Origin of the sequence: Campylobacter concisus, assembly GCF_002913715.1 — a bacterium.
In the GTDB taxonomy this organism is placed as follows: domain Bacteria; phylum Campylobacterota; class Campylobacteria; order Campylobacterales; family Campylobacteraceae; genus Campylobacter_A; species Campylobacter_A concisus_AG.
This window is the reverse complement of sequence record NZ_PPCE01000001.1, coordinates 53,472-111,142: the sequence shown is the minus strand read 5'-3', so window position 1 is coordinate 111,142 and position 57,671 is coordinate 53,472. Positions and strand designations below refer to the sequence as shown.

53 protein-coding genes, 1 tRNA gene and 1 pseudogene (2 of these 55 cut by a window edge) are annotated in these 57,671 nt (G+C 39.3%); 36 read left to right on the top strand and 19 right to left on the bottom strand.

All coding sequences use genetic code 11. The features are described from left to right. From ccsA to CYO92_RS00600, 8 genes are all read left to right on the top strand, one after another. Window positions 1-1,349, top strand: partial view of a cytochrome c biogenesis protein gene (ccsA, locus tag CYO92_RS00635; RefSeq protein WP_103589223.1) — the 3' portion only. It extends 1,267 nt beyond the left edge of the window; the window shows 1,349 of its 2,616 coding nt (coding positions 1,268-2,616); the start codon falls outside the window, past its left edge; it ends in the stop codon at window positions 1,347-1,349. Between the two features lie 8 nt (window positions 1,350-1,357). Further along, window positions 1,358-2,182: an SEL1-like repeat protein gene (locus tag CYO92_RS00630; protein WP_103589222.1), complete on the top strand. Its 825-nt coding sequence runs from the start codon at window positions 1,358-1,360 to the stop codon at window positions 2,180-2,182. A 73-nt stretch (window positions 2,183-2,255) separates the two neighbouring features. Further along, window positions 2,256-3,377: a nitrous oxide reductase accessory protein NosL gene (locus tag CYO92_RS00625; protein ID WP_103589221.1), complete on the top strand. Its 1,122-nt coding sequence runs from the start codon at window positions 2,256-2,258 to the stop codon at window positions 3,375-3,377. Between the two features lies 1 nt (window position 3,378). Next, the gene (locus CYO92_RS00620; protein WP_054197437.1) at window positions 3,379-3,564 is read left to right on the top strand and encodes a hypothetical protein; all 186 of its coding nucleotides are present in this window, start codon (window positions 3,379-3,381) and stop codon (window positions 3,562-3,564) included. Continuing rightward, a complete protein-coding gene (locus CYO92_RS00615) occupies window positions 3,554-4,663 on the top strand; it encodes an ABC transporter permease (protein ID WP_103589220.1) in 1,110 nt (369 codons plus the stop codon). Before CYO92_RS00620 ends, CYO92_RS00615 begins: the two co-directional genes overlap by 11 nt. Beyond that, window positions 4,660-5,328: an ABC transporter ATP-binding protein gene (locus tag CYO92_RS00610; RefSeq protein WP_103589219.1), complete on the top strand. Its 669-nt coding sequence runs from the start codon at window positions 4,660-4,662 to the stop codon at window positions 5,326-5,328. Before CYO92_RS00615 ends, CYO92_RS00610 begins: the two co-directional genes overlap by 4 nt. Continuing rightward, the gene (locus CYO92_RS00605) at window positions 5,325-6,278 is read left to right on the top strand and encodes a hypothetical protein (RefSeq protein ID WP_103589218.1); all 954 of its coding nucleotides are present in this window, start codon (window positions 5,325-5,327) and stop codon (window positions 6,276-6,278) included. Before CYO92_RS00610 ends, CYO92_RS00605 begins: the two co-directional genes overlap by 4 nt. Window positions 6,279-6,301: 23 nt before the next feature. Beyond that, window positions 6,302-6,784 carry a hypothetical protein gene (locus CYO92_RS00600; RefSeq protein WP_258033811.1) on the top strand — a complete coding sequence of 161 codons (483 nt, stop codon included), beginning with the start codon at window positions 6,302-6,304 and terminating at the stop codon, window positions 6,782-6,784. 49 nt (window positions 6,785-6,833) lie between these two features. Here CYO92_RS00600 and CYO92_RS09595 read toward each other — a convergent pair whose 3' ends face one another. The 5 genes from CYO92_RS09595 to rsmA all read right to left on the bottom strand — a co-directional run bounded on the left by CYO92_RS09595 (window position 6,834) and on the right by rsmA (window position 11,881). Next, window positions 6,834-6,989: a tetratricopeptide repeat protein gene (locus tag CYO92_RS09595; protein ID WP_103589291.1), complete on the bottom strand. Its 156-nt coding sequence runs from the start codon at window positions 6,987-6,989 to the stop codon at window positions 6,834-6,836. Window positions 6,990-7,205: 216 nt separating this feature from the next. After that, window positions 7,206-7,979 carry a pseudouridine synthase gene (locus tag CYO92_RS00590; protein ID WP_009295179.1) on the bottom strand — a complete coding sequence of 258 codons (774 nt, stop codon included), beginning with the start codon at window positions 7,977-7,979 and terminating at the stop codon, window positions 7,206-7,208. A gap of 1 nt (window position 7,980) precedes the next feature. Then, entirely contained in the window at window positions 7,981-8,934 is a 954-nt protein-coding gene (locus CYO92_RS00585; RefSeq protein WP_103589217.1) for a KpsF/GutQ family sugar-phosphate isomerase, read from the bottom strand. A gap of 9 nt (window positions 8,935-8,943) precedes the next feature. Continuing rightward, window positions 8,944-11,073, bottom strand: a complete 2,130-nt coding sequence (locus CYO92_RS00580) for a ribonuclease J (protein ID WP_180997818.1) — start codon at window positions 11,071-11,073, stop codon at window positions 8,944-8,946. Further along, window positions 11,039-11,881: a 16S rRNA (adenine(1518)-N(6)/adenine(1519)-N(6))-dimethyltransferase RsmA gene (gene rsmA, locus CYO92_RS00575; RefSeq protein WP_103589290.1), complete on the bottom strand. Its 843-nt coding sequence runs from the start codon at window positions 11,879-11,881 to the stop codon at window positions 11,039-11,041. The genes CYO92_RS00580 and rsmA overlap by 35 nt, the downstream gene beginning before the upstream one ends. A gap of 106 nt (window positions 11,882-11,987) precedes the next feature. Between rsmA and CYO92_RS00570 the strand changes: the two genes are divergently transcribed. The 4 genes from CYO92_RS00570 to rlmN are packed head-to-tail and all read left to right on the top strand — an operon-like array spanning window position 11,988 to window position 17,837. After that, on the top strand, window positions 11,988-15,272 hold the full coding sequence (locus tag CYO92_RS00570; protein WP_103589216.1) for a DEAD/DEAH box helicase: 3,285 nt from the start codon (window positions 11,988-11,990) through the stop codon (window positions 15,270-15,272). Next, complete coding sequence (hisF, locus tag CYO92_RS00565; protein WP_103589215.1) at window positions 15,269-16,024, top strand: imidazole glycerol phosphate synthase subunit HisF; 756 nt, start codon at window positions 15,269-15,271, stop codon at window positions 16,022-16,024. The genes CYO92_RS00570 and hisF overlap by 4 nt, the downstream gene beginning before the upstream one ends. Next, a complete protein-coding gene (locus tag CYO92_RS00560) occupies window positions 16,024-16,704 on the top strand; it encodes a purine-nucleoside phosphorylase (protein ID WP_103589214.1) in 681 nt (226 codons plus the stop codon). Before hisF ends, CYO92_RS00560 begins: the two co-directional genes overlap by 1 nt. Continuing rightward, complete coding sequence (rlmN, locus tag CYO92_RS00555) at window positions 16,701-17,837, top strand: 23S rRNA (adenine(2503)-C(2))-methyltransferase RlmN (RefSeq protein ID WP_103589213.1); 1,137 nt, start codon at window positions 16,701-16,703, stop codon at window positions 17,835-17,837. The genes CYO92_RS00560 and rlmN overlap by 4 nt, the downstream gene beginning before the upstream one ends. A 272-nt stretch (window positions 17,838-18,109) precedes the next feature. Here rlmN and CYO92_RS00550 read toward each other — a convergent pair whose 3' ends face one another. Next, a complete protein-coding gene (locus CYO92_RS00550; RefSeq protein WP_103589212.1) occupies window positions 18,110-19,024 on the bottom strand; it encodes a pseudouridine synthase family protein in 915 nt (304 codons plus the stop codon). Between the two features lie 185 nt (window positions 19,025-19,209). On the opposite strand from CYO92_RS00550, the gene purB reads away from it, so the two are divergent. From purB to CYO92_RS00470, 16 genes and pseudogenes are all read left to right on the top strand, one after another. Continuing rightward, the gene (gene purB, locus CYO92_RS00545) at window positions 19,210-20,541 is read left to right on the top strand and encodes an adenylosuccinate lyase (protein ID WP_103589211.1); all 1,332 of its coding nucleotides are present in this window, start codon (window positions 19,210-19,212) and stop codon (window positions 20,539-20,541) included. A 217-nt stretch (window positions 20,542-20,758) separates the two neighbouring features. Next, window positions 20,759-23,134: a ribonucleoside-diphosphate reductase subunit alpha gene (locus tag CYO92_RS00540; protein WP_103589210.1), complete on the top strand. Its 2,376-nt coding sequence runs from the start codon at window positions 20,759-20,761 to the stop codon at window positions 23,132-23,134. A 54-nt stretch (window positions 23,135-23,188) separates the two neighbouring features. Beyond that, window positions 23,189-23,743 carry a hypothetical protein gene (locus CYO92_RS00535; protein ID WP_103589209.1) on the top strand — a complete coding sequence of 185 codons (555 nt, stop codon included), beginning with the start codon at window positions 23,189-23,191 and terminating at the stop codon, window positions 23,741-23,743. Between the two features lie 2 nt (window positions 23,744-23,745). Further along, window positions 23,746-24,303, top strand: a complete 558-nt coding sequence (locus CYO92_RS00530) for a hypothetical protein (protein ID WP_103589208.1) — start codon at window positions 23,746-23,748, stop codon at window positions 24,301-24,303. Between the two features lie 252 nt (window positions 24,304-24,555). Beyond that, a pseudogene (locus tag CYO92_RS00525) lies at window positions 24,556-26,838 on the top strand (ribonucleoside triphosphate reductase). Between the two features lie 84 nt (window positions 26,839-26,922). Beyond that, the gene (locus tag CYO92_RS00520; RefSeq protein WP_103589206.1) at window positions 26,923-27,597 is read left to right on the top strand and encodes an anaerobic ribonucleoside-triphosphate reductase activating protein; all 675 of its coding nucleotides are present in this window, start codon (window positions 26,923-26,925) and stop codon (window positions 27,595-27,597) included. A gap of 74 nt (window positions 27,598-27,671) precedes the next feature. Further along, window positions 27,672-28,817, top strand: a complete 1,146-nt coding sequence (locus CYO92_RS00515; protein ID WP_103589205.1) for an iron-containing alcohol dehydrogenase — start codon at window positions 27,672-27,674, stop codon at window positions 28,815-28,817. Between the two features lie 29 nt (window positions 28,818-28,846). Next, the gene (locus tag CYO92_RS00510; RefSeq protein WP_009295203.1) at window positions 28,847-29,488 is read left to right on the top strand and encodes an NAD(P)H-binding protein; all 642 of its coding nucleotides are present in this window, start codon (window positions 28,847-28,849) and stop codon (window positions 29,486-29,488) included. Further along, complete coding sequence (locus CYO92_RS00505) at window positions 29,485-30,255, top strand: SDR family NAD(P)-dependent oxidoreductase (RefSeq protein ID WP_103589204.1); 771 nt, start codon at window positions 29,485-29,487, stop codon at window positions 30,253-30,255. Before CYO92_RS00510 ends, CYO92_RS00505 begins: the two co-directional genes overlap by 4 nt. Before the next feature lie 69 nt (window positions 30,256-30,324). Beyond that, a complete protein-coding gene (locus CYO92_RS00500) occupies window positions 30,325-31,764 on the top strand; it encodes a subtype B tannase (RefSeq protein WP_103589203.1) in 1,440 nt (479 codons plus the stop codon). Window positions 31,765-31,779: 15 nt separating this feature from the next. Beyond that, on the top strand, window positions 31,780-32,460 hold the full coding sequence (locus CYO92_RS00495; RefSeq protein WP_103589202.1) for a putative quinol monooxygenase: 681 nt from the start codon (window positions 31,780-31,782) through the stop codon (window positions 32,458-32,460). 8 nt (window positions 32,461-32,468) lie between these two features. Then, window positions 32,469-34,040, top strand: a complete 1,572-nt coding sequence (locus CYO92_RS00490; protein WP_103589201.1) for a tannase/feruloyl esterase family alpha/beta hydrolase — start codon at window positions 32,469-32,471, stop codon at window positions 34,038-34,040. Between the two features lie 15 nt (window positions 34,041-34,055). Further along, a complete protein-coding gene (locus CYO92_RS00485; protein WP_103589200.1) occupies window positions 34,056-34,616 on the top strand; it encodes an NAD(P)H-dependent oxidoreductase in 561 nt (186 codons plus the stop codon). A 38-nt stretch (window positions 34,617-34,654) separates the two neighbouring features. Then, the gene (locus tag CYO92_RS00480) at window positions 34,655-34,837 is read left to right on the top strand and encodes a DUF2798 domain-containing protein (protein WP_316246169.1); all 183 of its coding nucleotides are present in this window, start codon (window positions 34,655-34,657) and stop codon (window positions 34,835-34,837) included. Window positions 34,838-34,930: 93 nt separating this feature from the next. Then, window positions 34,931-35,575 (top strand): ferritin family protein, encoded by a 645-nt coding sequence (locus CYO92_RS00475; protein WP_021091887.1) that lies wholly within the window; start codon window positions 34,931-34,933, stop codon window positions 35,573-35,575. Window positions 35,576-35,686: 111 nt separating this feature from the next. After that, window positions 35,687-35,977, top strand: coding sequence for a DUF5339 domain-containing protein (locus CYO92_RS00470; RefSeq protein ID WP_103589199.1), 291 nt, complete (start codon window positions 35,687-35,689; stop codon window positions 35,975-35,977). Between the two features lie 34 nt (window positions 35,978-36,011). On the opposite strand, the gene rmuC is transcribed toward CYO92_RS00470, so the two are convergent. Both rmuC and ilvD read right to left on the bottom strand, forming a co-directional pair. Beyond that, the gene (gene rmuC / locus CYO92_RS00465; RefSeq protein ID WP_103589198.1) at window positions 36,012-37,580 is read right to left on the bottom strand and encodes a DNA recombination protein RmuC; all 1,569 of its coding nucleotides are present in this window, start codon (window positions 37,578-37,580) and stop codon (window positions 36,012-36,014) included. Between the two features lie 79 nt (window positions 37,581-37,659). Next, window positions 37,660-39,333 (bottom strand): dihydroxy-acid dehydratase, encoded by a 1,674-nt coding sequence (gene ilvD, locus CYO92_RS00460; RefSeq protein ID WP_103589197.1) that lies wholly within the window; start codon window positions 39,331-39,333, stop codon window positions 37,660-37,662. A gap of 243 nt (window positions 39,334-39,576) precedes the next feature. Here ilvD and CYO92_RS09205 point away from each other — a divergent pair, with 243 nt between their 5' ends. Beyond that, window positions 39,577-39,780: a hypothetical protein gene (locus tag CYO92_RS09205; protein ID WP_141089774.1), complete on the top strand. Its 204-nt coding sequence runs from the start codon at window positions 39,577-39,579 to the stop codon at window positions 39,778-39,780. Window positions 39,781-39,854: 74 nt separating this feature from the next. Continuing rightward, on the top strand, window positions 39,855-40,205 hold the full coding sequence (locus CYO92_RS00455; RefSeq protein ID WP_103589196.1) for a hypothetical protein: 351 nt from the start codon (window positions 39,855-39,857) through the stop codon (window positions 40,203-40,205). 35 nt (window positions 40,206-40,240) lie between these two features. Here the strand turns inward: CYO92_RS00455 and CYO92_RS00450 are convergent, their stop codons facing one another. From CYO92_RS00450 to CYO92_RS00435, 4 genes are all read right to left on the bottom strand, one after another. Beyond that, complete coding sequence (locus CYO92_RS00450) at window positions 40,241-42,010, bottom strand: aryl-sulfate sulfotransferase (protein WP_103589195.1); 1,770 nt, start codon at window positions 42,008-42,010, stop codon at window positions 40,241-40,243. A 265-nt stretch (window positions 42,011-42,275) separates the two neighbouring features. Continuing rightward, entirely contained in the window at window positions 42,276-43,400 is a 1,125-nt protein-coding gene (locus CYO92_RS00445) for a cytochrome d ubiquinol oxidase subunit II (RefSeq protein WP_103589194.1), read from the bottom strand. Further along, window positions 43,393-44,928 carry a cytochrome ubiquinol oxidase subunit I gene (locus CYO92_RS00440; RefSeq protein ID WP_103589193.1) on the bottom strand — a complete coding sequence of 512 codons (1,536 nt, stop codon included), beginning with the start codon at window positions 44,926-44,928 and terminating at the stop codon, window positions 43,393-43,395. Before CYO92_RS00440 ends, CYO92_RS00445 begins: the two co-directional genes overlap by 8 nt. A gap of 1 nt (window position 44,929) precedes the next feature. Then, a complete protein-coding gene (locus CYO92_RS00435; RefSeq protein ID WP_021091886.1) occupies window positions 44,930-45,145 on the bottom strand; it encodes a DUF4492 domain-containing protein in 216 nt (71 codons plus the stop codon). 125 nt (window positions 45,146-45,270) lie between these two features. Between CYO92_RS00435 and CYO92_RS00430 the strand changes: the two genes are divergently transcribed. The 6 genes from CYO92_RS00430 to CYO92_RS00410 all read left to right on the top strand — a co-directional run bounded on the left by CYO92_RS00430 (window position 45,271) and on the right by CYO92_RS00410 (window position 52,521). Further along, window positions 45,271-46,905, top strand: a complete 1,635-nt coding sequence (locus tag CYO92_RS00430) for a CTP synthase (RefSeq protein WP_084109918.1) — start codon at window positions 45,271-45,273, stop codon at window positions 46,903-46,905. A gap of 39 nt (window positions 46,906-46,944) precedes the next feature. Next, complete coding sequence (locus CYO92_RS00425; protein WP_258030573.1) at window positions 46,945-47,562, top strand: NAD(P)H-dependent oxidoreductase; 618 nt, start codon at window positions 46,945-46,947, stop codon at window positions 47,560-47,562. Between the two features lie 352 nt (window positions 47,563-47,914). Then, window positions 47,915-49,489, top strand: a complete 1,575-nt coding sequence (recJ, locus tag CYO92_RS00420) for a single-stranded-DNA-specific exonuclease RecJ (RefSeq protein WP_103589191.1) — start codon at window positions 47,915-47,917, stop codon at window positions 49,487-49,489. A 226-nt stretch (window positions 49,490-49,715) separates the two neighbouring features. Beyond that, complete coding sequence (locus tag CYO92_RS09255) at window positions 49,716-50,174, top strand: TonB-dependent receptor plug domain-containing protein (RefSeq protein WP_180997817.1); 459 nt, start codon at window positions 49,716-49,718, stop codon at window positions 50,172-50,174. A gap of 85 nt (window positions 50,175-50,259) precedes the next feature. Further along, window positions 50,260-51,714: a TonB-dependent receptor domain-containing protein gene (locus CYO92_RS00415; RefSeq protein ID WP_180997816.1), complete on the top strand. Its 1,455-nt coding sequence runs from the start codon at window positions 50,260-50,262 to the stop codon at window positions 51,712-51,714. 222 nt (window positions 51,715-51,936) lie between these two features. Beyond that, window positions 51,937-52,521 (top strand): hypothetical protein, encoded by a 585-nt coding sequence (locus tag CYO92_RS00410; protein WP_103589190.1) that lies wholly within the window; start codon window positions 51,937-51,939, stop codon window positions 52,519-52,521. Between the two features lie 36 nt (window positions 52,522-52,557). Here the strand turns inward: CYO92_RS00410 and CYO92_RS00405 are convergent, their stop codons facing one another. The 7 genes from CYO92_RS00405 to CYO92_RS00375 form a co-directional block, all read right to left on the bottom strand. Then, a complete protein-coding gene (locus CYO92_RS00405) occupies window positions 52,558-53,190 on the bottom strand; it encodes a protein-L-isoaspartate(D-aspartate) O-methyltransferase (protein ID WP_054197303.1) in 633 nt (210 codons plus the stop codon). Window positions 53,191-53,250: 60 nt separating this feature from the next. Next, a complete protein-coding gene (locus CYO92_RS00400) occupies window positions 53,251-54,018 on the bottom strand; it encodes a carbon-nitrogen hydrolase family protein (RefSeq protein WP_103589189.1) in 768 nt (255 codons plus the stop codon). Next, a complete protein-coding gene (locus tag CYO92_RS00395; protein ID WP_103589188.1) occupies window positions 54,019-54,507 on the bottom strand; it encodes a hypothetical protein in 489 nt (162 codons plus the stop codon). Further along, complete coding sequence (locus CYO92_RS00390) at window positions 54,497-55,519, bottom strand: ribonucleotide-diphosphate reductase subunit beta (protein WP_103589187.1); 1,023 nt, start codon at window positions 55,517-55,519, stop codon at window positions 54,497-54,499. The genes CYO92_RS00395 and CYO92_RS00390 overlap by 11 nt, the downstream gene beginning before the upstream one ends. Before the next feature lie 71 nt (window positions 55,520-55,590). After that, complete coding sequence (locus tag CYO92_RS00385) at window positions 55,591-56,715, bottom strand: PepSY-associated TM helix domain-containing protein (RefSeq protein WP_103589186.1); 1,125 nt, start codon at window positions 56,713-56,715, stop codon at window positions 55,591-55,593. Window positions 56,716-56,790: 75 nt separating this feature from the next. Further along, window positions 56,791-57,525, bottom strand: coding sequence for a spore coat protein (locus CYO92_RS00380; RefSeq protein ID WP_103589185.1), 735 nt, complete (start codon window positions 57,523-57,525; stop codon window positions 56,791-56,793). Window positions 57,526-57,627: 102 nt separating this feature from the next. Next, a tRNA-Ala gene (locus CYO92_RS00375) sits at window positions 57,628-57,671 on the bottom strand (it continues 32 nt past the right edge of the window).

Sequence of the window (57,671 nt, the reverse complement as noted above, 5' to 3'; positions counted from 1 at the left end):
AATTTGCTAGTTTTAACGATGTCTTTAACGAAAATGGCGAGTATAAGCTGGCTAAATTTGTAGAAGCTGCAAATGAAAAATCCGCCTCTAAAAGAGATAAATTTGATAACGACGTGATCAAATTTGACGAGAGATTAAATGTCTTATATCTCGCACTAAAGGGAGAAATTTTAAAATTTATCCCAGCTAAAAATAATGATACTATCACATGGTTAGGCGTAAATGAAGCCTTTGGCTCAAGCGAAATTTCAAGCGAGCTTAAAAGCGCTTTAGGCGCTTATATAGAAAATTTAAGCCTTTGTGTAAAAAGTGGCGAGTGTGAGGGAGCTGATAAGAGCTTGGAGAAAATTTCAAGCTATCAAAGAAGCACTCTAGGCTCTCTTGCGCCAAGCGAGGCAAAGGTGGAGCTTGAAGTACTTTATAACCAAATGGAAATTTTTAAATTTCTTATATATTTTTACATGATCCTTGGGCTAGTTTCGCTCGCTTTTGGTTTTTATAGGCTATTTTCTGGAAAGAAATTTAGATTTGAAAGTGCATTAAGCCTTGCATTTTATTTTGGTTTTGCGGTGCATTTGCTAAATTTAGCTCTTCGTGCTTATATCTCAGGGCATGCACCTTGGAGTGATGCCTATGAGAGCTTAGTATATATCTCGCTTGCGAGCGTACTAGCTGGAGTTTTATTTTTTAAACATCAAAGCTTTGCTCTTGGAGCTGCTTCACTTTTTGCAAGTGTGAGCTTGCTGGTCGCTCATCTAAATTTTATAAATCCACAAATAACAAATCTAGTTCCAGTTTTAAAGTCATTTTGGCTTAGCGTGCACGTAAGTGTTATTACGGCAAGCTATGGCTTTTTAGGCTTTAGCTTTGTGCTTGGGCTTCTTGGGCTTCTTTTAATGGCTATAAAAAATAAAAAAAATGAGCAAAAGCTCAGCGAGCAGATAAGATACCTCGCCGCAACTAATGAGCTAAGCCTCATCATAGGACTTAGCTTGCTAACTATTGGAAATTTCCTTGGCGGCGTCTGGGCGAATGAGAGCTGGGGTAGATACTGGGGCTGGGACAGCAAAGAGAGCTGGTCGTACATTACGATAATTATTTATGCCATTGTACTTCATTTAAGATTTATCCCAAGATTAAAAAATATTTTTACCTTTTTAGTAGCTAGCGTGCTCTCTTTTGGTTCAGTTATTTTTACCTATTTTGGTGTAAATTTCTATCTAAGCGGACTTCACTCATACGCAAATGGCGATGGATTTAGCGTTTCAAATTTGCTTTATTTGCTTTTAATGCTCTTGGCTTTGCTAATCGCCTTTGCTTATAGAGGTAAGGATATAAAAGAGATTTAGGAGATATGATGAAAAAGAGTTTGGTTTTATTATTTGCTTGTTTGGGACTATTAAATGCTGGCTATATCAAAGAGGCTTTAAGTGCAAAAGAAGATCACAACAAGCTAGCACAAATTTATGAAGATGCTTGCGATAAAGAGAAAAAGGCATCAGGATGCTACAATCTAGCTGTGCTTTACAGCAGAGGTGATGGTAACGTCAAAAAGGACGAAGCAAAGGCAGCAATGCTTTATGAAAAGGCTTGTGATCAAAACTTCTCTATGGCTTGCAGCAATCTTGGCTACGTCTATGAAAAAGGTAAAGGTGTGGAAAAAGACCTAGAAAAAGCAGTTAAATTTTATGAAAGAGCTTGTAAGGATAATGAGGGTTGCACAGAGCTTGGCTTGCTTTATGCAAATGGCACCGGCGTGACAAAGGATATTAAAAAGGCAAAAGAGCTTTACGAAAAGGCTTGCAAAGCAGGGGACGGTATAGGATGCAGTAATCTTGGCTATCTATATGCGCAAGGTGAAGGTGTAGAAAAAGACTATGCAAAAGCCAAAGCAAACTACGAAATGGCTTGTTCAAACGAAGCTGGCATAGGGTGTGATAATCTTGGATTTTTATATGTTTATGCACAAGGTGTGGATCAAAACCTCACAAAAGCCACAAAACTTTACGAGCAAGCGTGCATATATGGATATGAAAAGGGCTGCAATAACTACGCTATCATGCTAGCAGAGGGCAAAGGTGTGAAAGAAGATTTAGAAAAAGCACGTGAAATTTTCACTAGAAGCTGCAAAAATGGCTTAAAAGAGGCGTGTGAGAATTTAGAAATTTTAGGAAAGCATTGATGCTTGAGAAAGCTAGCCTAGTGGCATTTAAAGCTTATAAATATAAAAATAAAAAATACTAAAGGAGATAATTATGATTTTACGTTCTATCTTGGGTTCAGCACTACTGGCGACCCTGCTCTTTGGTGCTTCGGCAAATGAGCAAACTGTCAAAATGAAACCGATGTTTCAAAGCGTGGATCCTAGCAAGGCTACGCTAGTAGGAAGCGGCGAGGGCAAGGAGTATTGTGCTGTTTGTGGAATGAATTTGGTTAAATTTTATAAGACTAATCACGTATATAACAGCAAGCAAGTAGCATCACTTCACTGCTTATACGAGCTAACAGAAGGCAAGATCCCAAGCGAGGCACAAGTCGTTGATACTAAAAATTTAAATTTGATCGATGTAAATAAAGCCTTTTATGTCGTTGGCAGTAGTGTTAAAGGCACAATGACTAGAAATAGCAAATATGCCTTCTTAACCGAGGCTGACGCAAAAGAATTTCAAGCAGCAAATGGCGGCGAGATAATGAATTTTGCTAAAGCTTACGAGATCGCTGGACAGGATTTCGAGGGTGATAATAAAATGATAAAAGCTAAACGTGAGGACGGCGTTTATGCACATGGTAAAGAATTTTACGAGGCAAACTGCGAAAAAACAGATCCAAAAAGCTTTAAAGTTATCTCTGAGCTAAAAGCTCATCTTAAACAAGTATGTGACTCAAAAGAGGCTAGTAAAGCTCCTGAATACGACAAACACCTACAAGCTGCTGCTTTGTACCTATGGGACGCTCCGGCAAATTTAGGCGCTAGCAACCAAACCTCAAAACCTAAACAAGAAATAAAAAAACCTGAGAGAATAGTCGTACCAAAGGGTGCAAGATGTGCGGTATGCGGCATGCTCGTCAAAAATTCTCCATGGGCGACACTCATCAAAGCAGATGGCAAAGATTATTATTTTGATGGTGTAAAGGATATGGCACAATTTTACTTTGCGGATGGCAAAATGAAAGATGCTTATGTGAGTGATTATTACACGCTAGAAAAGCTTGATGCAAAAGATGCGTTTTACGTTCATGGCTCAAACGTTTACGGACCAATGGGCGATGAGTTTATCCCATTTAAAGATGAAGCAAAGGCAGAGAGCTTTTTAAAAGATCATGCCGGCAAAGGTGTCATAAGATTTGACGAGATAAAGAATTTTATCGGTAAATAATGTGAAATTTCTAGTTTTTTTGGCGTTATTTTTTGGACTTTCTTATACGCTTTTAGCGGCACACTATCTTAGCTTTGATCATAAAGCAAAGCAAGATGAGCTAAGAGAAATTTCTAAGATAACAAGAGCAAATGCTGCTTTTAGTTTTAACCAAAAGGGGCAAAAAGGCTTTGTCTATGATAGGTAAAAATTTTATAAACTATGCTGTGGTTCTGCTTTTTAAAGATAGGAAGGATCACCTTTTTAGCTTTTGCCTCTTTGCACTCATTATCTTTGTGCTAAGCTCGGTACTTTTCATCTCTGGATCGATCCAGCATGATCTTATAAATTTAGTAAAAGATAGATCAAGTATCGTAGTGAGCGCATTTCGTGCTGGCAAAAATGATCTCATGCACCCTGGCTATATCTACGACATCTCAAAGATTGATGGCGTGGCTGACGTTAGGGGCGTGGTTGATGGAGAGTACTACTTCGTTCAAAAGCGTGTTTGGTTTCATCTATATGAAGATGATAGCTTAAAAGAGGATGAGATGATCGTCGGAGAAGGTGTAAAGGCAGCGATGAATGAGCTTTACTACGATGATAGCTTTAATTTTCTAACTGAAGAGCGCATGATACCAGTAAAGATATTAAAGACTATGCCGGCACAAAGTGGCTTAATCACAAATAACGCTATATTTTTACATCCAAATACACTAAGGGCTATTTTGAATTTAAAAGATGAAGAGTATACGAAGCTCTACGTTGAGGTGCCAAATGCCGATGAGATCAGTGAAGTAGCTTTAAAGATAGAGAATTTATATCCAAATTCTTTCGCCCTTAGTATAGAAGATGAGGTGGCTAAGGTTAGGCACCTTTACTACTACAAGGGTGGAATTTTTATGAGCATTTACGTTAGCGTTATGCTTATATTCTTTGTCTTGCTTAAAAACCAAATTTCACTCGCCTATGGTAGTAAAAAGCGTGAAATAGCTATTTTAAGAAGTATTGGTTTTTGTATAAAAGATATTATATTTTTGAAATTTATACAAAATTTCATCGTGAGCGTTAGTGCTTTTTTACTCGGTGTTATGCTGGCTTACCTTTTTGTTTTTGTATTAAACGCTCCACTTCTAAAAGGGATATTTTTAGGTGATGAGCTTTTAAATTTTACAAATTTCACGCCTATTTTAGAGTTTGATAAGCTCTTTTTGATCTTTGTTTTTGGTGTGATACCATTTTTGGCGTTTGTGCTTATACCTTCATGGAGAGTAGCAAGTAGCGACATAAATGAGGGGCTAAAATGATAAATATAAGAGGTGTTAGCCTAGTTTATAACCAAAACAAACAAAATGAGTTTTGTGCTTTAAAAAATATAAATTTAGATATTAATGACGGCGAGCTAGTGATATTAAAAGGCATTAGTGGAAGCGGTAAAAGCACCTTGCTTTCGCTTATCGCCCTACTTCAAAAGCCAACTAGTGGAGAAATTTTGATAGATGGCACTAACATAGCAAAGCTACCTGATGCCTTTTGCTCCGAGTTTAGACACAAAAGGCTTGGACTTGTCTTTCAAAATTTTAACCTCATCGAGGGACTAAGTGTCTATGAAAATTTACTAGCTCCATTTGCTCTAACAAATTTCAAGGCAAATGTGCGAGATGAGATGATAAAAAAGGCTCTAAGCCTCGCAAATATTGCTCATAAAAAAGATGAGAACGTATCAAATTTAAGTGGTGGCGAGCGCCAAAGATGTGCGGTAGCTAGGGCTTTATCTATGGATGCTAACATCATCTTGGCTGATGAGCCAACGGCAAATTTAGATAGACAAAATGCACGTGCATTTTTGGGCTTGCTAGAGTCTTTTAAAGCTCTAAAAAAGAGTGTTATTGTCGCTACTCACGATAGCATTTTTGATGAGCTAGGTGCAACAGATAGGATTGTTAGCTTGCAAAACGGAGAGATAGTATGAGTGTCTTTTTATCAAACGCCGTTATTGCCTTTTTGTTAGCGGAGTTTGTTCTTTTAGTTTTGATGAGTATTTCGCTCTTTTACGTCGTTAGGATCGTGAGGTCGTGGGACTATAACGCACTAACATCGCTTCAATACTCGCTTGAAAAACAAAACTATCTTGTAAATACCATCTTGCTTTTTTGCGTCTGTATCAAGATCGTATTGTTTATATTCTTTGCACTTTGCCTAAATGAACTCTCTGATATTGTGCCTGGTGCTATGTGTTCAGCTGGTGTGATCGGCTCAAATAAATTTGGTGGCATATTGATGCTCACTAAAATTTTGCTGATCTTTGGGCTTGGTATCTGGCTGGTTATAAATAAGCTTGACTTGCAGGCCCTAAATTTCCCTTATCTAAAGAAAAAATACGCCATTTTTATCTGCCTTTTTGTCATGATACTACTTGAGCTTGGTATAGAAATTTCGTTTTTTTACAATATTCCACTAAAAGTGCCGGTCTTTTGCTGTTCTGTCACTTTTCAAGCTCCAAAGCTACCATTTGGCTATACAAATTTTGGCTTAGTAAGCGTATTTTATGTGCTATTTTTTGTTATTTTGGTGCTAAATTTTTTAAAGCAAAGCATGGCAAGCTTTGTGGCAAATTTATTGTTTTTGGTGCTTAGCTACTATGCTATTACCTACTTTTTTGGCCTTTATGTTTACGAGCAGCCGAACCATAAATGCCCATACTGCATGCTAAAAAGTGACTATTTTTATGTTGGCTACCTCATCTGGGGCAGTTTGTTTCTTGGTGTATTTTACGGCCTTATGCCGTATCTTGTTGAGATCATTACAAAGACAAACTACTCACACAAGCTTAAATTTTCATCGATCTGGCTAGGTGTTTGTGTGTTGATATGCTCGCTTTATATACTCAAATACTATTTGCTAAGAGGATTTTTATTTTGATAAAGCAAATTTTTTCTTTGTGTTTGTTAGCTCTAGTTTTAGCTGTACTTGCCTATAATGCCGACATAAGTGATGATAAAATTTTAGTTTTAAATAATGGCAAATCAGAGCCGATCGAGCAACTTACGCCAAATAAATTTATATGTTATGAGAGCAGGACACTGATCGCTGATAATAACGATACAGCCCAGGCAATCATGCCAAACGGCGACATCTACTTTTTTAACGACATCACAAATTCTTTCATCTGGTATATGGCGCAAAAGAGCAAAGATAAGATCAAGTTATATGTCTATTCAAGAGATACGAATCGCTACATCCTAGCGCAAAATGCGTGGTATTCAAGGGTTGATATCACGCCGATGGGATATGGCATAGGGGCGTACGAGTTTCACACCTATGGCATAAATGATAACTATTTTAAAGAGGTCTTGCTTTACGCAGCACGAGGTGAGACGCTACTAAATCCATATATAAACATCCTACTTTCAGAAAATAAGATATAAATTTATGAAGCTCTAAATTTGCTAGAACCCTGTTGGATTATTTTTAGTATTAAAGGCCTTTTTCGTTTAACTTTTTATAAACGTCACACCCTGGTTGAAGCCCTAATTCGCAAGCCTTATAAAAATATTTTTTTGCTATGTGGTAGTTTTGTTTTGTGCCTTTGTCTTTTAGGTAAAAAGCTCCTAAATCAAAACAACAATCAATATTCCCACTATCATAAACATTTTGCTATTGCTTAGTTGCTTTACCATAAGTTACCTTTATTGTGCTTCAAGTCTAAGCTCAATAAAGATTCTTACAAAGACTGGTAGCTAGTAAAATGAAGGATAAAAGAACAGCCTTTTTCATTTTTTCTCCATTTTTGTAAATTTGTAGTTATTGTGGTTTGGCTTGCCTCTTTGTTAGAGGAATAAGCCAAATTTAGTATCTAACGTTATTAACCTTTAAAAAGTCTCTTAGGTCTTCGTATTCGCTATTTTCGAAGTAGCGCCATTTGCCAGGCTTTAGCATATCAAGGCTAACACGTCCAAAGCTAACCCTTTTTAGATCCATCACTTCAAGGTCAAAGTAGCCAAAGAAGCGGCGAAGCTCCCTGTTTTGCCCCTCGTTAATGATAACCTTTAGTTTTGTATAGCCACCGCTTGAGCCAAAGACTTTATAGGCTAGAAATGGCTTAAATTCCATTGATTTTATAGTGGTTTTTGCGTGTGCGCCTTTGGTAGCGTCCTTGGCAAAAAAGCCATTTGTCATCGCCTCAATCACCTCTTTTGTCACCTCGCCTTTTACCTTTAGATAGTATTCTCGCTCTAAGTCGCTATTCATCAAAGCTGTGGCGATCGCTGGGGCGTCAGTTAGTAAAAGTAGCCCTTCACTTGCATAGTCTAAGCGTCCTACGCTAACAAATTTTGCAAATTTCTTATCTAGTGTATCATAGATCGTCTTTCGTCCGCGGTCATCTTTTTTACTAACAAGCTCACCCTTTTGTTTATGATAAACAATAACAGTAAATTCCTTTTTTAGCTTTATCAAACGACCATTTATACGTACTTTGTCATCTTCATCCACGCTTGTGGCAAGGTCGCTAACCACTCGTCCTGCTATGCTAACCTTACCAGCTTTTATCAGCTCATCTGCCTCACGGCGTGAGTAATTTGTGTTATGTGAGATAAATTTATTTAGTCTTGTTTTTTCCATTTTATAGTCCTAAATTTGCAAGGTCATGGATGTGTAAAACACCCACAGGTACGCCATTTTCTACAACGGCCAGAAGCTGAATTTTATATTTTTCTATCAAAGCTAACGCATCCACAGCTAACATTTCCTTGTCGTTTATCTCTTCTGGATGTAAGGTTGCAAATTTCATTGCTGGCTCGTCTAGGTCAAAGTCTTCCCTCATAAGTGCACGTCTAAGATCGCCGTCGCTTAAAATAGCATTTAACACACCATCTTTATCGACGATAAGAACCGTGCCAAGTTTACCGTGTGTCATAGTATCGATTGCTTTTTTTAGGCTCGCATTCCAGCGAACTATCGGTAAATTTTCGCTTCTCATCACATCTTTGACCTTTAAAAATAGCCTCTTGCCAAGACTACCACCTGGATGAAAATTTGCAAAGTCCTCTTTTTTAAAGCCTCGCCTTTGCATCAAACAAACAGCCAACGCATCGCCAAGAGCTAACGTTAGCGTAGTTGATGCTGTTGGGGCGGCATTTAGTGGACACGCCTCTTTCTCTACGTCAATGCCAATAAATGCATCGCTAAATTTACCAAGCGAGCTTATTTTGCTCCTTGCCATTGCGACGATCTTTACGCCAAAGCGCTTTACGTGAGGCAAAATTTTTATAAGCTCATCGCTCTCGCCACTAAAGCTAATGGCTAACAAAACATCATCCTTTTCTATCATGCCAAGGTCGCCGTGCATAGCCTCTGTTGGATGCAAGAAAAAGCTTGGCGTACCAGTACTAGCAAGCGTGGCAGCGATCTTTGCGCCTACATGACCGCTCTTGCCTACACCTGTGACTATGACCTTGCCTTTTGTATTAAATATCAAATTTACAGCATCTTCTATCTCTAAGTTTTTAGCATGTCTTAAAAGCTCGTTTGCTTCTATCTTTAAAACTTCGGCTGCGATTTGGTTGATTGTTTGCATAAATTTCCCTTACATTAGATAGATAATTGGCACGATAGTTGGGTACTTTTTGACCTTTCTAAAGATATGTTTTCTAATCACTTGGCGTACTTGTGACTCGAGCAGCCTGCCATCTTTTAAAAGCTCCTCTTTGACGTTGCTTAAAAACTGCGTCAAAATTTCTTGCATCTCTTTGCTAAACTCCGCATCTTGTTTATTGCCTACAAGTCCGTAGCTAATGACGCGAGGTTTATTTATAAGCTTTGCGCCATGACGTGAAATTTGAGCGATTATCATGACGACACCTGCTTCAGCAAGGTTTTGTCTATCGATGACGACATCGTCTGAGATTTGTTTATTTATTTGATTGTCTATGAAGACTTTGCCGGTTTTTACCGTTTTTACACGTTTTAAGTATTTTTGACAGATCTCCATTTGGTCGCCATCACTCATGAGATAGATGTTTCTCTCGTCTACGCCGCAGCTAATAGCTGTCTCTTTGTGTTTTGCGATGTGATTGTATTCGCCGTGAACTGGTAAGAAAAATTTTGGTTTTATAAGACGTAGCATCAGTTTTTGCTCTTCTTGCGCCGCGTGACCACTTACATGAATTTCACTAAAATCTTGATAGGCTACATTTGCGCCTGATTTGATAAGGAAATTTAACACAGTTGAGATACTGCTTTCATTGCCAGGGATCGCCTTTGAGCTGATGATGATCTGATCGGTCGGCTTTATTTTGATGTATTTGTGCTCGTCGGTAGCCATTCGGTAGAGCGCGCTCATAGTCTCACCCTGAGAGCCTGTGGTAACGATCAGCACTTCGTTATCTTTAAATTTACCGACTTCATTTGCATCGATAAAAATTTTCTTATCAAGTTTGATGTAGCCAAGCTCCATTGCAGTATATAAATTTCTCTCCATTGATCTACCAATGACACAGACTTTGCGGTTGTATTTTAGCCCCCACTCGATCGCCTGATAAACGCGGTGGATGTTTGAACTAAATGTACTCATTATGACGCGACCTTTGGCTTTTGAGAAAATCGCATCAAAGGTTTTGCCCACGCTGCTTTCGCTCTTTGTAAAGCCCTCTTTGTAGCTATTTGTGCTATCGCTCATTAGGCAAAGCACGCCACGCTCGCCATAATACGCTAGTCTGCCAAGGTCTGTTGGGTAGCCATCTATCGGCGTGTGGTCGATCTTAAAATCGCCTGTGTGGATGATCGTGCCAGCCTTTGTCGTGATCGCAAGAGCAGAGGCGTCGATGATAGAGTGCGTTATATGTATCCACTCGACTTCAAAGTCACCTATGAGATATGGCTTTCTTTTTTCGACTGATCTAAAGAGCGAGCGCTCTTGTTTTAGTCCGTGCTCTTCAAATTTATTATTTATCATGCCAAGCGGAAGCGGTGTGGCGTATATGGGAAATTTAAACTCTTTGTAAAAATAAGGCACCGCGCCGATGTGATCCTCATGTGCGTGAGTGATGATGACGCCTTTTATCTTATCTTTTATCTTGCGAACGTAGTCGAAGTCTGGGATGAGGATATCCACGCCGTGCATGCTCTCGCTTGGAAAGCTCATACCGATATCAACGATGATTGCGCTGGTTTCAGTTTCAAAGACGGTCATATTGCCGCCGATCTCGCCAAGACCGCCAAGTGGAGTTATGCGAATTTTATGCTCACTTGAATTTAGGTACTTCATCGGCTCTAGGCGTAGCTCGTGAACGGCCTTGTTTGCTACCATTGCGCTTGCGATATCTTGCTGCCATTGCTCATTACCATTTAGTTTTGCAGGTAAATTTTTCTTTGGCTTTTTAGCTTTTTTAGGCTTTTCTTTTTGTTCTTGCGTTTTGGTTTTTGTTTCTTGTGGTTCTTGTTTTTGATCTTCTGGCTTATTATTTTCACTATTTTTGTTTTGATTTTTGTTATTGCTTGGCTTTTTTGGGCGAGGATTTTGACTCTTTGGCTCGGCGTGTGCTTCATTTTCAGCCTGCTCTGCTGCAAAGAAGTTATCTATTACACTTTTGCTTGCTAGTGAAGCTTGCTCGGTAGTTTCACCTTCTTGTTTTGGTTTATTTTTTGGTCTAAATCTTCGTCTTTTGTTGTTTTTACTTTGGTTAGTTACAACTTTCTCTTCGTTTTTGTCGTTCATTATCTTCCTTTAATCTTTCAAATACTTTTAGATAAGAATCGACATCTAGCTCATGTGGACGTAAATTTTGGTTTAAAGCTAGGCTTTCAAAAATTTCTTCTAACGCATTTTTGTCAAAATTTGTGGATAAATTTTTCAAAAGCGTCTTTCTTGGCGAAGCAAATGCAGCTCTTAAAAATACTTTAAAAGCCTCGTATTGTTTTGCATCTTTGAAAATCCCGTCTTTACCAAAAATCTTTTTTGTTTTTTGTAGTTTGATGACTGAAGATGTGACCTTTGGAGGTGGATTAAAAAGCTTTGCATCCACGTCAAACAAAAGCTCACACCTGCCTTGAAGTGAAGCGAGGATCGATAAAGAGCTAAATTCTTTATCCTTGCTCTTTGCACTAAATTTAAGAGCAACCTCTTTTTGTATCATCACGATAAGCCCAAGGCATTTTTCGTCATCTATCGCATTTAGTATCATCTTCGTAGCAACGTAATAGGGCAAATTTGCGACCAAAAAGTAGTTTTCACTACTTAGTCCGCTCTCTTGTTGCCACTGCTCTAATGCATCTTTACAAAAAAGTTTTAATTGTCCATTTTGGATCTCATTTGCAAATTCAGCCTTTAAAATTTGAAACAGCTCACAATCTATCTCAAAACAGGTCGTCTTGTAAATTTGCAAAAGTCTAAATGTCAAATCACCTAAGCCAGGCCCAATCTCAACGACGTTTGCTACGTCCTTGGGTATCGCTTGGATGATCTTATCTAGTGTCGCTTTGTCTTGTAAAAAATTCTGTCCAAAGTGCTTTTTTGCCTTTATCATAGCCGCGATATTAGCCAAAAATTACTTATACAATGATTACAAGTTTAGTTTAATCATATATAAAATGGATTATAATCACTAAACAATAACAAAATAGGGCATAAATTTGAGCAAAGCAAATACCTTAAAATACTTTTTATTATCACAATATTTAGAGCCAAAAACCTTAGACGAGCCAAAAAAGACAAATACCAAATTTAAAAAATCAATAGACCTTGAGATCGCAAATTTTGATGAGAAATTTCTACAAATTTTAAGAGCATTTAATAGACCTCTTTTAAAAAATGGTGTAGAAATTTCAATTTATGGCGGCATTTTTGAGACTGACTTGCTTGCCATTTATATTTCAAAGCTGGCAAAGGTGAAATTTGAAAAAGAGCAAATTTTAGATGAGCTACGATCTGAGCAAACGAGCTTTGATAAGGCGTTTTGCTATAAGCTTAAGCTCGTCGGTGATTTGGTATTTTGTAAAGATGATCAAAATTTTGCTTTAAAAGATATAAATTTAGATGATGATTTAACTCCGTTTTTTATACCAAACTCGTCTGATGATCTTTTTATCTCAACAGCTCCTTGGGCAATGGCTCGCCTAGATCATCTAAAAGAGATAAGCCAAAGCGACTTTAACAAAGAGTGCGAGCGTATAAAAGACAAGCTATCTATCTATAAAGAAAAAATGGAATTTGGCAAATATATAAAGCTTATAAACGATGAGCTAAAAAGTGCACTTAAAACACCATTTTGTAATGATTTCTTAAGGCTTGAAATAAAGATCATAAATCCAAATTTTAAAGAAAATGATAGCCTTTTAAATAGCTTTTTTATAGATGATATAAATTTGCTTATCAAATTTTACGAGTCAGGCAGGACGCACGAGCTAACGGATCAGTTTTTGGACGAGGGCAGTGAGAATAAATTTGAAAGACTTGATGTAAGAGATGAGCAAAATAAAAGGTTTGTTAGAGATTTTTTTAAAGCAGAAGAGTATCCAAGATCGGCCTTTGCTAGTGACTTCGCTCTAAATTTCTCGCAGCAAATTGCTGTTAATAACATCATTAAAAAATTTAAAGAAAAAAGTGGTGGAATCTATAGTGTAAATGGTGCTCCAGGAACTGGTAAAACAACGCTTTTAAAAGACGTAATGGCTGAAGTTGTTACGCTTAGAGCGATGAAACTCGCGCAAATGAGCAGACATGATATCTTTGCTCCAGTTCGAGATAGTAGCGATAAGGTGCTTTATTTCACTCTAAATAAAGAACTCCAGGGCTATGAGATGGTTGTTAGCTCTTGTAATAACGGTGCGGTTGAAATTTTAAGTAAAGAGCTTAGCCAACTAAAAAGCATCGGTAGTTACGCAGGCGAGATTGATTATTTTAAATTTATAGCTATAAGGCTTCTCTCGGCTGATGAAAAGACAAATTTTGGAGAAAAATCTTTTATCTCAAAACCTGCATGGGGGCTTTTTTGCATACCTCTTGGCTCAAAGCAAAATAAGTCAAATTTTGTTTTTAATGCGATTAATGGCGTAAAGATCGAAAAAACACATAGTCAGTTTGAAGATATTTCAAAAGAATTTAAAGAATTTATAGAGCAAGATGGCTTTTTGATGGGGCTTGGCAAGTATTTGGCTACCGGCGAAGGAGTTGATGATTACGATGAGGCAAAGGAGAAATTTAATCAAGCCCTACATGAAGTAAATCTACTTTTTAGTGAGATCAGGATCAAAGAAGAGGAGCTAAAAAGTATAAATAGCGAGCTTATAAATATCGATAAAAGACTTGATAACTATAATTCAGCAAAGCAAATAGAAGAGCTTTTAAAGCCACTAATAGATGAGCTGGATTTGAGCAAAAATGAGCTAGAACAAAAGGTGGCTGAAGCTAACGAGCTAGCAAAGCTTATTGGACAAAATGAAATTTTACAAGAGTATCTAAGTACGCCTATAAAGCCATCATTTTTTATTTTCCAGCAAATTTTAAAGACACAAGCTTTTGAAAAATATAACAATGAAGCGCAAAAAGTTAGTGAGATAAATCGCCAAATAGCTGAGCAAAATTTGAAAGCAAGCAAGCAAAATAGTGAAAATAAAGAGAAGAATGAAGCAAAATTAAACGAACTAAAAGCTCAAATAACTCAGCTTGAAGAGAAAATTTTAGAATTTAACACCAAGATAGACCATCTAAGCAAGCTTAATGACGACTTTGTTAGACGTCAAAAATTAATTGGCAGAAGCGAAGAGCTTGATAGCTTTTTAAACGGTAGCTTTAATCAGAGTAATGAAGAAATGCAAAAGAGTATGCCATTTATGATGGAGCGTGATCTTGATGAGAAACCCCACAAGACGAAGCTTTTTAACGCAAGAATCAAGCTTTTTAAAGAAGCGCTTAATCTGCATAAAGCCACTATCTTTGCTTGCAAAGAAGCTGTTAGAACAAATTTACGAGCTCTTAGCGTTATATTTAATGATGAAAAAATGGCTGAGAAAAATGGGCTTGAAGCTAAAGATAGACGTGAAATAATAAAAGGATTATTTTTACTAACGCCAGTTGTTAGTTCTACTTTCGCATCTTTTAATAATACCTTTAAAGAGCTACTAAATGGCGATATAGGTTTGCTCTTAATAGATGAAGCAGGGCAGGCAAATTTAACTAACGCATTAGGTGCACTGCTTCGTTCAAACATGGCTGTTGTAGTTGGTGATCCACTTCAACTTGAGCCCGTTGTAACATTGCCACCAGCTTTAAATAACGCTATTTTACGCTACTGTGATGCAAAGGATGAATTTAATCTACTAAAATCATCAGTTCAACTTCGAGCCGATAAAGTACAAAATATTGGTACATATATAAAAGGAGAGGGTAAGTCCATTTGGGTTGGTTCGCCACTTATCGTTCATAGAAGGTGCGCCAACCCTATGTTTAAAATTTCAAACGAAACAACATATGATGATATGATGATACTTGGCAGAAGTAGTGAAAGTAAACTTAGTGATCCTAATATCAAAACAGAATGGATTGACGTTAACAGTGATGAATGGATAGGTAATTATAATAAAGCCGAAGGTATGATCGTTAAAGAGCTTTTAGATGGTAAGCTAGCCAAGCTAAAAGATAGTGTTAAAATAATAACACCTTTTAAAGATGTTTGTAAAAATTTAAAAGGGGCTGGCACTATCCATACTATGCAAGGCAAAGAAGCTGATGTTGTTATCTTTGTCCTTGGCGGTGCTACAAAAGGTGCTAGAGCATGGGCTGCTAGTACGCCAAATTTACTAAATGTAGCACTAACAAGAGCAAAAGAGGTTGTTTATATAATTGGTAACCGAGAAAATTGGTCTAATTTGCCATATTTTGAGTTAGCGGCTAGAAAAATAGACAAAGGACAGATTTGAATCATTTTGCAAAACGCATAATCCCATGCCTTGATGTAAAAGATGGCAGAGTCGTAAAAGGCGTAAATTTCGTAGGGCTTGTTGATGCTGGAGATCCTGTCGAGATAGCTAAAAGATACAATGACGAGGGCGCTGATGAGCTTTGCTTTTTGGATATCACTGCCTCTCATCTTGGGCGTGATACGATAGTTGATGTCGTAAAAAAGGTCGCAAGTAAGCTTTTTATCCCACTAACAGTTGGCGGAGGTATACGCACGATCGATGATATCTCTCGCCTTTTAAATGCTGGTTGCGATAAAGTAAGCTTAAATTCATCAGCTATACAAGATCCAAATTTGATTGATGAGGCAGCTAAGAAATTTGGCTCGCAATGTGTTGTAGTAGCGATCGATGCTAAAAAGATTGAAAATGGTTATAGCATTTTTATAAATGGTGGCAGGATCGATACCAAAAAAGATGCCTTTTCTTGGGCAAAAGAGGTCGAGTCGCGAGGAGCAGGTGAGATATTGTTAACCTCTATGGACAATGACGGTGTCAAACAAGGTTTTAACCTTGAGCTAACAAAGGTATTTAGCACGCTTTCTATACCAACTATCGCAAGTGGCGGCGCTGGTAAGATGGAGCACTTTAAAGAGGCTTTTGAAGCCGGGGCTGATGCGTGTTTAGCTGCTTCGATATTTCACTTTGGCGAAATCGAGATAAAAAAACTAAAAGAGTATCTCAAGGCAAATGGCGTTGAGGTTAGGCTCTGATGTTAGTTATCTCTGCTGGAAAAAATGAAATTTTTGACTTTGCTTTGCCAATGGGTGTGGGGCTAGTTGATATGGCGATAAATTTGACAAAATTTTTGCAGAAACGAGCATGTATTGTGGCAGATGAAAAGGGTATAAATTTAAAAAATATCGATCCGCACTATCTTGCAAAGATCGAAGCTAAATTTGCAAACTTATCAAATCCAGAGCTACAAAATCTAAGCCAAAATTTCTCAAAAAATCCTGAGCGAAATCTATACCAGATGCCAGAAAAGATAGTTTTTGTTGGTTCGGCTGGCCTATACAAAGATGGTGAAATTTTGCAGATTTATGAAAGCTCAGTTGGGGCAAATGTTGAAATTTCTAGCATAGAAAATAGATCTTATTCGCCTATCGAGTGTGAAATTTCTTCTATCGTTTCACGTGGAACTATCAAAACAAATTCATCAAATTTCATAACGACAGACAAAAATTTGGCTCATAAGATGTTTGAAAAAGGCTATTTTTTAGAAAATATGGAGTTTTATTCTGTTCTAAAAGTAGCTCAAATTTTTAAAATTCCGGCTTATGGAATTTTCGTAGCGACAAATTTTTGTAATAAAAATGCACATACTGATTTTATAAAAAATCACGCAGAGGCCAAGAAAATTCTAACAAAATATATAAAGGAAAATATGTGATAAATTTGCTTGATCTTAGTATTGATGAGCTAAAAGAGTTAGTTTCTCCACCATTTAGAGCAACACAAATCTACGAGTGGATATATAAAAAAAATGCAACCGAATTTAGCCAAATGCTAAATTTACCTAAAGATATGCGTCAAGATCTGGCTGAAAAATTTTATATCGATCCTTTAAAATGTGTAAAATTTGAGCAAAGTAGTGATGGTTCGATCAAGTATCTTTTTGAGCTAAAAGATGGGCTAAAGATAGAGAGTGTCTTACTCCCGATGAAAGAGGAGATTAGCGATGAGAATGGAAAGGTCAGTCGCCATGCTCGTTATACGGTTTGTGTTAGTTCGCAGGTTGGCTGTAAAATGGGATGTGCTTTTTGTCTAACAGCAAAGGGTGGACTTGTTAGAAATTTGACTGCCGGTGAGATCGTAGGGCAAATTTTATGGATAAAAAGAGAAAATAAAATACCATATGAGAGGCGCATAAATGTCGTTTATATGGGCATGGGTGAGCCACTCGATAATCTTACTAACGTTAGTAAAGCGATCAAAATTTTAGCTCTTAACGAGGGTCTAGCCATATCGCCGCGTCGTCAAACCGTTTCAACTAGCGGACTTGGTAGCCAGATAAAAAAGCTTGGCGAGATGGATCTTGGTGTGTTATTGGCCATATCGCTTCATGCTGTTACTAATGAACTTAGAAGTCGCCTAATGCCGATAAATAAGGCATATAATATCGAGGCTGTTATGGATGCTGTTAAGGGATTCCCTATCGATATGCGCAAACGCGTGATGTTTGAATACCTTGTTATCAAAGATCTAAATGACAGCGTTAGTGATGCAAAAAAGCTGGTAAAACTACTGCATGGTATCAAGGCAAAGGTAAATTTGATCTATTTTAACCCGCATGAAGGCAGTGAATTTGGACGACCCGAGCTTACCAGCATGCTAAAATTTCAAGAATATCTAAGAGATCACGGCGTTACTTGTACGATCAGACAGAGTAAAGGACTTGATATAAGTGCAGCTTGTGGACAGTTAAAACAACGCAACGAAAATGCAAAATTTAAAACCATTCCCAGTGATAAAAATTTAAAAAGACAGTCGCTTGAAAATAATAGTAAAGCCAGTGTGAGTTAGAATGAGTGCACTTGATATAGCCGAAATAGTCTTTGTTGCTATTGTGGTTTTACTCGGATTAGGGCTTATTTTAAAAGTTTTAAAAGATGAAAAAAATAGGCATAAATTCTAAGCCTTAATATTAAGAAAAAATATAGCTCTCATAAAGAAATAAAGTGGAGCATTAATTACATAAACTACAAAATTATTATTGTGGTATCTAAAAGTGAAAAACTTTGGCAAAACGTAGGTAAGGGTTTATGAGAAATAGAAATTTATTAAAAAATTTTGGACTAAAGTAAACTCTCTTTTGCAAATCTATAAAACTCGCTTTCAGCGTCAAATTTGCTTTTTATGTTATAAAAAATTTCATCAAATTTAAAAGAAATTTCATCTGAGTGGAGCAAGAGCCTTTTTGCTCCAGTTAAATTTATCCGTTCACGCTCGCTCATCTCTTTATCTAAAATTTTCTCGATCTGTGGACGTGACAAACCATAAAGTGGTTCGCCAAGTATCTTGTGTTTCACATGAAACAAATGTAAGCGAATCTGATGCTGCCTGCCAGTGAGTGGGATAGCCTGAACCAAAGTTGCATCGATATCGTCAAAATATCTAATCGGCAAAATTTTAGTCACAGCACTCTTACCGTTCTCACAAATTTGCATTCGCATTTTCACATCGTCGTAGTTGTTTGCTAGATCCATTTTGGCATCGATCGTAAATTCTCGTTCGATCTTGCCTTGTACCATCGCGACGTAGCTTTTAAAAACCTCTCTGTCTTCAAAAATTTTCTTTAGTCTAATCGTAGAATTTCTGTCTTTTCCAACGACTATCACGCCACTCGTCTCAAAGTCTAGCCTATGCGCCACGCTCGCATCTCGTCCAAAAAGCGTGTAAATTTCATCATTTAGTGAGTACTCACAGTGTCTGCCATTTGGGTGGCTTAGCACTCCACTTGGCTTATCAAATACGGCAAAGCTCTCACACTCAAAGATCGGTTTTAGTCCCTTTGGCTCAGCCTCATAGTCGATCAAAAAAATATCGCCACTCAAAATGGCATTTTTCTCACTCACGACACTGCCGCCACATATCAGCCTACCTTTATCTATTAGTCGTTGCGCCTCTCTCATACTAAAGCCAGTTTTCATTAAAATTTCATACGCTTTTTGTTTGTTTGCAGTGGCAATAAATTTATTTACGTATGGCAAGGTAATCCTTTTAAAAACGAGTGAGCTATCTTAAGCACAAATTTATAAGTATATAACCGACATTTCAGCACGGATTTTATATAATCCAAACTTAAATTTTATAAAATTATACGATGTGATTTTTGGCTTTCAAGGCTAAAATTTACTTTTATGATAAAGAAAAACTAATACAAAAAGGTTCAACAATGGTCGAAAGATACTCACGCAAAGAGATGGCTGATAAGTGGAGTATGCGAGCAAAATACGATGCTTGGCTCAAGGTAGAAAAAGCTGCAGTTAAAGCTTGGAATAAGCTTGGCTTCATAAGCGACGGCGACTGCGAGAAAATTTGTAGAAATGCTAAATTTGAAGTGGCTCGCATCGACGAGATAGAAAAGACGACAAAGCACGATGTTATCGCGTTTTTAACAAGCGTCAGTGAGAGCCTTGGCGAGGAGAGCAGGTTTGTTCACTACGGCATGACCTCAAGCGACTGCATCGACACAGCCGTCGCACTTCAGATGAAAGAGAGCCTAGAGCTCATCATCAGCGACGTCGAGGAGTTTATGCAGGCGGTCAAAAACAGAGCAAACGAGCACAAGCACACGCTTATGGTCGGCAGAAGCCACGGCATCCACGGCGAGCCGATAACTTTTGGCCTTGTTCTTGCTATCTGGTACGACGAGATCGCAAGGGCTCTAAAGCTCATCAAAGATGCAAAAGATACGATCAGCTACGGTAAACTCTCAGGTGCTATGGGAAATTTAGCTCACGCTCCGATGGAATTTGAAGAGCTAACATGCGAGGAGCTAGGTCTTAAAGCAGCTCCAGCATCTAACCAAGTGATCCAGCGTGACCGCTACGCACATGTGGTGAGCGCCATCGCAGTTCTAGCCTCTACTTGCGAAAAGATCGCAGTCGCCATTAGACATTACCAAAGGACTGAGGTTTATGAGGCTGAGGAGTATTTTAGCCCAGGACAAAAGGGCTCAAGCGCTATGCCACACAAACGCAATCCAGTCCTTAGCGAAAACATCACCGGCCTTTGCAGGGTGCTGCGCTCATACGTCACACCAGCGCTAGAAAATGTCGCCCTTTGGCACGAGCGCGACATCAGCCATAGCTCGGTTGAGAGATTTATCCTGCCAGATATGTTTATCACAGCTGATTTTATGCTGGTTCGTATCAAAAATTTGATAGCAAATTTAGTCGTATATCCAGAAAATATGATGAAAAATTTAAATTTAACGGGCGGTTTAGTCTTTTCACAGCGCGTGCTTTTACAACTGCCTCAGCGTGGAATTTCTAGAGAGGACGCCTACAAGATCGTTCAGCGCAATGCTATGAAGGTCTGGGCAGACTTGCAAGAGGGCAAAAAAGCGATCGACGAGCAAGGTCACAGCCTATTTTTACAAAATTTGCTAAACGACGAGGACCTAACTAAAAGCCTTAGCAAAGATGAGATCAAAGAGTGCTTTGACTACAACTACTACACCAAAAACGTAGATAAAATTTTCGCTAGAGTCTTTGGCAAGTAATTTAAATGCAAGAAGCAAATTTATGCTTCTTGCTTCAAAATATCACTTCAAAAATTTTTACAATCATTTTAAAATAAGATCAAATTTTTTAATTTTTAAAAATAAAATATTATTTTTTGAGTCAAATTTTATATCTAAAATCACTTTTTTAACAAAGAGAGTTTTTATCTCCTTTTGGATAAAATCCCAAATTAAAATTTAACATGGAGAGATATTTTTGAAAGTTATAAAACGTAATGGCAGAACAGAAGAGCTTGATATAAGTAAGATCAAAAAATACACAAACGAAGCGGTCCTTGGACTAAGCAACGTAAGCCTTAGCGAGCTTGAAGTAGATGCGAAAATCCAGTTTAGAGATATGATAACGACTGAGGAAATTCAGCAAACTCTTATAAAAACAGCAGTTGATAAGATCGACATCGACCGCCCAAACTGGACATTTGTTGCTGCAAGGCTATTTTTATACGACCTTTATCACAAAGTATCTGGCTTTAACGGCTACAACCACCTAAAAGACTATCTCGTAAAGGGCGAAAAAGTAGGCCGTATCATCCCTGGACTAAAAGAGAAGTATGATCTTGAGGATCTAAACGCCTACATTAAGCCCGAGCGCGACCTTCAGTTTGCATACCTTGGTATCAAGACGCTTTATGATCGCTATCTTATCAAAGATAAGAATGGCATGCCAATCGAACTGCCACAGCACATGTTTATGGCGATCGCGATGTTTCTAGCGCAAAACGAGCTAGATAGTCAAGGTTGGGCTAAGAAATTTTACGACCTCATCTCTAAATTTGAAGTGATGTTAGCCACGCCAACGCTCTCAAACGCAAGGACTACACGTCACCAGCTAAGTAGCTGTTACGTAGGCAGTACGCCTGATAATATCGAGGGCATTTTTGATAGCTACAAAGAGATGGCTCTTCTTTCAAAATTTGGCGGCGGTATCGGCTGGGACTGGAGCAAGGTGCGTGCGATGGGCGGCAGTATCGACGGACACAAAAACGCAGCTGGCGGTATCATACCATTTTTAAAAGTGACAAACGATATCGCAGTAGCGGTCGATCAGCTAGGCACTAGAAAGGGTGCGATCGCTGTTTATATCGAGCCTTGGCATATGGACGTGAGTGATTTTCTTGATCTTCGTAAAAATTCAGGCGAAGAGAGACGCCGTGCACATGAGCTTTTCCCTGCGCTTTGGATAAACGATCTATTTATGAAGCGTGTCAAAGAAAATGGCCGATGGAGCCTCTTTGACCCAGCTCAAGTAAGCGACCTTTGCGACCTTTATGGCGAGGAGTTTGAGAAGAGATATTTAGAGTATGAAAACGACGAAAATATCCAGAAAAACACCATCCTTGCAAAAGAGCTTTGGAAGAAAATTTTAACTAGCTATTTTGAAACTGGCATGCCATTTTTATGCTTTAAAGACAATGCCAATAAAACAAATCCAAACGATCACGAAGGCATCATCAGAAGCTCAAATTTATGCACCGAAATTTTCCAAAATACAGCGCCAAACTACTATAAGATCAAGATCGCTTATGAAGATGGCAGCGAGGAGTTATTTGACGAAGAAGAAGACGTCACCGTCGATAGCGGCATAACTAAAAAAGCCAAAAAGCTTAGCGCACTTGATAGCCTAAAAGGCAAGCAAATTTTCATCGTAGAAAAAGAGAGCATCGAGGGCAAAACGGCAGTTTGCAACCTTGCAAGTATAAATTTAAGCAAGATAAACAGCAAAGAGGACATCGAGCGTGTCGTGCCGATAGCTATCAGGATGCTTGATAACGTTATAGACCTAAATTTCTACCCACACAAAAAGGTAAAACACACAAACCTAGCTTCTCGCTCGATCGGCCTTGGCGTCATGGGCGAGGCGCAAATGCTGGCTGAGAAAAACGTAAAATGGGGCAGTTACGAGCATTTGGCGCTGATTGATAGCATAATGGAAAACATAAGCTACAACGCGATCTACGCTAGCTCAAATTTAGCCGTAGAAAAGGGCGTCTATCCAAAATTTGAAGGCTCAAAATGGAGCAAAGGCATCATGCCGATAGACACCGCAAACGATAACGCAAAAGCTCTTTTAAACGACAAAGGCGGGCTATTTGACGAAAATGTCTGCGACTGGGGCAAGCTAAGAGAAAAAGTCAAGCGCGATGGCATGAGAAACGGCTACCTAATGGCGATCGCTCCAACTAGCTCGATCTCGATCCTTGTTGGCACCACTCAGACCATCGAGCCAGTCTATAAGCGAAAGTGGTTTGAGCACAACCTAAGCGGTATGATCCCAAATGTCGTGCCAAATTTAAGCCCTGATACTTGGCAGTTTTATACGCCAGCTTACGAGCTTGATCAAAGAATTCTTATAAAAGCAGGTGCGATCCGTCAAAAATGGATCGATCAAGGTCAAAGTCTAAATATCTTCATGAGCTTGGATAAGGCAAGCGGTGGATATCTAAGTGAAATTTACACGCTTGCATGGGAGCTCGGACTAAAATCAACCTACTATCTACGCTCTGAAAGTCCAGATAGCGAAAAACTAAACGACGTAGCTGACCGTTCGATCGAGTGTGAGGGATGTCAGTAAAGAACTTTTCACAAAGATGTTTGATTTGTTTTCTTATTTTGGAGTAATAAAGCTATGAAAGTATGGTTGTTGTATTTTATAAAATACGTTTATAGAATTTTAAAAAATAAAGATACTTATTCTATTCTTGGTAATATTGCAACTATTATTGTTGCAATAACTGCCATATACGGATATATTTATACAATCAAACCAACATTTGAAATTAAAATGCTAGAAAAACAAGTAGCTATATTAAACGAAAAAGAACAAAATATTACCATCGAAAATCAAAAAATTAGCAAAGAATTATTAAAGAAATCAAATGAACTTAATGTGACCAATATTAGAATAGCCGAACTTAACAAGAAAGAAAACGAGCTTAAAAACACCAATAACGACTTAATTCAACAAATGGAAGTGTATGAAAAAAATATAAAAGATCTAAAAAATAAAGAGTTGGTTGCTAAACAAAATTTAATAGATATAAAAAATTTATATACAAATACAACAATTAAATATATTTCTCATAAAAGTATGTTGTCTGACTTATTGCTCGATAAAAATATCTCTAATATTTTTAAAATAAAAAATATTAATAATATTGAACAAAATTTAAAAAAACTCTGATCTTGCCAATTGATAAAATAGGACAAGAACTTAATGCATTATACAAGTATTTAGATAATGCTAAAAGTATTTCAGAAAGAGATAATTATCAAAATATAATAAAAATATATTCATCTAACATGAAAAAATATCAAGAAATTTTGCATATTCAAGAACCTGATTATAAATTATGGAAAGATAGTTTTTTAAAAGCAGTAGAAGCAAAGCAAAGATTTGTCGATATATGTAAAAAAGTTTACGAAAAAGAGTTTATAGAAATGAATATAAAAGATAATAATTGGAGTGATAGCACCATAAAATATATGCAGGATAGTGGCGAAATAGCAAAAACAGTAGAAGAATATAGTAATTGTGAAGAGAATATTAGTTCACATATAGAATATCTCTTTTTTGCAAAATGGTTAGATAATAAATTTATTATTTTAGAAATGGAATTTGATATGTTGGATCTTATATATGGAAAAATAGATATAAAACAATTAAAAACTCAAAAATTATTATCTCCGCCAAGCGAAGCAGATATAGAAAAATATATTCTGGATATCTATAAAATTAAATAGCCATAATGCTATATAGTCTAATTAATATACTATTTTTAAAAACTAAAATTAAAATAATTATTTAAGTAAAAATAATCAAATTTTAGTTTAATATACTTAAAACACGTAAAAATATACTTAAGAAAACTCTCTAAAATTTTATATTTTTTGATAAATATTATTAAACAAGATAAAATAGTTATCTATTGTTTAAGCTTTCTTGTCCTATACTTTTAAACTTTATATTGAAAAATTTAGAAGAAAGAGCGAGTAATGCGTGAGATTTTGAAGAGAGATGGCACAAGACAAGAATTTGTAGCATATAAGATAGTAGATGCGATAAAAAAAGCATTTGCTAGTGAAAATTTAGCTTATGATGAGAAAGTTTTTACAAATGTTGTCCAAGATATCTTTCAAAAATCAAGCGCGATAACAGTCGAAGACATCCAAGATGCGATCGAAAAAGAGCTATTTAATAGCGGATATTTCGACGTTTTAAAGAGCTTTATGCTCTACCGCCACACACATAAGCTTCAACGTGAGCAAATTTTAGGGCTAAACGAAGATACGACCTACATAAACTCAACCCAAACGATAAATGAGTATATAAACGGCACCGACTGGAGAATTTCTGCAAACTCAAATACAAGCTACTCAAACGCAGGACTCATCAACAACACCGCTGGTAAAGTCATAGCAAACTACTGGCTAGACGCTGTTTATAGCAAAGAAGAAGGTCTTGCTCACAGAAATGGTGACTACCACATCCACGACCTTGACTGCCTTACAGGATACTGCGCTGGCTGGAGTTTGCGAGCTTTGCTAAATGAGGGCTTTAACGGCGTTCGTGGCAGGGTCGAGAGCAAGGCGCCAAAGCACTTTAGAGAGGCGCTTTATCAAATGGCGAATTTCTTAGGAATTTTGCAAAGCGAGTGGGCGGGTGCTCAGGCGTTTTCTAGCTTTGACACCTACCTTGCGCCTTACGTCTTCAAAGACGATCTAAGCGACGCCGAGATCAAAAAGGCGATAACTAGCTTTATATTTAACCTAAACGTCCCTGCGCGCTGGGGACAAAGCCCATTTACAAACGTAACGATAGACATCACCTGCCCAAGTGATCTAAGAGATCAGATCCCAACGAGCGATGATATACACCTTTTTACAAACGTAAAAGATGAGAAAATTTTGAAAAAAGCAAACGAGCGTGGCAGAGAAAAACTAATCGATATGACCTACAAGGACTTCGAGCCAGAGATGGCACGCATAGATAAGGCATTTTACGAGGTTTTAACAGCTGGCGACAAGTGCTCACAGCCTTTTACATTTCCGATACCAACGGTAAATATTACAGAGGATTTTGACTGGGATAGTGAAGTGGCGGATGTGCTCTTTGAAAATACTGCCAAAATGGGCTCAAGCTACTTTCAAAATTTTATCGGTTCACAATATACTTACGATGAAAATGGCAATAAGATAGAAAACGAAAAAGCCTACAAACCAGGACATGTTCGCTCTATGTGCTGCCGTTTGCAGCTTGATCTAAGGGAGCTTTTAAAACGAGGCGGTGGTCTTTTTGGTAGTGCTGAGATGACAGGCTCTATCGGCGTTGTCACTATAAATTTAGCTCGCCTAGGCTACAACTTCAAAGGCGATAAAGTCGCACTTTATAACAGGCTAAGCTATCTTTTGGAGCTTGCTAAATCGACACTTGAAAAGAAGCGTAAATTTATACAAGAGATGTATGACAGGGGGCTTTATCCTTATACGGCTAGATATCTAAAGCACTTTAATAACCACTTTAGTACGATCGGTATAAATGGTATGAACGAACTTCTTAGAAATTTCACAAATGATAAAGAGAATATCTCAACAAAATTTGGACGCGATTTTGCTATTGAGATGGTCGAGTTTTTGCGCGATAAGATAAGGACATTTCAAGAAGAGACTGGAAATTTATACAACCTTGAGGCGACTCCAGCTGAGGGCACAACGTACCGCTTTGCTAAAGAGGATAAAAAGCGCTATCCAGACATCATCCAAGCAGGTGGCGGGGAGAATATTTACTATACAAACTCAACCCAGCTTCCAGCAAATTTTACAGATGATGCTTACGAGGCACTTGATTTGCAAGATGATCTTCAGACTTCATATACTGGCGGCACAGTATTTCACCTTTATATGAAAGAAAGGATCAGCTCACCTAAAGCTTGCAAGGAGCTTGTAAAGAGCATAATCTCAAATTATAAGCTTCCATATATCACGATAACGCCAGTATTTAGTGTTTGTTCAAAACATGGTTACATTGCCGGAGAGCATGAATTTTGTCCGCTTTGCGATGCAGAATTAATAGAAAAAGAGAAAAACAATTCCAAATAAGGAGAGGAAATGACAGAAAAAGAAATTTTAGAAAAAGTACAAGATAAACGCACAAAATGCGTAGTCTATACTCGTGTTATGGGTTATCATCGCCCAGTTGAGAGCTTTAACCTTGGTAAAAAAGGCGAGCATAAAGAGCGTATTAAATTTGACGAATACGCAAGTTGCTGCAAAAGATAATCACCGCAGCCAATAAAAACATAAAAACTCAAATAAAAAAGGCACAATCTTCTGTGCCTTTTAAATCTCAAAAGGTCCATAAATTTGCATAAAGTCTTTAGTATAACGCCATTTACTACGCTTGATTATCCAGACAAAGTGGCTGCGGTAGTTTGGTTTGCAGGCTGTAATATGCGATGCGTGTATTGTTACAATATAGAAGTTGTAAATTCAAATGGCAATATAGAAATGGATGAGGTTTGTAACTTCTTAGATCGCCGCATAGGCAAGCTAAATGGCATTGTCTTTAGCGGTGGCGAATGCACAGCAAATCCTTTGTTTTTAAAACTTGCAAGAGAGGTCAAGTCAAGAAATTTTTACCTAAAGGTCGATACAAATGGCTCTCATATTGAGATTTTAAAAGAGGCGATAGGTGAAGGGCTGATTGACTATATCGCACTTGATTTTAAAGCACCAAAAGAGAAATTTACGGGCATAACTGGCTCAAATTTATATGAAAAATTTATTAGCACACTAAAATATCTACTTGAAATAAATTTTGACTTTGAAGTTAGAACGACTGTACATGCAGACTTGTTAAGTGAGATTGATATAGCTCAGATGTCTGAAGTTCTTTACGAGTTTGGTTATAGAGGTAATTATTATCTGCAAAAATTCCTTAGCACAGGTGAAAATTTTGGAAATTTAGTTGATGCTAAAAGTAGCTTTGATCCGAAAAAAATCATCTCAAAACTTCCTATTAAACTAAGAAATTTTTAAATTTCTACTCATTATTTTTAACAAAAATTTTTGCTTTGCAAAACTATAATCATTAAAACTAATAAGGAGAAACTATGCAAAATTTTAGCTTTTTAAACCCTACAAAAATAGAATTTGGCAAAGACAAAGAGCAAAATATCGGCAGATATATGAAGGAATTTGGCGTTAAAAAGACGCTTATCATCTATGGCAGCGATAGGATCATAAAAAATGGCCTTTTTGATGTCGCAGCAAAGAGTCTAAGTGTTAATGGCATTGAGTTTTGCAAGATCGGTGGCGTGAAGTCAAATCCGGTGCTAAGCAAGGTAAATGAGGCTATAAATTTAGCTAAAAAGCAAGGTGTCGATAGTGTGCTAGCCATAGGCGGTGGCTCAGTGCTTGACACGGCAAAGGCTGTGGCTGCTGGAGTTAAATATAACGGCGACGTTTGGGACTTTTTTACCGGCAAAGATCCAAGAGAAGCGCTTATGATCTTTGACATCATAACGCTTGCGGCAACTGGCTCAGAGATGAACGGCGGCTCGGTCGTCACAAACGAAGCCACGAAACAGAAATTTGCTATGCACGGAGCTTGTCTTTACCCAAAAGTTTCAGTGATAAATCCGCTTCTTCAAGCGAGTGTTAGCAAGGAGTACTTGGTCTATTCTGCTTCTGATATCATCGCTCACAGCATCGAGGGCTACTTTACGGCGAGCATTCAGCCTGAGATCATAAATTTATACATCGAAGCAAACATAAAAACCGTTATGAAAACGACTGAAATTTTACTAAAAGAGCCAGACAATTACGATGCTAGAGGTGAGTTTACCTGGGCTGCTACGATGGCGCTAAATGGCTTAACTTACGTTGGCACAGCTGGCTACTCTTATCCAAATCACATGATCGAGCACGCCATAGGTGCGGTGGTTGATTGCGCGCACGGGGCTGGGCTAAGTGTCGTGATGCCAGCTTGGATGAAGTGGTATAAGAGTAGAAATTTAGAGGCATTTAAGCGCTTTGGCAAAGAAATTTTTGGCGTAGATGACGCAGAGGCAGGTATTGAAAAGCTAAAAGAGTGGTTTAGCAAGATCGGCACGCCAACAAGCCTAATTGAAATCGGCGTTGATGAGTCAAATTTAGACGAGATCATGGCGCTAGTTTATGACTACGCCAAGGGCAGGGGCTTGGAGCAAATTTATACAAAAGAGGCCATAAGCGAAATTTTTGCCTTAGCGAGATAGAATTTATCCAAAATTTACAAAGGATAAACATGAAAAAAGTCGCCCTTATAGCAGGAGCCAGCGGCGCTGTGGGAAGTGAAATTTTAAAAGATTTATGTGGGAGTGAGCACTATAACAAGGTGGTCGCCCTTGTTAGGCATGAGCTAGAATTTACCCATGAAAAGCTTGAAGTAAAGATAGTAAATTTTGATGATTTTAAAGATGAGGTGCCATTTATCGCTGATGACGTCTTTTGCGCGCTTGGCACGACGATGAAAGCGGCAAAGCACAAAGAGCAGTTTTACAAAGTCGATGTGACCTATCCGATAAATTTCGCCAAATTTGGCTTGGAGTGCGGCGCGAAACGCTTTGTTTTGCTCTCAGCTGCAGGCGCAAACAGAAAGTCAGGCTCATTTTACCTAAAGGCAAAGGGTCAAGCAGAAGCAAAGATAAAAGAGCTTGGATATAGCTCATTTCATATCGCTAGACTGCCACTTATCGAGGCTGAGAGAAAGGAATTTAGACTTGGCGAGTATCTGGCGATAAAGGCGTTTAAATTTATCCCAAAAGGCTTTTTTGACGAGTATCGTCCGATGAAGGCAGCTGACATCGCTAAAGTGATCGTGCAAGTAGCACAAGATGACCACAGCGAGGGTGTGAAAATTTATAGCCCAGTGGAGTATGTGAAGTGAAAAGATACATCGCCATCACTGGAGCAAGCTCAGGCATAGGAGCGGCCGCGACAAAGGCATTTGCAAGGCGTGGGGAGAATTTGATCCTAGTTGCAAGGCGCGGCGAGCTTTTAGAGGAGCTAAAAAGCGAGATAGCTAAATTTGCAAATGTCGATGTGGTGATAGAGCTTTGCGATCTCTCAAAGCAAGAAAATGCCCTCTTGCTTTGGCAAAAATTAGAAAAATTTGAGCTAAAAGCGCTTATAAACAACGCTGGCTTTGGCGACTATAACAAGGTTGGCGAGCAAAATTTAGAAAAAATCACGCAGATGATAAATTTAAACATCATCGCTCTTGTGACGCTCTCAACGCTCTTTACTAAAAAATATAAAGACAAAGATACACAGCTTATAAACATCTCTTCGATAGGCGGCTACAAAATCGTGCCAAATGCCGTCACATACTGCGCTAGCAAATTTTTCGTAAGTGCCTTTAGCGAGGGACTTTACCACGAGCTAGCACAGGACAAGCAGGCAAAGATGCAGGCAAAAGTGCTGGCCCCAGCTGCCACAAAGACAGAATTTGGCATGGTGGCAACTAGCAAAGAGAGCTACGACTACGACAAAGCGTTTAAAAAGTACCACACGAGCGAGCAGATGGCGGAGTTTTTGCTTCGCCTTTATGATAGCCACTACTGCGTTGGCTCGGTCGATAGAGATAGCTTTGAGTTTAGCCTAAGTAAGCCTAAATTTGACTATGCGGTCAAATACGAGCCAAAAGATAACTAGGCGCTAAAACCTTGGTAGCCTACGCTAAGGCTAGTAAAGCAAAAGTAGGACAAAATAAAAAGGCAGATCATGAAATGCGTTAGAGTTGCTATTTTAGGGGTTTGTTTGGTAGGCACTTGCTTTGGCGGCGAGCTTAAATTTGATGAAAAGAAATTTGAGCTAAAAAGCGTGCAAGTTGGCGAGAGGACGCTTAAATTTAGAGCCTATGAGGGCATAGTCTATGTGGCAAAGCCAGCTAGTGACTATGAGGTGCTAAATTTCTATGTGCCAGAGGGTAAATTTAGCGACCAAAAAGGGGCTATCTTTATGCCAAACGCGATCGGCGGCTACATGAGCGCAATGCCACAAAAACCAGAAATCCAAAACGAAAAGCCAAATGCCACCCTTGAAGCGCTTCTTAGAGGATACGTCGTGGCAAGCGTTGGCGCTAGGGGCAGGACGCTAAAGGATGGCGAGAAATTTATCGGCAAAGCGCCAGCTGCGATAGTCGATCTAAAAGCGGCCGTTAGATATCTTAAATTTAACGACAAATTTATGCCAGGCGACGCAAATAAGATCATCTCAAACGGCACGAGCGCAGGCGGCGCGATGTCGGCACTTCTTGGCACTAGCGCAAATGCAAAAGAGTATGAGCCATATCTTAAAGAGCTAGGCGCTGCAAAGGCGGACGATCAAATTTATGCCGTCTCAGCCTACTGCCCCGTGACAAATTTAGAGCATGAAGACGAGGCGTATGAGTGGATGTTTGGGGATTTGGATAAATTTGAAATGATTGATTTTACAAGTCTTGATGCGAGCTCTTTTAATGACAGAAGCAAAAAGCCAAAAAAGATGATCACAGGCGAGCTAAACGCCACGCAAAAAGAGCTCTCACGCGAGCTAAAGAGTAAATTTCCAGCCTATCTAAACTCGCTAAATTTAAAAGACGCCAAAGGCCACGCGCTAAGCCTTGATGAAAATGGCGAGGGTAGCTTCAAAGAGTATATAAGCGCTCTCATCTCAAGGGCATTTACCGCTACAAAAAGCAGCGACAAAAGCACGCTAACGCCTAAATTTATAACACTTGACACGCAGGGCTGCTCGCTTGGATATACCTTTAAGCTAGAAGACTTCATCGCTTCGCTAAAACGTGCCAAAGCGGTGGTTGCCTTTGACGGCCTTGGGCTAGAAAATCCAGAAAACGACCTTTTTGGTGATAGCAAAACGCCTGCAAAGCACTTTACTAAATTTGCAAAAGAGCGAAGCGAGGGCGAAATGGCGGAGGCTAGCGTCATAAAGATGATGAATGCGATGAACTACGTCAAAAATAAAAATTCGGTGAAATTTTACCGCATAAGACAGGGCACAAACGACACCGACTTAGCCCTTGCCGTACCTGCTATGCTCGCGCTTTCGCTTAAAAATGCTGGCAAAGAGGTTGATTTTGAAGCGGTCTGGGGACAAGGACATGGCGGCGACTACGATTTAGACGAGCTTTTTGCTTGGATTAAAAGAGTGGTTGAGAAATAAATTTAAGGAAATTTGATGATTAAAAAGCTATTTTTATTAGTATTTTCGGCAGCTTTTGCCTTTGGGGCGGAGGCGAAAGTGAGCTTATACGAGCTGCTTTCAACGCCAAATAACAAGAGCTTGCTAAAGCAGCTTGGCAGGGAAAATATCCTTAGCTCAAAGAGCGAGCCAGGCACACAGGCGATCTTTTTTGCGAGCGCAAAGAGCAAGCCAGAGCTATTTTATGTGCTTGAGTTTTACGAGGACGAGGCGGCTTATAAAAAGCATATAAGCTCAGCGCATTTTAAGAAATTTGCAAGCGCAAGCGCTGAAATTTTAGCTAGCAAAAAGGCTATCAGCGTGAAAAAGAGGGCTGCTTTTTCTAAAAATTTAACGCCAGAGCGCCTAAAAGATGCCTACTTTCACATCACAAATTTAAGCCTTAAGGCAAAAAGCGATGCGAAATTTGAAAAGATCATCAAAAAATATATGCAAAAAAGCGTAGATGAGGGTGCTTACGCGCAGTTTGCCTTTAGTCAAAAAGAGGCACCTAGCAAGTGGGTGCTGGTTGAAATTTACAAAGACGAAGCTAGCTTTGAGAGCTACCGCCACAGCGAAAACTACAAGGCTTATGCCAAAGAGCGAGCAGGGCTGATAGAGGAATTTGACGGCTTTGGTCTTAAGAACGAGATCTCATTTAGCAAGATAAAATTTTAGGAGATGTTATGAAGAAAATTTCACTTTTTTGCGCACTAGTGCTTGTTAGTAGCACGGCTTTTGCCCTTGATAGGGCAGGATGCGAGAGTTTAAAAGATGTGGAAATTTTAAACAACGAGATGATAGATGCGGTGTGGAGTGAGAGTGGCGAAGTATCAGCCGATAAGATGTCTGCGCTAACTGGTGGCAGTAAAAACACTATCAAAGCAAAGCCTCACTGCGTGGTGCATGGCAAACTCTATAAGCGCACCGGAAGTGACGGCAAAGAGTATGCGATAGACTATGAACTAAGGCTGCCAGAGCAGTGGAATGAGAAGTTTTTATTTCAAGGCGGAGGCGGTATGGACGGCTTTGTAGCGCCTGCTCTTGGCGCAGTGCCGATACGCACAAGCACAGCCACGCCAGCGCTTCTTAGAGGTTACGCGGTAGTTACTACAAACTCAGGCCACCCAAAACCAACGGCAGAGTTTGGACTAGATCAGCAAGCAAGGCTAGACTACGCCTATCAGGCGATTGGCAAGGTTACGGACGCATCTAAGCAAATTTTAGTCACCGCATACGCCAAAAAGCCAAAACATAGCTACTTCATGGGCTGCTCAAATGGCGGTAGGGCAGCGCTCATAGCGGCCGAGCGTTATCCACTAGAATTTGATGGTGTCATCGCTGCAAACCCTGGCTTTAGGCTATCTCGCGCGGCGATCGCTCAGCAGTGGGACAATCAAGCCCTTATGAAGATAGCTCCAAAAAATGAAAAAGGCGAGAAAATTTTTGCAAATGCCCTAACTAAGGACGATCTTAACAAGCTAAGCCAAGCCGTGCTAGAAAAATGTGACGCCTTAGACGGACTAAAAGATGGGATCATCAATGCTTGGGAGGCGTGCAAATTTGATCCAAAAAGTCTAAATTTAGATAAGCAAAAGATAGAGGCGATCGAAAAAATCTTTAACGGAGCCAAAAACAGCAAGGGCGAGCAAATTTATAGTGGCTGGTTTTACGACTCAGGCGTGAGCGCTGAGGGCTGGAGGCAATGGAAGCTGGGCGACTCACAAAGCGCCAAGCCAAACGCTAGAAATATCACGCTTTCTAGCGGCTCGGTGAATTACTACTTTTTAACGCCAGCACAGCCAAATTTTGACACGATAAATTTTGACTTTGACAAAGACACGCCAAAGACTTTCGAGACCGCGGCGATAAATGACGCCATCTCAACAAACCTTAGCACATTTAGCGCAAATGGCGGTAAGCTAATCATCGTAACTGGCGTCTCAGACCCAGTCTTCTCAGCAAAAGATCAAAGGGATTGGTTTAAAAAGCTAGAGGCTAATAATGAAAATAGCCAAAATTTCGCGGCATTTTTTGCGCTACCTGGGATGAACCACTGCGGTGGCGGCAACGGCATAGATGACGTCGATCCGCTTAGTGCGCTTGAAGCGTGGCATGAAAAGGGCGAAGCGCCAAAGAGCATGCTAGCAAAAAGCAAGACCTACGCTGGCAAGGAATTTTTAGTGTGTGCGTATCCAAAGGTGGCTACATACGTGGGCGGTGACGTGAGCAAGGCAAGTAGCTTTGTTTGCAAGTAAATTTAAGGGGCAAAAATGAGTGAAATTTTAGTTGTATCAGGTCACACTGACCTTGAAAATTCCTTTGCAAATAAGATTATATTGGGCGAGCTAAAAAAGCAGGTGCCAGAGGCTAAATTTGACATACTAAGCGAGCTTTATAAAAACTACGTGATAGACGTAAAAGCCGAGCAAAAAAAGCTAGTAAAGGCTGATGTGATCGTGCTTGTTTATCCATTTTTCTGGTACGGCGTGCCATCGCTTTTACAAAAGTGGTTTGAGGACGTGCTAGTTCATAGCTTCTCTCATGGCAGCAAGGGAGATAAGCTACGTGGCAAAAAGCTGGTGCTTTCATTTACCTCTGGAGCACCTGAGGAGCTTTATAAAAAAGAGGCGCTTCAGCACTACGAGATAGAGGAGTTTTTACCGCCACTTAGGGCGTTAGCAAATATGTGTGGCATGGAGTTTGCAGGCTATGTTTATAGCGGAGGGCTATCATATCAGAGTAGGCACGATGAGGCAAAGCTTGCTTTGATGAGGCAAAAGGCGCTTGATCATGCAAAGAGGCTAGAGGAGTTGATAGGTAAAATTTCATGATACCGGCGAAATTTTATAGATATGTTTTTGCGTTTATAATGTCAGCATTTATGGCGTTTTTTATGTCATTTGTGCTGACGTATCTAAATCTTGGCTTTGTTGATGGCTTTGTGAAAATTTGGCTAATCGCTTATGTAAAAGCCTTTGTAGTGGCGTATCCTGTGCTTTTGCTAGTCTCTCCATTTGTAACAAAACTCACACAAATTTTATGTAAAAAATAAAATAATAATATACGTTATCAATAAAAATTATTATTTACTTATTTTAATTATTTGGTTATAATCCAATTAAAATTTATCAAAATAGGAGTCAAAATGAGACAGTACGAAACATACAAATGTGAAAAATGCGGCAACGAGATCGAAGTTCAAAAAGTTGGCGGCGGCACACTAACCTGTTGTGGCGAAGAGATGAAGTGCGTGACTGAAAATTTAACAGCTGTAAATTTGATGAAGGCATTTGCTGGCGAGTCACAAGCTAGAAATAAGTATGAGCTTTACGGCGATCTAGCCAAAGAAGCAGGCTATCACGCGATAGCTAGACACTTTTACGAAGCAGCTGAAAATGAGAAATGGCATGCAAGAGCTGAGTTTAAAAAATATCACGAGCTGATGAACGATCCGATCGATAAGATGGATAAAAATTTACTTGATGCGGCAGCTGGCGAAAACTACGAGCATACGACGATGTATCCAGACTTTGCAAAGATCGCAAAAGAAGAAGAGCTAAGAGATGTTGAGAGGCTATTTAACGCGATCGGCAAGGTCGAGGTTGAGCATGAAAGAGAGTATTTAGAGCTTAAAAAGATGCTTGATGAAGAGGGCTTTTTTGAGAGCGACGAGGAAGATATCTGGGTTTGTGAGGTGTGCGGACACGTTCACAGAGGCAAAAAAGCTCCAGGCGCTTGCCCACTTTGCAAGGCTCCAAAAGAGTATTTTAAGCGCGAATTCTTAGGCTAAAAAGCCAAAAAATTTAGCCAAGACTGGCGCCTTGGCTAAATTTAATAAATTTAAATCTATTTAAAATAAAAAAGTTATATAATCTCCTTAAATTTTCACAAGGAGAAAGAGATGAAAAAATCACTTTTAGTTTTAACTACTCTTGGCTTTGCATTAAGCCTAAACGCTGCAGATCTTACAGATACTTGCAAATCATACTTCTCAGATATCGACAAAATGGTCGAAGCTTACAAACAAGCTGGTCAAGAGCAACAAGTAAAAATGTATGAAGATCAAAAGAAACAATCAATGGATCAACTAGCTTCTTTACCAAAAGAGCAACAAGACGCTACTTGCAAACAAGCTAAAGAGATGTTTGCTCAAGTAATGGACCAAATGAAAAAACAAGGTCTTTTAAAATAAACCTCCATGTGGCTAGGCTCTCTAGCCACGTTTTTTAATCATCGCTTGCTAACTCGCTATTAACACCAATCTCTTTTATATCTATCTCTTTTTGTTCATCTGGAGATAAACGTTTAAAATTTTCAAGCCTACTGACAAGACCATCTCTGCCACTAAAACTTGCTGCTAGGGCATTAAAATGTTTATTTGCAGTATTTAGTGTATTGCTAAGTCTATTCATATGCTCGGCCACATTGCGGACTTTATCATAAATTTTAATCGCACTCTTTACGATATTTTTGGCCTCTTCATTGCCACGCTCTATGCGCCATAAATTTGCCACTGTGCGAAGAATAGGCATAAGGGTAGAGTGAGAGACTAAAACCACGCGTTTTTCAAATGCATAGTCAAAAAGTGTGCTATCAAATTTCATAGCCTCAAGGTAAGCTGGCTCTATCGGCACAAACATAAGCACAAAGTCAGGGCTTTCAGGTACGATATCGCCGTAGTTTTTACTATTTAGACTGTCTATATGACCTTTCATAGAAACGATATGCTCTTTTAGAGCCAAATTTAACTCATTGTCATTACTAGCCCTAATGGCTTTTTCATAGGCGATTAGTGAGACCTTAGAGTCTATTATCAGATGTTTGCCGTCAGGGATTTTTACTACAAAATCAGGAATAAAGCGTTTGCCCTCTTCATCTTTGTAATTTTGCTGGGTGAAGTAGTGTTCACCTTTTATGAGCCCAGAAGCCTCAAACGTCCGCTCAAGCTGCATTTCTCCCCAATTTCCAAGTGTTTTGTTGCTACCTTTTAGAGCAGTTGCAAGTGAGTTTGCTTCTTTTGACATAGTGATGCCGATATCACTTATGTGTTTGATCTGCGTTCCTAGCGCACTCATGCCTTTAACTGACGCGTCATGGACTGCATTTACGCGCTCTTGAAAGGTTGAAATTTGCTCCTTTAGTGGCTTTAGTAAAAGATCTAAAGAATTTTGGCTATTTTGTGTGAAATTTGCACTTTTTTCTTCAAATATTTTATTTGCAAGATTAGAAAATTCCAAATTTAATTCATTTTTTACTTTTAATAAATTTGCCTCTTGCTCTTTTAGGCTATTTTCTTTTGCTTCTATTTCATTTCTAAGCACAGCCATATCACGTTTTAATCTATTTTCTCTCTCACTTGCTTCAACTAAAGCATTTTTATTTTGATTTAGCTCGGCTAGTGTTGCAGTGAAATTTGCCTCGTTATTCTTGGCCCTTTCATTTGCTGTACCGATACTCTCTTTAAGCTCGTTTATCACGCGCTCCATCGCATCTTCGGCTTCATCTTTTTGTGCTATTTTGGTTTTTAGCGCATCGATCTCGCCGATGAGCTCGTCTATTCGCTCGTGATTTGACATAAGTCTTGCTTTTTGCTCACTGATTAGCTGCAGATTTTCACTATTTTTAGATACTAAATTTGTTAGATTTGATGAAATTTCAAAATTTTCTTGCTCTTTTTGCGCCAAATTTCGCTTTAGCTCGAGTTTGTCTCTATTAAATGAATAGATGACAAATATCGCAATCAAAAATAGTATTCCTAAAAATATGGCAGCATAAAAATAGAAATCTTGTTGCATTTAGTATCCTTAAAAAAATGAAGAAATTTTTATATTTTTATAAAAGCAAAGAGACACTCCTTGCTTTTATAGTAAATTTTTATGCTTCTAGCACTGCACCGTTGCTTGCGTTTGTGACTAGTTTGCGGTATTGCCTTAGCCAGCGAGAGGTTAGCGGTTTATCAACTGGCTTAAATTCTGCTCTTCTCTTTGCGATCTCAGCCTCGCTTAGGCGAACGTTTATCTCGTATTTATCGACGTCTATATCGATGATATCGCCATCTTGTAGCAAACCTATCATGCCGCCTTCAGCCGCTTCTGGGCTTACGTGACCGATGCTTAGACCTCTTGTCGCTCCGCTAAAGCGACCATCTGTGATGAGCGCCACGTCTGCGCCAAGGCCTCGTCCCATGATGAGTGAAGTAGGGCTTAGCATCTCTTGCATGCCAGGGCCTCCGCGCGGACCTTCGTATCGGATGACGACGACATCGCCTTTATCTACTTTGCCACTTGAGATGCCAGCAATCGCTTCATCTTGTGAGTTAAAGCAGACCGCTTTGCCACTAAATTTACGCTCACCAACGATGCCAGCTGTCTTGATGACACAGCCTTGCTCAGCTAAATTTCCAAATAAAATGGCAAGTCCGCCAACTTGCGAATAGGCGTTTTCTACTTTGTGAATGATGCTTTCATCTTTGATGTCACTTACCTTTACACGCTCTCCTAAAGTTTCGCCACTAACTGTGAGATTATCCAAATTTAGCATGCCATTATCTCTGCGTGAAATTTCTTTTATTACTGCATTCATGCCACCAGCTCTACCGATGTCCTCCATGTGCACATTTGGTAAGCTTGGGCTGATCTTAGCGATGTGAGCGATGTTTTGGCTGATCTTATTTAGCTCTTTGATGTCTAAATTTACGCCAGCCTCTCTTGAGATGGCTAGCATATGAAGAACGGTGTTGCTGCTACCACCCATCGCCATATCAACGACAAGCGCGTTGCGGATCGCTTTTTCATTTAGTATGTTTCTTATCTTAAATTTCTCATCAAGTGCGATCTGGCAGATCCTACGAGCAGCCTGCCTGATGAGCTCCTCACGCTCTGGAGTTAGCGCCAGGATGGTGCCGTTGCCAGGGAGTGCTATGCCCATCGCTTCACAAAGTGTGTTCATAGAATTTGCTGTAAACATACCACTACAGCTACCACCACTTGGACATGCGTTGCACTCGATATCTTTTAGCTCAGCCTCATCTATCTCTTTGGTCTCAAATTTACCAACCGCCTCAAACGCAGTCGCAAGATCTATCGGCTTGCCATCTTTTGTGTAGCCTTTTTTCATAGGGCCACCGCTTACAAACACGGTTGGTACATTTACTCTTAAAGCGCCCATAACCATGCCAGGGACGATCTTGTCGCAGTTTGGCATACAAACAAGTGCGTCAAGCGCATGCGCGTTCATCACGGTTTCTATCGAGTTTGCGATGATTTCGCGGCTAGGCAAGCTATATAGCATGCCTCCATGCCCCATCGCTATGCCATCATCAACACCTATGCAGTTAAACTCAAATGGAATACAGCCATTCTTGCGAATCTCATCTTTTAAAATTTGTGCATATTTGTTTAAGAAAAAGTGGCCTGGAATGATCTCTATAAAGCTGTTTGCAACGCCGATAAAGGGTTTAGCAAAGTCATCGTCTTTTAGCCCAGTCGCACGCAAAAGTGAGCGGTGTGGAGCTCTTGTGTAGCCTTTTTTGATTATGTCGCTTCTCAAATTTGATCCTTTTTTAAAATTTGAGAGGATTTTATCACATATAAAGTATCAAAGATTTTAAAAAAATTTTGCAAATTTAAAAATTTTTTTATTACATAAATAACACATTAAATTTTTAAAATTTATCCAAAAAGGATGAGCTAAATAGCTACGAAATTTTGGTAATTTTAATCAAAGCAGTATGCAAAATAATAACGTAAAAATATTATCAATGTGTTATAAATATTGATTTATAGGGCTTTATTGTACTCTGGTACAATTTACAAGACTTATGAAAATTTATACAATGCGATAAATTTTTTTAACAAGGATGAGAAAATGATCGCAAAAACAGAGGGCATAAAAGTGATGCCAATGCAAACTAAAATTTTAAATTCTGGCGCAAACTTTTATGAAAATAACTTCACAAATACAACTTTAATTTTTCCTTTTTACGCGAAGAAGTAAAACAACTTCTAATCTCCAAAACAAGAGCGATTAGCTTTTATTTTAAATTTAATTTATAGTTAAGAGAGTTTTATATGCAAAGTGAAAAAATAGAAATTTTACTTGATGAAGTGAATGAAACAATAGATTCGATATTTAGAACCTGTAATAAAAATGGTGGAACAAAGAAAGCTTTGGAAAATAGAAAGCTAAATAAAGAAATTTTAAAAGATAAATTTGCATCGATCTTTTTAAAATTTGACCAGATAGATGATGATAATTTTAAAAGCATAGTTCTTTCAAGTGATGAGATAAAAGAGCTAAGCGATATGGTAAAAACATTCGAAGCGGATAAAGATATAGACTTGCCAGAGCTAGAGCGAGCGATAAATTTTAACCTTACTAGAATCAAAGAAGCAATCTATAAATTTCAAAACAACAACTAAAAGCTGGTGCGAGAAAAATCTCACACCAGATACTGCTAATAACTAAATACCTCCGGATCAATAACCATCGCCCTATAAGCGACATCATCTCTTGAAGCAGAGTCCACATCCATCTCAAATTTGATCTCATTTGTCTTTGGATCGATCTCAACTAAGACCATTTTGATAGTCTTGTCAGGACGGAGTAAATTTACATTTGAGCTTGAGATAAAGTAGGTGCTTTTATCCTTTTGCCACTCAACGTTGCTAGTGACTGCGCTATAAAAGTCAAAGCCACGCTCCTTGCCAAACTGCCAAGTCTGCTCGACTGTGCCCTTTTTCTCATCTATCTTGTACTCAACCGCGCGGGAGTATTTATCCTCTTTAAAGGCTGGCTGCTCCATGCCCCTTGCATCGCCATTGTCAAAGACACTTAGGTGTTTTATGCTGCCTTTGTTGTCGTATCTTGGCGTTAGCCATGCAGTGTGCTGAGTCCATGACCAGTCAAATTCGCCCTCGCATTTTGAGTTTTCGCATTTTATTTTATTGCCTTTGCTATCGACTGGAGTTAGCACTTTGGCTTTAAATTCTTCACTCCAGCCCTCAGGCGAAGCTAGTATCCATTTTACTTTTTTATCGCGTCCGATTTTAACGATGCCTTGGTGGCGAAGTGAGAGGATGATACTATCATCGCTCTCATCGTATGAGATAGAATTTACGTGAGCCCAGTTTCTGCCTGTGCCAGTAGAGGTGATATCGCCAAATGGCAAATCATTACTTATCTTTATCTCTTTTGCGTCCATGTCGATGTTTAGGCAAACAGCTCTAGCATCAAGCGCTTTTATGAGGTTGCTGCGGTAGACGTTGTTACCAAAAATTTCATTTAAATCCCACTCTTCGACCACTTTACCGGTGCTATCGACCTCGATGATGTGATCTCTTATGGTGTGAGAAATTTTGCCATCTTTGTGGTGGTAGTTGTATTTGCCAACTCTAAGAAGTGCGTGATCATCCTTTAATGGCATAACTTCATGGCTTAGGTCGATGTAGCCTCTTGGAAGCGGGCGGTTATAAATTTCTTTTCCCATAAGGTCATATCTTAGATATCTTTGAGCCATACCAAAGCTGATATCGCCGTTTTTTAGCTGATGAAAGCCCATCATCATGCCTCCATCCATCACTCTGCGCTCGCTGCGGTCGTAAAATTTTTGATAGTCAAGATACCATCTGACCTCGCCTTTGGTATCTACGATGTAGTTTTCGGTAAAGTCGTTCCAGCTAGCAGCTCCGCCGTTTTTCCAGTCAAGCGGCTTATAAACGCTCGTGATCGTATTGTTGATGAGATAGAGCCTATTTTTAAACGCAGGATCGACCTTTTTGACGCGAGTCTTTTGCATGTGAGAAAATCTAAAATCACGGCTATATGTGACGATAGGCTGGGCGTAAATTTTATACGTTTCTATCTTTTTAGCTCCGTTAAATGTGTAGCTTACGACTACTTCATTTAGATAGTCAGGGTAAAGGCCCCAAATAGGCACACCATCATGCGTAAGCAGGGCATGCTCTGAGACGTTGTAGTCGATGTCGATACCGCCATCTGGCTTGCCTTTTACTTTGACATGGATATCTTTGATATCTTTGCCAGCTCTATCGATGATAGCAGTTAGAGGCGATACATCGTAAGGATTTATAAAGACTGAGCCAAGCTCGCCTTGAACCTTTACGTGATGAGCCAGGACTCCAGCCTCTAGTGGAGTGATGCCTATACTAAGACCACTAACCAAAACAGCCGCAAGGGCAACAGAACCTAAGAAATTCTTGCTCATTTTCGCTCCTTTAATAAAATTTAATGATATCTTACTACCCAAATTTCACACAAAACTAACGCTTATATGAAAAGTGGCTTAAATAAATTTATAAAAGAGTTGTTTTAAAGGGTGAAAATAAAAAGAAGAATTTAGGAGCAAATGCCCCTAAATTTTAGTTATTTGCGTCAAATTTCTTAAGAGAAAAAAGAACAAATTTATAGCTAGCAAATAGTGTCACTGGCCAAAGTATCAAAAAAATTCCTGCTTCTAACATCTTTTATCCTTAGTATGCGTGATGATCGTTTTTGATCTCATCTTGTGTGATCTTCTTGCTATCTATCGCTCGCCAAACGATGATGATATAAGCAAGCACTACTGGTACTAGCAAGCTAACATAGGCCATAACGCCAAGTGTATAGTGGCTAGAGCTTGCGTTTTTGATAGTTAGCGAGCTAGCAAGGTCGCTAAATGACGGATAAAATGCAGTGCCATTTAGTCCTGTTATCAAAAATAGCGCGGTTACAGCAAGCGTAACGCCAACGCCATAAGCAAAAATTCCACGAATGCTTTTTGTAAATGCCCCTTGGAAAATTCCAACAAGCACCAAAACAACGCCAACAAGAAGCAATATGCCAGCGATAGGCATCTCGATCAAATTTATAGCGTATTTGTAAGCAACAAGGCTAACTACGCCGTTTGCGTCGTATGCAAAGCCATCTTTTATAAGTATCCAAGCAAGAAAGCCTAGGAAAAATGGCAAGAATAGCACGGTGTTGATAATTAGCTGTTTTCTAGCGTTTTGTATAAATTCGCCATCAGCGATGTTGTTTATAAGATATAAGCAGCCACCTACGCGAGATAAGAAAAACATCGCTATGCCAAGCAAATACAAGTAAGGATTTGCCAATGCTTCAAGACCGCGAAACGGAGTCTTCCACTCGACAAAGTTGTGCTCATTTAGCACAAAGTCGCTTCCGCTAAAAAATGTACTAACTGCCATGCCAATAAGGATAACGCCAAGTGAGCCATTTATGAAAAGGAAAATTTCATAAGTTCTAGCGCCTAAGAAGTTATTAGGCTTTTTGCGGTACTCGTAGCTTACAGCTTGGATGATAAAGCAAAATAAAATAGCCAGCCAAACCCAGTAAGCACCACCAAAGCTAGTAGCGTAAAATAGCGGGAACGCCGCAAAGCACGCGCCTCCAAACATAACAAGCGTTGTAAATGTAAGCTCCCATTTTCTACCGATAGAATTTATGAGCATATCTTTTTTAAGCTCGTCCTTGCCAAGGCTAAAGATGAGCGACTGACCGCCTTGAACAAACATCATAAATACCAAAAGTCCGCCAAGAAGGCTAACTATAAACCACCAATAAATTTGTAAATTTTCTAAGCTTAAACTATGCATGGTCGTTAAATCCTATCTTTATTTGCTTAAGCATGATTTTGATCTCAGCAATTAGCAAGACCGTAAATAAAACAGCAAATAATATAAATGAAATTTTGATATTTGAGTCTGCTAAATTCGTAGCTCCAACGCCAACGGTCATGAGATCTTGTATCACCCATGGCTGACGACCGACCTCTGCTACTATCCAGCCAGCTTCAGCTGCGATGTAGCCAAGCGGTATAGTAAAGAGGCAGATCCACAAAAATGCTCTTATGTTTTCAAATTTATATTTTCTTGAGAGATTTAGATAAAGAGTGATAGCAAAAAGAGCTATAAAGTAAGTGCCAAGTGCAACCATGATGTGGAAGCTATAAAATGTAAGTGCAACTGGTGGCACAGCATCTTTTGCATCTTTAAGATAGCCATATCCTAAGAAATTTAGGTTGCTCTCTAAATTTGAAAGTGAGCTTTTCATCAAGCTCTCGTCGTTTGCTTTTTTAGCCTCTTTGTAGTTTTTAAGAGCTTCGATAGCTACTTTGCCCTTTGCCATCTTCTCTTCAACGCTTATTAGATTGTGCTCGCTGTTGCCATAAAGTAGGTCATTCATGCCTGGTGTAAATGAGTCAAGCTCTCTGTTTGCCATGATGCCAAGTGCGTAAGGTACCTTTATCTCAAGCAAAAAGGCATCGCTCTCGTCGCCAAGCTTTTTAGCTAGGTTTAAAATACCAGCGGCAACTAGACCAGCGTTTTTCTCGCCCTTATAAAGTCCCTCCATCGCAGCAAGCTTCATAGGCTGCTTTTGAGCTACAAAATATGCGCTCTCATCGCCACTAAGTAACAAAAATGCCGAAGTGATAAGGCCAAATGCGCTAGCAACGACGATACTTTTTTTAGCTAGCAAGATGTGGCGTTTTTTGATTAAAAACCAAGCAGAAATTCCTATCACAAAAAGAGCCGAGATAGTGTAGCCGCTAGTTACTGTGTGCAAAAATTTGCTAATGCCAAGAGGATTTAGCGCGACTTCAAAGAAATTTTCCATCTCCATTCTTGCAGTATCTGGGTTAAATTTCATGCCTATAGGATATTGCATCCAGCCATTTGCGATTAAGATCCAAAGTGCGCTTAAATTTGAACCGATCGCGACAAGCCAAGTTGAAAGCAGGTGAAATTTCTTGCTAACCTTTTCCCAGCCAAAAAACATAATGGCAAAAAATGTACTCTCCATAAAAAATGCGAGCAAGCCCTCAATCGCAAGTGGAGCGCCAAATATATCGCCTACAAACCAGCTGTAATTCGCCCAGTTTGTACCAAATTCAAACTCCATAATGATGCCAGTAGCCACACCGATAGCGAAATTTATACCAAAGAGCTTTAGCCAAAATTTCGTTATCTCAAGCCAGACTTTATCGCCGGTTTTAACATATATCGTCTCCATAATGGCGATGATAAAACTTAGCCCCAAAGTAAGTGGGACAAACAAAAAGTGGTAAATGGCAGTCAGCGCAAACTGAGCCCTAGACCAGTCAACAAAATCCATCTCAGACATTTTATTCCTTTATTAAATTACGAATTACAAATTCGCTTTTTTCTTCGTCGGTTTGAAATTTGGTATTTAGAGTCTCGTTAAAGATGAAGGCTTTTAAAATTCCAAACATGATGATAAGCTTTATTATTATGAGAAGCCATAATTTTTTGCCTATTTTCATGTTTTTAAAGCCCTCTATATATAAAGAGGCAATGATGTTTAGGTAGTTTTTTATCATAGTTTGTGAAGTCTATAACAAAAAGACTTAAAGAATAATTTTTAAAATTTATACGATTAATGCCTTACTAAATATTTAAGGGGTATAATCCGCAATTAAAAAATAAATAAATTTAAGGAAATTTAATGGCAAAAGAGACGAAGTATATTTTTATCACAGGTGGCGTTTTAAGCTCACTTGGAAAAGGCATCGCAGCTGCGTCTATCGCGACTCTTTTAAAAAATTCCGGCTTAAAAGTAAGTGTTTTAAAAGCTGATCCATATATCAACGTAGATCCTGGCACGATGAGTCCGCTAGAACACGGCGAAGTTTTTGTTACAGATGATGGCGCAGAGACAGATCTTGACCTTGGTCATTATGAGAGATTTTTAGATGAGAGCCTAAGTCAAGATAATAACTTCACAACGGGCAGAGTTTATAGCTCTGTTATAGAAAAAGAGCGAAGAGGCGATTACCTTGGAAAGACTATACAAGTGATCCCTCACATCGTTGGCGAGATAGTTGATCGCATCAAAAAAGCAGGCGAGGGCAAAGATGTGCTCATAGTTGAGATCGGTGGAACCGTTGGTGATATCGAGGGATTACCATTTTTAGAGGCGATAAGAGCGCTAAGAGTGGAAGTTGGCAAAAAAAGAGCACTAAATATCCACCTAACGCTTGTGCCATTTATCAAAGTAGCCGGCGAGCTAAAGACAAAACCAACCCAGCACAGCGTAGGTGAGCTAAGACGTATAGGCATAACCCCAGACATCATCATCTGTAGATCTGAAATGCCACTAAACCGCGAGCTAAAAGATAAGATCGCAGCAAGCTGTGGTGTTGAGAAAAACTGCGTTATAGAGAGCTTGGATAGTGCAAGTATCTATCAAATTCCGCTTTCATTTTTAAAACAAGATATACTAACTCCAATCGCTGAAAATTTAGGCTTTAATGAGCTAAAACCAGACATGGCAAAGTGGGATAGCCTAGTAAAAAGGATAATCGCTCCAACAAATGAAACTACAATAGCATTTGTGGGTAAATATATCGATCTAAAAGAGAGCTACAAGAGCCTAACTGAGGGCATTATCCATGCTGGAGCAAATTTAGACGCTAGGGTAAATTTACGCTGGATAGATAGCGAAAAGATAGAAGAGAACAATGTAAATGAGCTTTTAAAAGACGTGGATGGCATCTTAGTAGCTGGCGGCTTTGGTGAAAGGGGCGTTTTAGGCAAAATGCAGGCTATAAAATTTGCTCGTGAAAATAAAATCCCTTATCTTGGAATTTGCCTTGGTATGCAGCTAGCACTAATTGAGTTTGCAAGGGATGTTTTGGGCTTAGAGGATGCAAATTCTATGGAATTTGACAAAGAGTGTAAAAACCCTATCATCTATCTAATCGATAGCTTTATCGACGCTCATGGCAAAAAACAGATAAGAACGCACACAAGCCCACTTGGCGGTACGATGAGGCTTGGAGCATATAACTGTGAGATAAAACCAAAGACACTTCTAGCTGAAATTTATGGCAATGCAAAAAGTGTCAAAGAGCGTCACCGCCACCGCTACGAGGCAAATCCAAAATATAAAGAAATTTTTGAGAAAAATGGTCTTTTGGTAAGTGGCGAGAGCGATGGACTGATAGAGGCTATCGAGCTAAAAGGCCATCCGTGGTTTGTGGGTGTACAGTGTCATCCTGAATTTACTAGCCGTCTAACTAAGCCAAATCCTGTGATATTAGGCTTTATAAAGGCAAGTTTAGAAAACGTCAAATCTTAAATTTAGAGCCATCTGGCTCTAAAAATTCTTTTAAAAATTTTGCTGTTTTTATTCAATTATTTATCAAATAAATCCCACTTCTTGCTAAATTTTTTAAGGAGAAAAATGAAAACTCTAATCATCTTAGCACACCCTGATATCCAAAACTCGGTCATAAACAAACGCCTGCTACAAGAGGCTCTCAAAGAGCCGCAGCGCTTTAGTGTTCATGATTTGACACAGGTTTACGCAGGCGGCAACATCGACGCTGCGCGCGAGCAAGAACTCATCAGAGCCCACGACGCCCTCATTTTGCAGTTTCCGCTTCACAACTTCTCCTGCCCTCCGATTTTAAAATCGTGGATCGACGCGGTGATGACGCATGGCTTTGCCTACGGACGCGGTTCAGACGGCATAGCGGGGCGCAAGGTAGCGCTAGCCGTGACCGCAGGCATCAAAAAGAGCGACTACAGCCCGCAAGGACGCTATCATTTTAGCTTGCGCGAGGTTCTTACGCCCTTTGAGCTTGCATTTAAATACTATTTTCGCGCCGATTACCGCGACTTTTTCGCATTTTACGGCGCCGAAGAGACTCCGGGTGTGGACTACGTATCGAGCCAGGACGATTTAGAGCAAGGCTCTAGAGAATACGCGGAGTTTTTGCGAAATTTGGAATAAATTTTTATAAAAATGGTTTAAACTTTATGACATAAAGCATTTAAAAATTTATAAATTTAATTGTATAAATTTTTGCTAATGCTTGTCGTTTTTGGTGTGCTAAATTTGTAAAGACTATCAATTTAACAAAGCTTTTAAGCTCGCCATGAGCCCTAAAATCTTACTTTCATTTAAAATTATAAGAAATTAAATTTCAAAAAGATATAATCCAAGCATTCAAAATAAAGACGAAAGATTGCGATGAGAAAGAAGTATTTTTATAGCCAAATTTTTGGCAATATGGGTGTAAATTTAAGTGAACAAGTAGCATTAAATAAAGTTGGCAAGTTCTTTAAAAATTCTTGCCAAAACCATGCTAAATAAAGAGGATATAAGGAATTTACTAGCGCATAGATTTTGTAACGACATACATAAAAAAATTAGTGAAATTCCGACACCAAGCGCCTTAAAAGATATCTATAAAGGCGCTAATCGCATAAAAGAAGCGATCGAGAAAAACGAGCGCATAGCCATTGTGGGCGATTATGATGTTGATGGTGTTGTTTCGAGCGTGATTTTAGCTGAGTTTTTTGATGATCTTGGCGTGAAAGACTACCTAGTAAAAATTCCAAATAGATTTAAAGATGGATATGGGCTAAATCCTGAGATAATAGACGAACTCTCAGCCGATATAAGCTTGATTATCACCGTTGATAACGGCATCTCTGCAAACGATGCGGCCATTATCTGTAAAGAAAAAGGCATCGATCTTATTATCACTGATCATCACATGCCTCCAGCTGTTCTTCCAGAAGCTTATGCGATCATCAATCCAAAGCAAGAAGAATGCAACTTCCCAAATATTGAAATTTGTGGTGCTGAGGTCGCTTGGTATTTGGTTGGAGCGTTAAAGGATGTTTTTGGGCTAAATTACGATATGAGCAAATTTCTAGAGCTTTTAGCTATCGCGATAATTGCTGATATGATGGAGCTAAGAGATATGAATAGAATGCTTGTTCGTCTTGGCATTTGTAAGCTAAATGCGTCTAAGCGTTCCGCATTTCATGCTATAAAAGAGTTTTATGGTAAGGAAAAATTTGAGTGCGATGATATTAGCTTTCTTATAGCTCCGCTTATAAATTCAGCCGGACGCATGGACGATGCAATGAATTCATTTAATTTTTTGCGTGCAAAGAGCATCGAAGAGGCTTACAACTATCTTGATATGATCATTGAATTTAACAACTCCAGAAAAGAGGAAGAGCGCCAACTCTTTGAGTGCTCGCTAAAGGACGTAAAAGAAGACGATGAAGTCATCATCACTTGGGGTGAGCAGTGGCACGAGGGTGTGATAGGCATCGTAGCTAGCCGCCTAGCAAAGCACTTTGCAAAGCCAGCTATCGTCTTTAGTATAGATAAAGGCCGTGCAAAAGGTAGCGCTAGAAGCATTGGTAAGCTTGATATATTATCTCTCATAGCAAGCCACGAAGATCTGCTAACAAGCTACGGTGGTCATAAAGGAGCGGCTGGACTTACACTTGCGCCTGAAAATTTGGTGAAATTTAAAGAAGCAATAAATAAAAGTTGCTCATGCCTAAATATGCAAGAGTGCAAAAGCTCAGACGAGCTACTTGGTGACATAATGCCAAGCGAGATCGACTTTGAACTGCTTGAAATTTTAGAATTTTATGAGCCATATGGACAGAAGAATCCTCGCCCAGTCTTTAAGATAAAAAATGCTCTTGTTAAAAATGAAAGACTTATAGGAAGAGATCAAAATCACTTAAAGCTCATCTTGCAAAAGGATAATAAAACACTTGAGGCTCTATTCTTTAACTTTACAAGACATGCTAGAGTTGGCGAGATGATAGATATTATCTTTTGTATATCAAAAAATTCATTCCGCGGACTTGTTACTCCACAACTACTCATAAAAGAGATTTTATAAATTTTTATCTCGGTTTTATAATGCTAAATTTTAATAAAACTGAGATTGCTTCGGTTTTAATTCGCCAAAATCGTTTCTTTATATATTTAATGCAGTCCAACTAAAATAATACTATTTGAGTCAAATTTCTGTATTGTAAAATTAATGTTATATAAATATTTATACTTTGTTTAAGTTCATTTTTGCTTTAATTTTAATTTTAAATATTAATTTCATAGGACTAAACATGAAAATTTCTTACGTTTTAGCATTTGCTTTAGTACCAAATTTAATGCTTGGTGCTGAAGAAACGATAGACTTGGCTCCGGTTACCGTTTCCGCAAAGATACAAAAGTCCGTTCTTGACGAACCGACAAAGGCTCAAATAGTAGGCAATGGTGCGATACTGGAAAACAGCGACATCGCCAAATCGCTTTCAAATTTGAATGGCTTTACGATGGAGCGCAAGGGCGGAGGCGGCAGCGAGGTTTATTACCGCTCGCAGACGGCGGCCAGACTGCCGGTGCTAATCGACGGTAGCACGCTAAACGGCGGTTGCGGTATGCGCATGGATACGCCCATCACTTACATCTCGGCGCAAAATTATAGCTCGGTTCGCATCGTAAAAGGCCCACAAGACGTCAGATACGGCGCGCTCATTAGCGGCGGTATATTTTTCGATAGGAGAGATAGCAAGGCTATCTAAACCGAGCTTTGGAGGAAACGTAAGCGTACTTGGCGGTAGTTTTAGAAGATTTGAAACTGCTGCAGACGTAGCGGCGGGTAACGAGTTGGGCAGCTTAGAAATTTCCGGCGGACACTACCAGAGCGGCGATTATAAAAGCGGCGACGGACAGAAAATGCATACGCACTATAAACGCAACAGCGTTTCGCTCGTAGGCACGCTAACGCCCACGGATACTACCGCCTTGCAGCTAAGCGCGGATCTGGGTAATGGAGAAGCGGCTTATGCCGATAGGATGAGGGACGGCGTGCAGTTTGACCGCAAGTCTTTCGGACTAAAATTCGAACAAGATGTCGGTGAGCACAAGATCAGGCTAAGTTCGTACTATCATCAAATCGATCATATAATGGACAACTTCACCATGCGTCCGGTGGTGCCGGGCACGGGGCGCGGCAAGGGATATAGCATCAGTCACCCGATACGCGATATGTACGGCTTTAAGCTAGAAGGTGAGTTAAATTTCGATAATCTAACTAGCTTCATTGGCGCCGGTTATTCGCAAGACTCCTTTAAATGGCGAGGCGCCGGAACGGGCGGAGCCGGCGTATCTAAAGCCGACATGGACGCCGCCCTATCAAAGCCGCACGTAAAAGAGCGCAAGGTAACGTATAAAACGATATACACTCAAAACGAATACGTCCTTGAAAACGACTACGGGCTTTTTGGCGGACTTAGGCTGGACGCGGGCGAGAGAAAACTGTTAAAAACGCATAAGAGCAGAAAAGAAAATTTATTCTCAGGCTTTTTTAGATACGAAAAATATCTGCAAAATTTAACGCTTTATGCAGGACTAGGGCACGCCCAAAGGTTGCCAGATCACTGGGAAACGAGTAAAGACGACAATCTCAAGCTAAATAAAGAAAGAAACACTCAACTAGACTTTGGCACCGTGCTAAAAGATAAAAACTACGAGCTAAACGCAAATTTCTTCGTCTCGAAGATGGATGATTACATAATGATAAAGTATAGTCCTATGGGTATGTCTTCAAACGTATTTAATACCGACGCCCTGCTATACGGCGGCGAGATAGAGGGCACTACGCTGCTAGACGATATGTTTAGGCTAGGGGCGGGAGTATCCTACGTCTACGGCAAGGTAACTAAAAACGCGGGCGGCCTAAAAGACGGCGATGCACTGCCTAAGGTTTCGCCTCTAGCGTTTAAACTAAGCGCCGGCTTAGAAAAGCCAGACTGGTTCGTCAAAGCCGACTTCTACGCTAACGCATCGCAAAACCGCGCACAAAAGGGCTACGGCGACGTGGGCGGCATGGACCTGGGCAAGAGCGATAGCTTTTGGACGCTGGGGCTAAGCGCGGGCTACAAATACAAAAATTATCAATTCTTGCTAGCGGCGGAAAACCTAAACGATGCCAAATACGCCTATCATAACTCAAAAGGCGGCTACGGCGGCGGTATCGCAGGCTACGAGACTATCCCGAACGGCACGAGGCTTTATGAGCCGGGCAGAAGCTTTTGGGCGAAATTTAAGGTGCATTTTTAGGGCGTAACTTAATAAATTTGGCATGGCTGTGGGCTTAGGATTTGCCCTAAAGCTGTGCTAAATTTAAGTATTTCTGCTCTTATCTTCTTAATAATACCCACGTTTACTACATTTACTATTAGTAATAAATTGGCACTTGGTATAAAATTTCTTATTAAATTTAAATTTTATATAGATTAAAAGCTTAGATGTAAAATCTCAGAAATTTTTTAAAGGAGAGGTATGAAAAATTTACTTGTAAAATCAAGCTTGGTTCTAGCTTTGGTAAGCTCAGTTGCACTAGCTCAAGGTGCATTTGTTGGTGGTGAAGGTGATTATTCGTTTAACTCAAAAATCAAAACAAAAAACATAGCAAGTAGTGAGAAAAATAACTTCAAAAAAGGTCACTATGGCCTTGGCTTTTATGGCGGTTATGATTTTGACAGCTATAGAGCTTATGGCGGTTATTATTATGACTTTAAAGCTAGGAAAAATGCTGGTGAGTCAGATGCAAAATGGAGTAAGCATAAATTTCTAGGCGGTGTTGATTATACGCCAAATATCACTGAGAATTTTAAAGCCGTTCTTGGTGGATACACAGGTCTTGGCTACTTGAGTGTTAGAGAGAGATTTAATAACGAAACAAGTAAGAAAAATTTCAAAGGCTTACTAGTTGGCGCAAAAGCGGGCGGCATCTACTCATTTGACGAACATAACGCGATCGAGTTTGGCTTAAAAGCTGATAAGACTTTTTATAAGAAAAATAGCGGAGCTCAGCTAAGAGATACGACTATAGGAATTTATACAGGCTATACTTATAAATTCTAACATTTAGGCAAGGCTTAGGCTTTGCCTTATTTTGGGCTACTCTCTACCTTCAAGAAGTGGCACAAAAAGGCACTCATCCAAGTACTCTTTTTCTAAATTTCCATCTTTATCTTTTTTAAATTTAGCGATAAATTGCTTGCCATCTTTTTTCATTGGAGCTACTAAAATTCCACCATTTTTAAGCTGCTTAAATAAATTTGGCGAGATCTCATCAGCAGCTGCCGAGAGTAAGATACGATCAAACGGTGCGTAGCTTCGCCAGCCATTGTTGCCGTCATCATACCTTACGTGCACGTTTCTGATCTTTAATGCCTCGAAGCGTTTTTTCGCCTCCATGGCTAGCTTTTCTATTCGCTCGACGCTAAAAATTCTGTGTGCAAGTTTGCTTAAAATAGCTGCTTGATAGCCACTGCCGCAACCTATCTCTAGGATGTTATCCATGTTTTCGCACTCTAGTGCCATTGTCATTTTTGCCACAGTTAGCGGCGAGCTGATCCATTGATTGCCCAGTATGGGCTGAGCATCAAGTTTATAAGCATGTGCAGTGATTGGTACAAAAATTTCGCGCTCAGTGGTAGCTATCGCATCGAACAAAAGCGGACTTAGTGTGATCTCATCGGCTATATCGCTAGCTAAATTTTGGCATTTTATCGCTTCTAGTTGGGTCAAAATTTATATCCTAAATAAAAATTAAATCGTTATTATACGATTTAAAACTTATCTTAAAATTTATAAAATCCCTAAATTTGTCTTGATCTCTTTTATTAAATTTGCATCAAAAATCGTTTCTTTAACAAGTGTGCCATTTGGTAAAAACACCCCAGCAACTTCTAATGCAAGAGAGCTTGAGATCATGACGTAGCAGTTGTTTGCGATAGCTAGAGCCTTGCAAAGGCTAAGATAAGCATCCTCTCTAGCCTTACCCCACATGGCAGGTACCATGATGATGTCACATCCTTTTAGCTTTGCCCAAAGCTTGCTATCGCGTAGTTCAAAACAGATTAGCACCCCAAGCTTTAGCCCTCTAAAATCAAATGCATTTATATCGCTCACATCGCCAGCGGCAAAAATTTCATGCTCCAAATTTGGCCTAAAAAGTTCGGCTTTAAATTGTGAATGAAAGACATTATTTGAGTTAAGAAGCAAAAATTCGTTATAAATCTTTGGTTGGTGTGGATTTAGATTTGAAATTTGAGCGAGCCCTGCGCTTTTGTTTAGGCTAGTAAGGTGCGTAAAACCAAGAAATTTATCTGGGCTAAGCGCCTCTTGCAAGCGCTCAAGCAGCATTGCATCAAAGCTACCTATCATGCCACCAAGCATCGCTTTGTTCGCCCCTACAAAAAAGCCGTCAAAGTCATAGCTGCTGATGCAAAGCTCGCTTGCAAGCAGTAGCGAATTTTCAGGCGCAGCCTCAACTAAATTTGCAAGCTCTTCTAGTCGCTCGGTAGCATTTTTTGCCTTTAAAGTTAGGCTTATTAGGTTTAAATTTTCGTCCATTTATTTTCCAAATACAAATGTTATAGGTTTTTCATCGTGGCAGTCTTTTGGAATTTTGCAGTTTATATCCGTGCCACCGATGTTTGGTGTAGCTTTTAAAATAACGCTTATAGCTGTGATCTTGTCATCGCGCTGTGAGAGTGGATCATTAAAGACCCAGACCTCAAAGCCTAGACCTCTAGCCTCATCATGTGAAACTACTCTTACCTCTTTTAGGTCTTTTGGCTCAAAGCCACACTGCTTGTTTATGCCAAGCATCACGTCATTTCCTAGCACTGATCCTAGTGGCGCGAAACTTGGTGCAATTTCGCCGTTTGGCATCTCTTGATAGACTTCCGCTTGGCTTGTCTCTTTTATCTTGACAAGCTTGTAGGCGTAGAAATTTTCGAGATTATTTTTATTTGCCTGATCGATTATCCTTTGACTACTACTCGCACATCCTACAAAAAGCACGCAGGCAAGGGCTAAGATGCCATTTTTAAAAGTCATCAAAGCTGATACTTCCCTTGCTGTAGTTTGTCACCTTTGCTTCAAAGAAATTTGACTTTTGGTCGTTAAATTTAGCAAAGTCATCGACCCATTTGATCGGGTGAGCGGCGTTGTATTTGCGCTTTAGACCGATCGCAACTAGGCGCTGGTCGATGAGATAGTGGATGTATTGCTCGATGATATCATCAGTAAAGCCCATTATCTGGTTTTGGGTGATGTATTTGCCCCATTTGATCTCTAAATTTCCAGCTTTTTCAAACATATCATAAATTTTTGCCTCAGTCTCAGGCGTGAAAAGATCAGGCCTCTCTTTGCGGACTGAATTTATCATGTTTTGAAACAAAAGCAGGTGCGTGATCTCGTCGCGTTGGATGAAGCGTATCATCTGCGCTGAGCCTAGCATCTTGCCAGCGCGAGCTAGAGCGTAGATCGCTGTAAATCCGCTGTAAAAGTAGATGCCCTCTAAAATTTGGTTCGCAACCATCGCAAGAAGCAGCTTCTCGTCAGTCACTTCGCCTGCAAGCTCCTCATAAACGCTTGAGATATAGTCGTTTTTCTCGCGCAAGACGTCGTCGTGCTTCTCCATCTCGTAGATGAGGTCGGTGTTGTCGCAGATCGCCTCGACCATGACAGCGTAAGACTTGCTGTGGTTTGCCTCTTCGTAGGCTTGGCGGCTTAGCACGGCGTTGATCTCTGGTGCGGTGATGTAAGGGTTTATGTTGTCAGCTAGGTTGTTTGTCTGGAAGCTATCCATCGAGATGAGCTGGCTCCATACGAGATCGTACATGCGCTTTTCGGCCTCTGTGAGGTTGTAGGCGTAGTCGCGCACGTCGTCGGTGGTATCGACCTCTTTTGGAAACCATGTGTTTGCCTCCATGAGGTCCCAAAGCTTTAACGCCCACTCGTATTTTGCCTTGGTGAAATTCAAAATGCCGTGTGGGTTACCGTTAAAGACTCTTCTGTCGGTCAAATTTTCATTTGAACTTGGGTTGTAGATGCGTTTTCTATTCATAAATTTCTCTCTTGTTTGTAGTAAAAATTTCTCAAAATCTTACCCAAAGCAAGGTAAAAATTTACTTTTATTTAGAGTGCCTTAGTCCTTTTTATCGTCATCAAAAAGCCAGTTATTATTAGTAAAACTGCGATCACGCATGATACTGCAAATACGATCTGGCCGATCTCGCCAAACATCTCACCGGTGTGCAGACTAAGCACTTTTCGCCCAGCCTTTTTTGCCTCTGGGATGCTTTCAGCCTTGCTAACAAGCTTGTTTTCTTTGATCTTGCCAGCGCTAGCGTCAAGCTTTAGTTTGCCCACTTGGCTCTCACTAGTTTCGTAGTTTATAGTGTAGGTGCTTTGGTTGTTTTCAGGCACGTTTATCGTGAGCGATTTTAGCTCTAGCGTGACGTTATCCTTAAAAATTTGCTCCGCAGCCTCGATCTCTTTAAATTTCTCGTCGCTTATTGGGAGTAAATTTGATTGCGGTAGACTTTTTTTCATTGGAGCTATTTTTAGATCAAAAAATATGCTATTTACGCCACTTCTCACCCAGCCATAAGACCAGTAAAGACCAGTTAGTGACATCACCACAAGCAAGATCGCCACGTAGGTGCCAAGGCTGGTGTGAAGGTTGTAGAAGCAGGCGTAGCCCTTTGCTTTTGGTTTAATTTTTAGTGAATTTAAGAAATTTCGCTTGATCGCTGGTGCGTAGAGGATGAGGCCACTGATAGCAAGCAGAGCCATGATGATAGAGCTAACCGCAACTATTTGTTTGCCGATATTGGCTGGCACTTTACTATCAAGCAAGGCAAGTCCTAAATTTCTATGAAGGCTTAAGATAATGATACGAAATTTCTCACCCCAGTCCTCACTGATCACCTCGCCACTTCTTGGATCTATAAAGAAATTTAATTGTTTTTTATCCTTTGTAATGCTTATACGATAAGCTTCATTTGCTCCACCTATTTGTAAGCTTTCAAGCGTATCAAATTGAATCTCACTTTTTGCTTTAGCTAGGAGTTCATTTAAACTTAAATTTGCTTTTTCGCTAGGAACTAAGTTTATAAAATTTTTATTTATTGCACTTTTGATCTCTTCTCTATAAGACGCAAATGGTGCTGAAAGAGTCATGAATATTAGTGGAATAGCCGCAATTAGCCCAATTATTAGGTGGATGTTGAAGATGATTTTTCCTCGTTTTAAAAACATTTTTTTCCTTTAAATTTTAATAGCGAATATTATTTTATTTTTTGTTAAGAGGAGATAAATTTGGTAAGAAATTTGCTATTTATTTTGGGCGATCGGCAAGAGATACTCAAAGGTTCTGATGGCTGCGTTTAGATCCTTTTTATTTAGAGATTTAAATGGTTTTAGCAAGTAGTAAAGTGGTTTAAATTTTATAATTAGCTGTAGTGAGCGCGCGTAAATTTCACTCCCTCCGGCTGCCAAATATTCGCTAATGACTTCGCTTGCAAACTCGTCTGAAATTTTAAAACGAAATAACTCATCTATAAAAACAAGCAGATCGCGACACTTTTGAAGCTCTAGGTCATGGCTAAAAAATTTTGACTCAAAGTCTAAAAATTTTATCTCGTCATTTTTTATGGCGATATCCCTAAGAGCCGGGCGTCCGTGCGCAAAATTTAATGCGTGAAGCCCAGCTAGCGCGCGGGCTGCTTTTAATAGAATTTCATGTTTAAATTTATCATCGTTGCTATACTTAAAAAGCTGAGAAATCGGTTCACCAACATCTTCTATTACGAAAAACTCATCACTCTTTAGAATGAGTTTTGGGGCAGGAGCTTTGGCTTCGTTTAAAATTTCAAGTTTTTTTATCTCGCTGGCAAATGATTTATAAGGATTTGGCTTGAAAATTTTAGTTAAAAAACTACCTTCAATGTTTTTTTCAATACGTTTTAACCAAAATTTTTGTCCATCAAATTCAAAGCTAAAGACGCGATCGTTGCCATCACTATGACTTTTTAAAATTTCACTGACATATTGTTTTAAATTTTGCATATTTGTAATTTAGCGAAAGAAATCTGAATTTTTACATATATGTGGCATAAATTTTAGTAAAAAATGGTGAAAATGTATTAAGCAAAAGAGACAGTAAAGCACTGGTGGAGTTAAGCGGGATCGAACCGCCGACCTCTTGAATGCCA

Bases quoted from the DNA above. Each gene is read 5' to 3' on its own strand.
- CYO92_RS00610 (WP_103589219.1), top strand. From the start codon at position 4,660: ATGATAAATATAAGAGGTGTTAGCCTAGTTTATAACCAAAACAAACAA.
- CYO92_RS00560 (WP_103589214.1), top strand. From the start codon at position 16,024: ATGTTAGTTATCTCTGCTGGAAAAAATGAAATTTTTGACTTTGCTTTG.
- CYO92_RS00380 (WP_103589185.1), bottom strand. From the start codon at position 57,525: ATGCAAAATTTAAAACAATATGTCAGTGAAATTTTAAAAAGTCATAGT.
- CYO92_RS00390 (WP_103589187.1), bottom strand. From the start codon at position 55,519: ATGAATAGAAAACGCATCTACAACCCAAGTTCAAATGAAAATTTGACC.
- CYO92_RS00615 (WP_103589220.1), top strand. From the start codon at position 3,554: ATGATAGGTAAAAATTTTATAAACTATGCTGTGGTTCTGCTTTTTAAA.
- rmuC (WP_103589198.1), bottom strand. From the start codon at position 37,580: ATGCAACAAGATTTCTATTTTTATGCTGCCATATTTTTAGGAATACTA.
- CYO92_RS00490 (WP_103589201.1), top strand. From the start codon at position 32,469: ATGAAGAAAATTTCACTTTTTTGCGCACTAGTGCTTGTTAGTAGCACG.
- rsmA (WP_103589290.1), bottom strand. From the start codon at position 11,881: ATGATAAAGGCAAAAAAGCACTTTGGACAGAATTTTTTACAAGACAAA.
- CYO92_RS00515 (WP_103589205.1), top strand. From the start codon at position 27,672: ATGCAAAATTTTAGCTTTTTAAACCCTACAAAAATAGAATTTGGCAAA.
- CYO92_RS00410 (WP_103589190.1), top strand. From the start codon at position 51,937: ATGAAAAATTTACTTGTAAAATCAAGCTTGGTTCTAGCTTTGGTAAGC.
- CYO92_RS00445 (WP_103589194.1), bottom strand. From the start codon at position 43,400: ATGCATAGTTTAAGCTTAGAAAATTTACAAATTTATTGGTGGTTTATA.
- CYO92_RS00480 (WP_316246169.1), top strand. From the start codon at position 34,655: ATGTCAGCATTTATGGCGTTTTTTATGTCATTTGTGCTGACGTATCTA.
- CYO92_RS00470 (WP_103589199.1), top strand. From the start codon at position 35,687: ATGAAAAAATCACTTTTAGTTTTAACTACTCTTGGCTTTGCATTAAGC.
- CYO92_RS00500 (WP_103589203.1), top strand. From the start codon at position 30,325: ATGAAATGCGTTAGAGTTGCTATTTTAGGGGTTTGTTTGGTAGGCACT.
- CYO92_RS00440 (WP_103589193.1), bottom strand. From the start codon at position 44,928: ATGTCTGAGATGGATTTTGTTGACTGGTCTAGGGCTCAGTTTGCGCTG.
- CYO92_RS00485 (WP_103589200.1), top strand. From the start codon at position 34,056: ATGAGTGAAATTTTAGTTGTATCAGGTCACACTGACCTTGAAAATTCC.
- CYO92_RS00495 (WP_103589202.1), top strand. From the start codon at position 31,780: ATGATTAAAAAGCTATTTTTATTAGTATTTTCGGCAGCTTTTGCCTTT.
- CYO92_RS00590 (WP_009295179.1), bottom strand. From the start codon at position 7,979: ATGGAAAAAACAAGACTAAATAAATTTATCTCACATAACACAAATTAC.
- CYO92_RS00385 (WP_103589186.1), bottom strand. From the start codon at position 56,715: ATGTTTTTAAAACGAGGAAAAATCATCTTCAACATCCACCTAATAATT.
- purB (WP_103589211.1), top strand. From the start codon at position 19,210: ATGGTCGAAAGATACTCACGCAAAGAGATGGCTGATAAGTGGAGTATG.
- CYO92_RS00435 (WP_021091886.1), bottom strand. From the start codon at position 45,145: ATGATAAAAAACTACCTAAACATCATTGCCTCTTTATATATAGAGGGC.
- CYO92_RS00510 (WP_009295203.1), top strand. From the start codon at position 28,847: ATGAAAAAAGTCGCCCTTATAGCAGGAGCCAGCGGCGCTGTGGGAAGT.
- CYO92_RS00580 (WP_180997818.1), bottom strand. From the start codon at position 11,073: ATGAACGACAAAAACGAAGAGAAAGTTGTAACTAACCAAAGTAAAAAC.
- CYO92_RS00605 (WP_103589218.1), top strand. From the start codon at position 5,325: ATGAGTGTCTTTTTATCAAACGCCGTTATTGCCTTTTTGTTAGCGGAG.
- recJ (WP_103589191.1), top strand. From the start codon at position 47,915: ATGCTAAATAAAGAGGATATAAGGAATTTACTAGCGCATAGATTTTGT.
- CYO92_RS00395 (WP_103589188.1), bottom strand. From the start codon at position 54,507: ATGACTTTTAAAAATGGCATCTTAGCCCTTGCCTGCGTGCTTTTTGTA.
- CYO92_RS00630 (WP_103589222.1), top strand. From the start codon at position 1,358: ATGAAAAAGAGTTTGGTTTTATTATTTGCTTGTTTGGGACTATTAAAT.
- CYO92_RS00450 (WP_103589195.1), bottom strand. From the start codon at position 42,010: ATGAGCAAGAATTTCTTAGGTTCTGTTGCCCTTGCGGCTGTTTTGGTT.
- CYO92_RS00585 (WP_103589217.1), bottom strand. From the start codon at position 8,934: ATGCAAACAATCAACCAAATCGCAGCCGAAGTTTTAAAGATAGAAGCA.
- CYO92_RS00400 (WP_103589189.1), bottom strand. From the start codon at position 54,018: ATGGACGAAAATTTAAACCTAATAAGCCTAACTTTAAAGGCAAAAAAT.
- CYO92_RS09255 (WP_180997817.1), top strand. From the start codon at position 49,716: ATGAAAATTTCTTACGTTTTAGCATTTGCTTTAGTACCAAATTTAATG.
- CYO92_RS00475 (WP_021091887.1), top strand. From the start codon at position 34,931: ATGAGACAGTACGAAACATACAAATGTGAAAAATGCGGCAACGAGATC.
- CYO92_RS00535 (WP_103589209.1), top strand. From the start codon at position 23,189: ATGAAAGTATGGTTGTTGTATTTTATAAAATACGTTTATAGAATTTTA.
- CYO92_RS00455 (WP_103589196.1), top strand. From the start codon at position 39,855: ATGCAAAGTGAAAAAATAGAAATTTTACTTGATGAAGTGAATGAAACA.
- CYO92_RS00430 (WP_084109918.1), top strand. From the start codon at position 45,271: ATGGCAAAAGAGACGAAGTATATTTTTATCACAGGTGGCGTTTTAAGC.
- CYO92_RS00625 (WP_103589221.1), top strand. From the start codon at position 2,256: ATGATTTTACGTTCTATCTTGGGTTCAGCACTACTGGCGACCCTGCTC.